Below are 57,671 nucleotides of genomic sequence, written 5' to 3'. Positions count from 1 at the left end.
TCTACTACTGATACCGACAGCCCTGCTGTTCCACCAACAACGGGGATCAGCGATAATTACACCATCCGTTTTCCGTCTGATTACATTACTATTTTTGAAAATGAGTCAGTTACTTTTGATATAAAACGTAACTACGAACAAAATGAAAATATTACCGAGGCCTTTTACTTTAATACCTACAACGTCACAGGTTCAGTATCTACAGATAAAACTCAGATCACATTAGAAGCCTTAGACGGTAATGAAGATACCTATGGTGAATTAACAGCAGTTACCAATGTTGATGGTGAGCGTTATGAGTCAAAAATGTATATTATCTACTTTAATAAAAATAGAGATTTAACCACCGATGAATCGCCACTTATTGCATTATTAGATACTGACATAACCATAACACCTTATTCTTCTACTAATAAAGTATTTGATATTTACGACCCAGATAGTGACCGTATTTCATATAGAATATTGTCGGCCCCAAGTTATATAGCAACGCATATAAATAAAACGTCATCTGGTTTTGATTTAACAATTAATAGTATAGATGAAATAGACTCCACAGATAACGAGTTAGTGTTAGAAGTAAGTGATGCATATAACACAGATACTTATACCTTTAACTTAGTTGAATCCGAAGCATCCGCTACAGCAGAAGAAACTCAGCTATCTGATAATACGCCACCGAAATTATTCATTGAAGAAAATGTGGCTATTAGTTTAATACAAGAAATGGACGGTACAGAAACGGGCATCGTTGCTGAATTAGCATTTGCTACAGAAGACGCTGAAGATGACAACTTAGATATTAAAGTATCATCTTCCAATCAAGATTATACCTTTAGAGTTGAAGCGCCATACATCTATGTTTCGGCTGACGACTTGTCAGAATTGCAACACGAACAAATAACAATTACAGCAAGTGACGAGCAGTTTGATTCTAAATTGACTTACCATTTATATATTTCTGATAACTATAGTGAATTTTTAGGCGGCAATCCAAATACCGCACCTTTTACTGATCTACCAACAAGCATTGATTTATTAGAAGGTAAAACCGTTGAACTTGAGTTTACTGCTGAAGATTTTGAGTCACACTCTTTTGAACTTGGTGTTTATGATATTAATGGTGAAAGTAGCGCATTGATCACTGGTACAAGTCCTGATACAAGCTCAAGTCCAATCACGGAATTATTTACAGACTTGGTATTAACTATCACAGCTTCTAGTCCAAGTATTGCTCTTACCACTGAAGTAACAGTTTGGCTGGAAGATATATTTGAAAGCCGCCGAGAGCACGTTATTGACGTTAATATCTATAAAAATTCAGCTCCAACGTTAATATTAGAAAGCGACAATATTAACTTTGACGAAGGTGACAGTATCGACTTAACGTTAACGGTTGATGACTTTGATGAATCTGGTTTACAGCCTAGTTTTACTTACGATACCACTGAGTTGAATGCCGTGTATGCAAATGGAGTATTAACCATTTCATCACAAAATTTGTCTGCTGATTACACCGGTGAAATAGAGATTTATGTAGAAGATGAATTTGGCGAGTCAGACACCGCAACTATTTCCGTGTTTGTAAGTGATACTTAAAAGAACTTACAATTATTATGACTAAAAAGACAACATACCTTTACCTTTTATTAGCAACTTTGTATTGCTTATTAACGCTAGTAAAGCCTTACCCTTTTGCTTGGTTTGTTAAAATATTGCCCATGCTCGTTTTGCTATTCACAGTGTCATTACAGGTTATTGTTAAGTCAACACTGCCAAAACTCGCCAATAACCAAACATCAAATCAAAACGGAAAAACCGTCACTATGTTGTTAATGGCTTTGTTGTGCTCAACCTGTGGCGATATTTTATTAGCTCTTGAAAATGACAGTGACAGTTTTTTCATTTTTGGATTAACTAGTTTTTTAATAGCTCACCTATTTTTTATTGGCAGCTTTAAACCATTAATTAAACAAAACCTAGCTTACATACCTATTTATCTAGTCATTGGAGTAACATTGTTTAGCCTAATGGCAGAAAACTTAAATGCGTTATTTATTCCAGTGTTAGTCTACATGCTGGTATTACTAACAATGGCTGTGGGTACTTTATTAAGTAGTAGAAGTAATAAATGGATGATCATTGGTGGTGTCTGTTTTGTTATATCCGACTCATTAATTGGTCTAACTAAGTTTTATATTGAGATACCGCAATCACATTTATGGATAATGGTTACCTATTATTTTGCTCAATATTGTTTAGTTAATGGGCTGATAGCCGCGAGCGACGAGTAAACGAGTTTCGAGTAGAAGAGTAATCGAGTGGCTAGAATAAAAAGCGTCAAGTGCGAAGATAAAAAACTTGGCCGTGATATTGTATGCTAATAAATAATATTAAAAATAATCTTCAGAGGTTACATTGAAAGGTATAGTTTTAGCAGGTGGTTCAGGTATGCGTTTGTACCCACTTACTCAAGTAGTGAGTAAACAACTAATGCCGATATACGACAAACCTATGATCTACTATCCAATTGCAACCTTAATGCAGGCTGGCATCAAAGATATTTTAATTATATCGACTCCAGAGGACTTACCTAGGTTTAAAGCCTTATTAGGAACTGGAAAACAATGGGGATTAAATTTTGAATATGAAGTTCAAGCTAGTCCAGATGGTCTTGCCCAAGCATTGGTTATCGGTGAAACATTTTTATCTGGTTCTGATGTCGCATTAATTCTTGGTGACAATGTCTTTTACGGGCAAACTTTACCGCAACTTTTAAAACAAGCTAAAAATCAAAATATTGGTTGTACCGTATTTGGTTATCATGTTTCAAGCCCTCAACGTTACGGCGTTATTGAATTTGATAAAACAGGTAAAGCGATTTCAATTGAAGAAAAACCGCAAAAACCTAAATCAAATTTTGCTATACCTGGGATCTACTTTTTTGACCATAATGCCGTTAAAGTGGCTAAAAAAGTTAAGCCTAGTCATCGAGGTGAGTTGGAGATAACAGACGTTATAAATCAGTATCTAAAAGATGAAACATTAGATGTAATTAACCTTGGAAGAGGTGTTGCTTGGTTAGATACCGGAACTCATGACGATCTTTTGGCTGCGGCCCAGTTTATTGCAACTATAGATAAAAGACAGGGATTAAAAATAAACTGTCCTGAAGAATTAGCCTGGCGTAACGGCTGGATCACCACACAAGATTTAGAAAAAATAGCCATACCATTACAAAAAAGTGGCTATGGCGAATATTTACTTAAATTAATAAACGAAAACGATTTTCAATGAGAAATATATTAATAACCGGTGGTTGTGGTTTTATTGGTTCCAACTTCGTCGGTTTTTGGGCAAGTAAATACCCAGGGGATAATATAGTAGTCCTTGACGCTCTTACTTATGCAGGCAACAAAAGCAATATCCAACATTTAATTGAGCATAATAAAATCAACTTTGTTCATGGAGATATTTGTGATTTAGATTTAGTAAATCGACTATTTTCACAATTTCAAATAGAAAAGGTTGTGCATTTTGCTGCCGAATCTCATGTTGATAGATCAATAGCCGAACCTGATGCATTTATTAAAACTAATATTGTTGGAACGCATAATTTACTTATAGCTGCAAAAGAACATTGGTTGGGTGATAATGACGTTAGTGAACATCACTTCCACCATATATCAACCGATGAAGTTTATGGTTCTTTAGCTCCTGACGGCCTTCCATTTAAAGAAATAGACCAATACAAACCTAACTCTCCATATGCAGCAAGTAAGGCGTCATCTGACCATCTGGTGCGTGCTTATCACGAAACCTATGGCTTACAAACAACCATTTCAAATTGTTCAAATAATTATGGTGCGTTTCATTTCCCAGAAAAGCTTATTCCATTAACAATAGCCAATATATTAAATAACAAAGCAATTCCTATTTATGGCGACGGAAAACAAATAAGGGACTGGTTATGGGTAGAAGATCATTGCCGAGGTATAGAGCAAATACTGCTAAATGGGCGTCACGGTGAGGTTTACAATATTGGAGGAAACAACGAGTGGACCAATATTGATATTGTGAAGTTGATTTGTACCAAGCTCAACTCACAATTTAGCTCAAACAAAACTTTAACAGATAAATACCCCAATGCACTGAATGCTCAAAACAATCAATCAGAACAATTGATCTCTTACGTAAAAGACCGACTTGGCCATGATAGACGTTATGCAATTGATGCATCAAAGATAGAAAACGAGCTCGGCTTTAAACCGTCTATAAGCTTTGAAGAAGGACTTACAAAAACTATTCTCTGGTATTTAGACAACCCTAGTTGGTGGCAAGAGCTGTAAATGCAGCAGTTTCGAGCGACGAGGGCTGCTCGTGGCGAGTAAACGAGAGACGAGAATAGATCGCAACTCGTAGCTGAAATTTATCTAGCAACTCGTAACTTTCACCCTCGCTACTCGCTTTTCCCCGTGTTAACATCGAAGTCCGTTGTGAAGAATTACCTTCAGCGGAATAACAAACAAACTCTATTTTCAAGCGGACAAAATTGGAAAATAAATGAAGAAATCAAAAATACAAAAAGCGGTGATCCCTGTAGCAGGCCTAGGCACAAGAATGTTACCAGCATCAAAAGCTATTCCAAAAGAAATGTTAGCCGTGGCTGACAAACCTATTATTCAATACGTAGTGAATGAAATTATTGCTGCGGGTATTAAAGAAATAATATTAGTAACTCATTCCTCAAAAAACAGTATCGAAAACCATTTTGATAAAAGTTTTGAGCTTGAATCTATTCTGGAGCAACGTGTTAAACGTCAGATACTAGAAGAAGTTCAAGCCATCTGTCCAAAAGACGTTACTATCATGCATGTAAGACAAGGTACAGCCAAAGGTTTAGGACATGCGATTGCTTGTGCAAGACCAGTAATTGGCAATCATCCCTTTGCTGTTGTGTTACCTGACGTTATTATTAATGACTACGACTCAGATTTATCTACCGACAATCTAGCTGAGATGGTTGGCTTATTTAATGAAACCAAAGCAAGCCAAGTTATGGTTGATGCCGTTCCTGAAAAAGATGTTTCAAAATATGGCATTGCTGACATTGGCGGAGACACATTAAGCCGAGGTGAATCAAAAGCAATGAAAGGCATGATTGAAAAACCTAAATTAGATGCTGCACCTTCAAACCTAGCAGTTGTAGGAAGATATGTATTATCAGCAGAGATTTGGGATATTTTAGAAAAGACCCCAATAGGTGCTGGTGATGAAATTCAATTAACTGATGCTATCGCAACTTTAATGAGCTGGGAGCAAGTTAATGCCTATCACATGAAAGGCAGTTACCATGACTGTGGTGATAAACTTGGTTATATGCAGGCATTTGTCGAATATTCAAAACGCCATCCAACCCTAGGTGAATCGTTTAAAGCTTATTTAAAAGAAGCTTAGAAGTTACAGCCTCGAGCTGCGAGTGACGAGCTTAGAGTTAAACTCGCAGCTCGCAGCTAAGGCTTGAAGGCTTGAAGGCTTGAAGGCTTGAAGGAGTAAAGCCAATAAATCGGTTTCTTTCTAGCTTTTCTTGCCACTTATGACTTATAGCTTATGGCAACCTTTACTTTCCAGCCTTATAGCCTTACAGCATCTTTTCCTTTCTCCTAGCTCGAACCTCGTAACTCATAGCTGCTCTTAAGCATCCCCACCAAATAGATCTCTGGTATATACTTTATCAGCAACGTCTGTTATTTCATCAACCATACGGTTAGCAACAATAACATCTGAAATGTTTTTAAACTCTTCAAGTGATGTTATCACTCTAGAATTAAAAAACTCAGATTCTTGAAATACTGGTTCATAAATAACAACTTCAATCCCTTTAGCTTTAATACGCTTCATTATGCCTTGGATAGCTGATGCTCTAAAGTTATCAGACCCCGCCTTCATGATTAAACGATGTATGCCAACGATCTTAGGTGACTTAGCTATGATAGCGTCTGAAATAAAATCTTTGCGGGTTGTATTTGAATCAACAATCGCTTTAATCAACGTTTGCGGAACGTCCTGATAATTAGCCAGAAGCTGCTTAGTGTCTTTCGGTAAACAATAGCCACCATAGCCAAACGATGGATTATTATAATGAGAACCGATACGCGGATCTAAGCTTACACCATCAATTATTTGTTTTGCATCTAAGCCATGAATTTCAGCATAACTGTCGAGCTCATTAAAGTAAGAAACTCGCATCGCTAAGTAAGTATTAGAAAACAATTTAACCGCTTCGGCTTCTGTAGATTCAGTAAATAAAACATCAACATCCTGTTTTATTGCACCTTGTTGTAACAAACAAGCAAACTTTTCAGCACGCTCAGAACGCTCACCTACAATAATACGAGATGGATATAAATTATCATACAGTGCATTACCTTCACGTAGAAACTCAGGACTGAATATAAGGTTCTCAGTTCCCATCGCCTTACTAATACGTGATGTATATCCCACAGGAACCGTAGACTTTAAGATCATAACGGCATTAGGATTAATTAACATTACATCTTTAATCACAGACTCAACGGATGAGGTATTAAAGTAATTAGTTTGAGGATCATAATCGGTTGGTGTCGAGATAATAATAAAATCAGCACCTTTATAAGCTAGCTCTTTATCCATTGTCGCTTTAAAATCAAGAGACTTATTACTTAAAAAGTCTTCTATTTGCTCATCAACTATTGGCGATTGACCTTTATTCAATAAATTTACTTTATCTTCTATAATATCGACGGCGATTACTTCATTGTGTTGAGCCAACAACATTGCGTTTGAAAGGCCAACATACCCAGTTCCTGCTACGGCAATTTTCATAAAATCTCTTTAAATATTGTAAAATTTTCTATACCAGTCAACAAATGCACTAATTCCATCCGCCAAATTAACTTGAGGTTTAAAATTAATTAATTCTTCGAGCTCTTTAGTATCTGCCCATGTTTGAAATACGTCACCGTCTTGCATTGGCAGCATATTTTTATCCGCAACTAATTTCAGTTTTCTTTCGATAGTCTCAACAAATTCTAACAAGTTAACTGGAGAGCCATTGCCTATATTTAATATTCTGTTAGGAACACTTTCCGAGTTATTTGAACTTGGAGTTTTATCAGCTATTTTAATAATTCCGGTAACAATATCATCAATGTAAGTGAAATCTCGGCTTAAATCGCCGTTGTTGTAGATATCAATTGAGTCGCCATCTAATATTTTTTTAGTAAATTTAAATGGCGCCATATCAGGACGTCCCCAAGGACCATAAACTGTAAAAAATCTTAACCCTGTACTTGGTATACCATAAAGTTTTGAGTACGAATGGGACATAAGCTCATTGGATTTTTTAGTTGCGCCATATAAAGAAACTTGAGAATCAGTTTTATCATCTGTAGAAAATGGTACTTTTGTATTTAAACCATAAACAGAACTAGATGAAGCATATAACAAATGCTCTACAGGGAATTGTCTACAAGACTCTAATATATTGAAGTGTCCAACAAGGTTTGATTGGATATATGCATTGGGGTTATCTATAGAGTAACGAACGCCAGCCTGAGCGGCTAAGTGGATAACACGATCGAAGTTTTCTTTTTTGAATAACTCTAATAACTGTTCTAAGTCTGTAATATCTTGTTTGAAAAACTCAAAATTTGTATGTTTTTGTAAATTAGCTAAACGAGCTTCTTTAAGGCTTACATCATAATAATCATTTAGGTTATCAATCCCAACAACTTGGTGGCCTTGTTCACAAAGTTTTTTGCTAACGTGAAAGCCGATAAAACCTGCTGCACCCGTAACTAAATATTTCATTCTAAATCCGAATATTATAAATGTGTGTGAATAGTAAATGGAATTAGGTTAAAGATGAATAGGAAACGTAAATTTAATTCACTTTTTCTATCTAATAAGAGCAGATTCAATTTATAAATTGAACTAATAAGATATTTCCTTAATTACTTAATAAGAAGCTTTAAATATAAAACACTGTCAATTTAGTTTCAGGTAACTTATATCAAAAGTTAGATTGTAAATTAATTGTTCAACTAGTTATAATTTCACAGCTGATAATCTAGTTATAGCTTTACTTCCCATACCCTTGAGGATTAGATGACTGCCAATGCCATGTGTCTTTCATCATATCTTCTAGGGATTTATCAGCGGTCCAGTTTAGCTCTACTTTGGCTTTGTCTGCATTAGCCCAAAAAGCTGGTAAATCGCCTTCGCGCTGAGGTGCATATTCATAGGGAATATTAACGTTAGTTACTTTAGAAAATTCATTTACAATTTCCAAGACTGACAACGGGTTTCCAGTGCCTAAATTAAAAGCTTCACATATGCCATTAGACTGTTTCTCTAACCACTCTAATGCTTTCACATGACCGTGAGCTAAATCAACTACGTGAAGATAATCTCGTTCACAGGTCCCGTCGTTAGTTGGATAATCATTACCAAATATTGATAACTTGTCTCTTTTCCCCACCGCAACTTGTGCAACGAATGGCATTAAATTGTTCGGAATTCCATTAGGGTCTTCTCCAATCATGCCACTTTCATGGGCACCTATAGGATTAAAATATCTCAAACAAGCGACTTTAAACGATGGATCACTTTTCACTAGGTCCGACAAAATCTGCTCAATCATTAGCTTTGACTTACCATAAGCACTAGAAGGTATACCGGTTTTTAATGTTTCTACGTACGGAACTGGAGCTTCTTCACCATATACTGTCGCTGAAGAGCTAAATACAAAATTTGTTATTTTGGCTTTTTGTAGAGCTTCTAATAAAGTAAGCGTACCGTATACATTATTTTGATAGTACTTGAGAGGGATTTGAGTGGACTCGCCGACAGCTTTTAATGCGGCAAAATGAATAGTCGCATTAATATCAGGATGTTGTGCTAATACATTACTTATTTCATCACCGTCCCGAATATCAACTTGATAAAACGTAATCGTTTTATTTGTTAATAACTCCACTCGTTTTAATGACTCTAAGGAAGAATTACATAAATTATCAATTACGACAACTTCATGCCCAGCATGTAATAATTCTAATGCTGTATGAGAACCTATATAACCTGCGCCGCCAGTGACTAATACTTTCATCATTTATCCATAAAATTCTGAGATAGTTAAGTATATAAACTTTCTAGAGCTGGGACAAACATAGAATGCACAATAAATAATTAATCATGCCTTTCTAACCGTAACAACGACCAACAATTTCAAACAGGGTTTTCAGTTCAGCTTGTGGAAGATTATTAATACCAGCAGCTGCTGCGCGCCCTCCACCAGTTTCAAACTGACTGCAAATGTCACCAGCACCTTGTTTATTATTAATAGGGGCACGTAAACTGACTCTGTAACTGCCGTCATTATTTTTAGTTATGATCAATATCGCTTTATCAGGATTGTCGTTAGCTAATTGATTACCGTAAACTCCGCTAATGCGTCTAGCCCAGGGCGCATCTGCAAGTTCTAAAGCTAATAGAGTATCGTCATCATTAAGTACAACGGCGCTTTGTGCTTTATTTAAGTCTGTTTGATAAGCATCTTTTAATAAATGAAATGGTGAGTCATTATCGTTAATGCAATCAAACGGAGATGGATATTGAACTAACATATTAAACAACTGTGCAGGCTCAAAATGAAGGTCGCTTAACGACTCACCGTAACCATTATAATTAACGAGTGTACCTAGCTCTTTAAGCTGCTCAGCTTGTGACTCAGACAAATTAGCGGTTTGTGCAAGCCCATCTGCAACCGATATTAAATTATCACCATAAGCTGCGGCTATTGCCCAATCATGCTTAGCACAGTTAAGTAGCTTATCAACAATCAAAGCCGTACAGGTATTGGCGTCTAAGTCTATATTAGCGTTTAAATTTACGTGTTGTGGAATATCACCAGAGCGATGATGATCTGCATACGTGATTACAGCCCCATTGCTTAATTGAGCTTGTAATGCTTGCGCATTCTTTTCCATAGACACATCAAGCACTGTGATATTTTTGTCATTGTTATCAACAGGCACCTGTTTTAACAAGTCGATATCACGTTTAACACCTGTGATTAAAATTGATTGTCTAGGCTGAACTTGGCGCAACTGGACAAGAGATAAAATCCCATCAGCGTCACCGTTAAATACATCGTAGTAAGTCATAAATTTCTTAGTCAGTAAGCCGTAAGCCGTAAGCCGTAAGCCGTAAGCCGTAAGCCGTAAGCCGTAAGCCGTAAGCCGTAAGCCGTAAGCCGTAAGCATGATTTTAAAGCGTGTATTTATCCATACACAACACTTTCTTTTTTTTATCTTTTATCTTTTATCTTTTATCTTACAGCTTATAGCTTACAGCTTACAGCTAGCTTTTGATTATCCCTTTCTCTTTCAAATACCCAACAACCAAATCTACACACTGCTCAATGCTTTGTTCTGCAGTTTTCAAATGTACTTCTGCAACGGTTGGCGCTTCGTAGGTAGAGTCTATGCCTGTGAAATTTTTAATTTCACCTGAACGGGCTTTTTTATATAGGCCTTTTGGATCTCGTTGTTCACACACTTCAATTGGCGTGTCCACAAACACTTCGATAAATTGCTCGTTACTAACTAGGTCTCTGGCCATATCACGGTCGGATTGAAATGGAGAAATAAAGGCAGTAGAAACAACAAGTCCAGCTTCAACAAACAGCTTTGAAACCTCACCGATACGACGAATATTTTCAACTCTGTCTTTATCTGAAAAGGTTAAATCACCATTTAAACCATGACGAACATTGTCACCGTCTAACAAATAAGTATGGACACCTAATTCAAACAGTTTTTTATCTACGGCATTAGCAATAGTTGACTTCCCAGAGCCACTAAGACCTGTATACCAAAGTACGCAAGGCTTATGACCTTTATGTTCTTCTCTTTGTTCTGACGTAACTACTTGGTTATGCCAAACCACATTTTCAGTTTTTTGTTTTTGAGACATAGGATGTTCCAGTTGTAAGTTGTAAGGCTTTAAGGCTTTAAGGCTTTAAGGCTTTACAAATTAGTTTGTATTCTTTTCATTAAACATTCAATCATTGCAGCAATTAATCTAGTTAAATTTAACCACTTTTCACCAGTAAATTTGTCAATATAGTTTTAAGGCTGAGAAGTTTAAGGGTTTAAGGCTATAAAGCCCTACCGCTTCTATTACTTTCCAGCCTTCTCGCCTTAAAACCCTCCAGCTTTCTTTACTTTCCAGCCTTCCAGCCCTAAAGCTTTTTGCTCGTCCCCCGTAATTGTTGCGCTCGCAACTCGCTTCTCAAAACTCGTCGCTATATCTTAACAATCGGATAAAACAAATAAATGGCGTACAACACCGATGTTGTAAATGTTATTGATACCGGTACGCCTGCCCGAACAAAGTCCATCAATTTATAATGCCCGGCGTTAAATACCATTAAGTTTGTTTGGTAGCCGTATGGGCTGATAAAACTTGAGCTAGCGGCAAAAGCAACGGCCAATATAAATGGCATTGGCTCTATGCCATAAAATAGCGGAATACTATAAGCTAGTGGGAACATTAATGCGGCTGCGGCGTTATTTGTGACTAATTCAGTCAATATTAAGGTCACTAGATAAATACCAATCAAAAACATAAAGGCATTATCTAAGGTTAAATCTAAACTAATAAGTGATGTGACATAAGATAATACACCTGTATTACCGAGCCCGTGCGATAGCGCAATGGCTGAGCCGACTATTAGCCAAATATTAAATGGCAAACGTTGTTTTATATCTTGGAAGTTCAAACAACCAGTGAACATTAACAAGCCAAACAAAATAACTAAGGCTTTAAACAAGCTCACCACACCAATCGCTGACAATAAAATTGCCGTTAAAAATCCACCTATAGCAAGGCTTTGTTTTTTGCCTGTGAGTTTGTGGTTTGGCTCAACACCACTTAAGGTAATAAAGTTCTTTTTTACATTTTGGCGTTTGGCAAAGTCATGCCCTGTGACTAGTACTAAATAGTCACCTGCATTTATTTTAATTTCACCTAATTTACCACTTAACGCTTCACCGTCTCGTTTAAAAGCAATTACAGCAGCATTAAATTTAGAACGAAAGTCTGCTTGTTTTAGGGTTTTATTAAGTAAATCACTATCTGGACGCACAACCACTTCAGTCATATTTTCAACTGAAACAGAATTAGAATCCACTACAATTTCAATACCATCGAATTGTTTAATTTGTGAAACCTGACGTACATCACCACTGAATACTAACCTGTCATTGGCTTTGACTAACTCATTAGGCGAAATTGGTGAGATCACTTTATTTTGACGGCTTATTTCCACCAAAAATAGTGAATCCAAATGTCTTAAGCCTGCATCCGTTACCGACTTTCCAATCAAGCTTGAATGTTCCAATACTTTGGCATTTAACAAATAACACTGAAAATCTTGTTTAGTAGCTTTTATAGTGGGTAATCTTGTTGATACAAAGTAGATAACAAAGCTGGTAATAACAAAGGCAAACAGCCCAACTAAAGTAAAACTAAAGAAGTGAAATCCTTGATGGCCAGATTCCGTCAACATACTGTTAACAATCAAGTTGGTAGATGTACCTATTAAAGTTAACGTACCACCTAAAATGGCAGCGTATGATAAAGGCAATAATAATTTACTAGCAGGAATCGTAGAGTTATTGCGAACCGGCGAGATCATGGTTGAAACCACGGCGGTATTATTTAAAAATGCAGAGCCAATAGCGGTAGACAAAAACAATTTTAACCAACTAATGAAATACGAACGCCCTTCTATTTTACCCGTGATCCAGCGAATTAAAGATGTCTTTTCAATTGCCACTGAGCAGGTCATTAATAATATTAAGATCAACAAACCTTGGTTAGAAAAGCTTTCGATAACTTGTTGATCTGAAATATTATTTGTTAAATAAGTCGCAACAAAAGCAACACCAAAAATCAAACCCGACTTTTGTTGGTATTTTATTAATGTGAAAATGGTACCCACAAAAATGAGTACCATTAATATCATGTCAAGATTCAAAAAAGATCCCTAAATATCAGATAAGCCGTAAGCCGTAAGCCGTAAGCCGTAAGCCGTAAGCCGTAAGCCGTAAGCCGTAAGCATGATTTTAAAGTTTGTATTTATCCATACACAACATTTTTTATCTTTTATCTTACAACTTATAGCTTATAGCTTATAGCTTATAGCTTAAAACTGCTTTTACTTAAACAACCCACTAATATCTTTTGCTTCCCAATGTGGGAAGTGTTTACGAACTAGAGCGTTAAACTCTATTTCAAACTCTGAGATATTACCACCTGAAACTTTAGCTGCAGTTGCGCCTTTTTTAACTATCATCCCAGCACCAACGGTTACGTTAGTTAATCTGTCTATGATAATAAAAGAACCTGTGCCTTTTACTTTTTTATAGTTATCAAACGCAATTTGATTGTTCAAACTTAACTGGCAACGAGCAATTTCATTTAGTTTTAAATGTACCGCTTCACCATGCGCCATGGTATTTACGTCAAGTGTATAATCTATATTTGAAAATGCACCTGGTGTAGTTTTACTAGCAAACTTAAAGTCATATTGTTTGTTTGGAGTCATAGCTTGTTCTGCCATCCAAATAACATTAACTTCTAAATCACTGGCCACTTCCGCTTGGTTATTAGAATGGACTAAAACATCACCACGGCTAATATCAATTTCATCTTCAAGGGTTAAAGTAACCGACATTGCAGCATGGGCTTCTGGAATATTTCCATCGTAGGTAACAATCTCTTTTACTTTAGACGACTGGCCTGAAGGCAATACCGTTAACTCATCACCAACTCTAACAATACCTGACGCAATAGTGCCAGCAAAGCCTCTAAAATCTAGATTTGGACGATTCACATACTGAACAGGAAGTCTGAAATCTTCATAATTATATGAGTCAGCAATTGGCGTATTTTCTAACATTTCCATTAAAGTTTCGCCGTGATACCAAGGTGACTTCTCACTACGGGTAACAACGTTGTCGCCTTTTAAAGCAGATATTGGCGCAAACTGAATATTTTTAAGCTCTAAGCTTTCAGCCAACTTCATATATTGCTTTTTAATGTCTTCAAAAACATCTTCTGAGAAGTCCATTAAATCCATTTTATTAATAGCAACAATAACATTACTTAAACCAAGTAAAGATGCAATAAAGCTGTGACGACGAGTTTGCGTTTGCACGCCATAACGCGCATCAATCAATATAATTGCTAAATCAGCAGTAGATGCACCGGTTGCCATGTTACGAGTGTATTGTTCGTGTCCTGGCGTATCCGCTATAATAAACTTACGTTTATCGGTAGCAAAATAACGATAGGCAACATCAATCGTAATGCCCTGCTCACGCTCAGATTGCAAACCATCAACCAACAAGGCTAAATCAATTTCACCATCTGTGGTATTAAAACGTTTTGAGTCATTTTTTATCGCTGCTAACTGATCTTCAAAGATCATTTTAGAGTCATGCAACAAGCGACCAATCAAAGTACTCTTACCGTCATCCACAGAGCCACAGGTAATAAAACGCAACAACTCTTTGTTTTCATGTTGCTTTAAATATTCTTCTATATCTGCTTTTAATAATTCGTTTTCAATCATCGCAAAATCAAGCTTTAAGCCGTAAGTTTTAAGTTGTAAGCAACTGAGTTTAAAGAAGTGTTTTCTTCAAACTGTTTAGCATTGCATGCAACTCTCTAGTTTCAGCTAACCACTTTACTCCTAAGTCTTTTTGTATATAACAAATGTCTATACCAATATAAATTTGCGTTCTAGCTTCTGATAAAGAAGAACGCGCTATATCTAAAAATCGTCTTTTTTCTTTTAAGCTATCCCGACTCATTCCTTCAGCTATATTACTTGGAACTGATAACCCAGACCTTGTTAGCTGATCTCTAAAACCGAAATCACGTAATTCCGCTGTCGCTTTATAAATATCTGCTGACAATCTAGCCGAACGTTTCCAAACATCTAAATTTTCAAAGTTCATAAAAAACACCATTCCCAAAATTAGGTAAATAATTATAGTGTAATTTAGGAACTCTGTTTAAATTTTGGCTTCACTTACAACTTACCGCTTACAGCTTACAGCTTACAACTGATTTCTAAAACCTCCGGTTTTAAAAATACCCCTCCATCTTCTTCTTCTCCATGCTACCAGATGAGTCATGGTCTATCATTCGGCCTTGTCGTTCTGAAGTTTTGGTAAGAAGCATTTCCTGGATAATTTCAGGTAACGTTGCAGCAGTAGATTCAACTGCGCCGGTTAATGGGTAACAGCCTAATGTACGGAAACGAACTGATTTCATTTCTACTTTTTCGTCTTTGCCTATTGGCATACGCTCATCATCAACCATGATCAAAGTGCCATCACGTTCAACAACTGGACGTTTTTCAGCTAAGTACAGAGGAACAATTTCAATATTTTCTAAGTAGATATATTGCCAAATATCTAATTCAGTCCAGTTAGACAATGGGAAAACACGGATGCTCTCGCCTTTCTCAACTTTACTGTTGTAGGTATCCCACAATTCAGGACGTTGTTTCTTTGGATCCCAAGCATGGTTTTTATCACGGAATGAATAAACACGTTCTTTGGCGCGAGATTTCTCTTCATCACGACGAGCGCCACCAAAAGCAGCATCATAACCGCCGGCGTTTAACGCTTGTTTTAAACCTTGAGTTTTCATGATGTCGGTATGTTTAGCACTACCGTGAGTGAAAGGACCGATTCCAGCATCAATACCTTCTTGGTTTTTGTGTACCAAAAGTTCAAAGCCATATTTCTCAGCCATTTGATCACGAAATTCGATCATTTCCTTAAACTTCCAAGTCGTATCGACATGTAATAAAGGAAAAGGGATTTTTGCAGGGTAAAAGGCTTTACGAGCCAAATGAAGCATAACAGCAGAATCTTTACCAACTGAATACAACATAACCGGATTATCGAATTCAGCCGCAACTTCACGCATAATGTGAATAGACTCAGCTTCTAGTTTTTTTAAATGAGTAAGATTTTTGTGCGACACAAGCATTCCTAACAAAATAATTTGGGGTATTATGCACGAATATTTTAAAAGTTTTTATAACTCTTTATGCTATTTAAGTTATAAAAAACGTAAAGAGCTATACAAATTGGTTATTAGGGCCTAAAGCTTTAAGGCTATAAGGCTTGAAGGCTTTAAGGCTGAAAAGCTTGAAGATTATAAGACTTTAGGGATTAGTTTGTATTCTTTTCATTAAACCTTCAATCATTGCAGCAATTAATCTAGTTAAATCTAACCACTTTTCACCAGTAACTTTGTCAATATAGTTAATATCAATTCCGATATAAATCTGTGTTCTTAATTCAGCACAAGATGCTTTGGCTATTGACAAAAATCTAAATTTTTCTTTTTCAGACTCCCTAGTCATACCTTCAGCTATATTACTCGGCACTGACAAACCAGACCTAGTAATTTGATCTTTAAAGCCGTAATCGCGTAAATTTTTTAATTCTTTATATAAGTCGCAAGATAGTGTTTTTGAATGTTTCCAAACTTCTAAGTTTTCAAAATTCATAGCAGTAAAATTCCCTATAAAAGGAAATAATTATAGTGCAGTTTTTATAAATTCAATGAGTTATTATTAAATAAATAAGGTTTTAAGGCTGGAAAGCTGGAAAGCTTAGGGCAATAAGCATTCCAGCCCTACCGCTTCTACTACCTTAGAGCCTTCCAGCTTTACAGCCTTTTTTTACTTTCCTACCTTCCAGCCCTAAAGCCCTACCGCTTCTACTACCTTAGAGCCTTCCAGCCTCCAGCTATCATTACCTCACAACTCGCAGCTGTTGTGCTAACAATTCCCTCCAACTTCTCTTTTAACGCTTGTTTTGCTTCTTCGTCACCATGAACAATTTTGATCAACTTAGGTTTGTGTCTCATTCGTTTTACAAAGTTTATTAAACCCGATTGGTCTGCGTGGGCTGAGTAACCCGATATAGTTTCAATACCAGCTTTAATCCAATAACGTTTACCATCAATTATCACATAACCGCCTTTAGGGCCGTATTCCTGTATGCTACGCCCTATCGAGCCTTTGGCTTGATAACCTACAAATAAAACATTATGGCGAGCATCGGTTAACATGGCTTTTAAATAATTAACAATACGTCCGCCTTCGCACATACCACTTGCAGCAATCACTATCGCGGGCTGTTTTGTTGATGCCAAGTAATTCACTGTTTGTAAATGCGTTTGGTGATCATCCACGGTATACACTTGTTCAAAGTTAAGTGGATGCCTTCCTTGTTGTTTTACTTTTTTAGCTTCGTTATCCCACAAAGACTTAAGCGCACTATACTCTTGAGTAAACTTGGCAGCTAAAGGTGAGTCAACAATAACCTGAATGTCTTGCCAGTTTAGTTGGTTATGAATGGGCTTTGTTTGATTCTTATGAATAAGCGCTTCAATCTCATACAATAACTCTTGCGTACGACCAATGCTAAAAGCGGGAATTAATACCGTGCCGTCATCTTGCAATGCACTGACGATAGTTTGCTCTAACCGCTTAGTTCTTTCTCGTCTTCCCTGGTGATTTTTATCGCCATAAGTACTTTCAATCACTAATATATCTGCTGAATAAGGCGACTTGGGGGATGGTAATAAAGGCGTATAAGGCGCACCTAAATCCCCCGAGAATACTGTTTTATGACGCTCATTTTTAATACGGGTTTCCAGTTCAACATAGGCTGAACCTAAAATATGCCCTGTGGGTTTAAATTTAAGTTTAATACTCTGACCTAAAAAACCAGTTAATTTATGCCACTTCCCATAAGGCAAAGGGACAATGCGTTGTTTAATTAATTTTAGAAACTGGTTAATCAGGTTTTTATCGCGTGTAAAACCAACTTTAAGAGCATCTTCAATGACCAAAGGCAATAAATGAGCAGACGCTTGAGTGCAGTAAATAGGGCCAGAGAAACCAGCCGCTAATAAATAAGGAATACGACCAACATGATCAATATGCACATGAGTAACTATTAAGGCGGATACATGCTGAATATCAAAATCAATTTCAAGTTGCTCAAGGGACTTACCGCCCTTCTCTTCTCCCTGAAACAAACCGCAATCAATCAACAAAGCGAACTTGTCAGAGCCAGATGATAATCGATATTCATGGCACGATCCCGTTACACCGTCAACGGCACCGTGATGTAAAATTTGAGGAATTAATAACGGCATAACATATCCCTATGGCTGCGATTATTAAAATAGTTTAGTCAAAAAAGTAAGATTGGCAAAGCAACATCCCTAACAAAATGATTTGATTCATTACAACTAAGTTAAGAATGTTGTGAAATGGAAATTAGAGGATTTAAGTTATAAAAATAATAGTCTAGTTAAATTAGGAATAACGATATTTAATTAATAAACTTTTCAAGATTGAACTTTAGGTTTTAATTAACTAGCTCTTTGATTTTTTTAAGCATTTGAATAGCTAATCGCTTCCTATCATATTGTTCAGCTGCTTTTGAACTATTCTGAGCAAGTTTATTCAATTGCTCCCTGTCGCAGTATAATTCCTTTATAGCTTTTGCTAATAATTCAGGACTCTCAGGTTCTACTATAATACCAGAGTTAGTTTCTGTTACAATTTCAGTTGCCTCACCTATAGGGGCTGTGATGATCATTGGTAACCCCATGCCCATAGATTCAAAAATTTTAGAAGGTATGACAGTTTTAAATAATTCAGTGTTTTTTAAACTAATTAAAGAAATATCGCATAAACTCCATAATTTAGGCATATATTTCTTTGGCTGTCTTGGTATAAATACTACATTATTTAATTTTTTTTCTTTTACGAGTAACTCAACTTCAGGCTTAGCTGCACCACCTCCAGCAAAGACTATAACAATGTCTTTATAATCCACCAGAAGCTCTGCTGTCTTTACAATTTTATCTAATGCATGTGCCATTCCATGAGTTCCAACATAACCGACAACAAACTTATCTTCTAATTTATATTCATTAACAAAATCAATTGATTTTTGTGTTGCTGGCTTATATACAGTTAAATCAACACCATTCAACACTACATCAATTTTTCCCTCATCAATCCCTCGTTCTATTAATTCAGATTTAAAACTATAAGTAACTGAAAAAATTTTTTTTGCTCTTCGATATAAAAAAACTTCTATTTTTTCTAAAAGTCTAATCGACAGAGTACGTCCCATTGCACCAACAGCTGTAATAGATGCAGGCCATATATCTCTGAGCTCAAATACGAATGGCTTAAATCGAACTGCTGCTAATGCCCAAGCACTTACAGCAGTAAAAAATTGAGGTGATGTGCCAACAATAACATCAGGCTTTTTAACAAATAAACCTGCAATAAAACTAGTAACCATAAAAGACATGAAATCTAAAATGCGTTTAGTAAAACCTTCGTTAGCTGTAATATAGGTTTTCACTCGGCGTACCTCTATCCCTTCTAAATACTCCTTTCTATACCAATTATTTTGGTAGCCTTCAAAAACTTTACCTTCTGGAAAGTTAGGCGCTCCCGTAATAATAGTAACTTTATGGCCTTCATTCACCCATTCTCTCGCATGTTCATAGGTACGGGTAGCTGGTGCGTTTCCCTCTGGAGGAAAATTATCAGTTAAAAATAAAATATGCATATTAAAGATTTTTCCACTTAATTTTGTAGGTAACTTGAGACTGATTATATTTTAGAATTAATTTTTTTGAAGCCATTACAACGCCAAATTCAGGGTGCCAAGTAGAATCTACAATGAATAAGTCGGCACCAATGATTTCAAGTTCAATTTCATAGTCTAGTGTGTAAATCATACATAGACTACTATCAATGTAGTTTACTTTTATTTCAGGATGCAAATGTAAAGCTCCGACAGCAGAGTTAAATTCACCTTGGATAACATCACTTATTTCACAGTCAATTAATGAAACTTTCCATGTACGGTGATGAATACAGTTTATTCCCTGCTTTTTATAACCGTTATGAGAAGCAGAAAATTTCACCCATTGTTCTTTCGAGACTTTACCTACAACACGGTTACCTATTTCGGCCCGGCGAGCGACTCTGAAACCACTCCAAACTTCAGAAGAGTTCCGTTCGTTTAATACAACAGTATTGTGTGCTGATGTTCCTCTTTGCCTTAACCGCTCTTCACTCAACCCATATAAAGAAGTTCCTGAGTTAACAAAAATTCGTGATTTGCCTAGTGACAACTCAAAAGATAACGAATCAGCATGAGCATGCCCAGGAATATAACTCGGTCCGATAGATGCAAGATCTGCGATTAAACTCATATTTGAAGTTTTGGCAGAAACATAGCCGGAATTATGCAAATTATAAACAAGTAAATTTTCATCAGGGATTTCTAATTGATTTACAGTAAATCCAAGTTTAGTTGCATACGCTCTTAAAATATTATTTTCAGGTGCGATGCCAAAGGCCGAATCATTAAAAAAGCTAACCTTGTCATCACCTAAACTCATGATATCTAACCAACCAAACATTTTTATAATAGTTTGCTTAGTTAACTCTACTAAGGAATTGGAAAACCTAGATGGAAATACATTGGATAAATTAACTAAATCTAAAAGATCTGTCAGCATAATAGCGTGATACATAGGGGTTAACTCAAAACAGCCCCCATCACTTAACACTTGTTCTCTTAATTCACTTTCATAACCATCTAAAGCTAAAGCTAACCATTTATCTGCGTTTTTACCTTTAAGATAACAACCAGCAAAAAACAACGCTTTTAGATTCACAAAGTAATGATTGCCTAATAGATGTTTTTCTAAATCTTGGGACAAAAAATCTGCTTGTTGCGCCAAACTGTTTAACATCTTATCGTCAGCTTTTAATCCTGATAAAAATGCTTTAGACCAATTTACGATCCTCAACGAAATCGTATAAGGCTCCCAGCCGTTACCACCTTTAATTGCCGGATTTTCATCAATCCATTTGTTTATCCAGTAACTTTGCAATGAATGTCGAGATTCACTAGCAAAAGAATTTAAATCATCAAAATAATGTAAGTTATATAACCATAACTTTTCTTCTTTTTCGTTATTCCAATCAACTGGTGTATTAACTGAGCCAGGATGATTCAAAAAATCAACATCCGTTTCGTTTATAAATTTTTGTTCACAAAGTTCTATAATTTGCCACTGACATGAAACATCTGCACGTTGACCTTTTACAAAACTTACTTTGGGATGTTTAAAACGTTTTAAAATACGATGGAATAGTTGAGCAAACTTCAAGTATTTAAGGGTATGGAAATATAACGCTAATTTTTTCATCAAGGCGATATCACTTACAAAGTTTTATTAGAATTGGCTATTATAATCAAACTAAAATAAAAAGGGACATTAGCTAAAAGCTAAGCCCCTAGAAACGCATTTTAATTAAAGCTATCGTCTTAAAGCTTCAGCTATATTTACTGAGCAACGAGCTACTTCCATAATTTCATCAAAAACTATAGGCGAAGGCTCTCCTAATTTAATAGAATTAATAAAAGCGTTTGAACAATTAGCTTGCCCTTTATCTTGAGTCATTAACTTGTCTTTAGTGAAGCCTTTCCAATCATAACCTATCAGTTTTCTAAAATTATCGAGTTGCAGTACACCATCGTTAGCGAATACTTCAATACGTTCTTTAGCAAATACTTTACCGCCATTAGCTAAATAATTAATTGTACCAAACGAGCCATCTTTAAAGGTCAATGTAATCGATGCTTTATCTTCCGTTATTCCAACACCATCCGCTTTGCCCATACAGGTAGCTGTAAAACCAGTAATTTCACTACCAGTTAAAAAGCGCATTAAATCGATATAATGACATGCTTCACCAATAATACGGCCACCACCTACTACAGGATCTTGTGTCCAGTGATCAGCTGGTATTACTCCTGCATTCATTGTCATAATAAATGCTTTAGGTTCTGATACATTCGCAAGTAGAGATTTCATTTTTATAACATGAGGAGCAAAACGACGGTTATAACCAACCATAACTCGATTTTTGCCGTTTTGGCTATTATAGGCTTCTTCAATAGCATCTAATTCAGAATGGTTAAGTGCTAACGGCTTTTCAACAAAAACGTTTTTACCTTTATTAATTGCTTGTATTACTTGTTCTGCATGCAAATTATGTTGAGTAGCAATAACAACAGTATTAATACTGTCATTATTCAATAATTGATCTAAGTCAGTAGAAGCATTAGCAAAATTATTTTTCTTACCATGATGAACAGCACTTACACCACCACTTGTTAATAAAGTATCAAGTTTTGCACCAGCACCTTTAAAGGCAGGAATCAAAACACGCGATGCATAATTACCGCCACCAACAAAACCACAAACCGCATCTTTTGCTGCATAGGTATCTGCATTTCTAATATTAACAACTTTAGTTTCAAGCAATTGAGTTGTATTAGCAGAATAATTTAACAAAATACCTAACGAAGATTTATCGTCTAAACACTTATAAGCTTCAATAGCATTCTCAATTTCAAAACGATGGCTAATTAATGGTTTCATATCAATAGCGCCACTAGACATTAAGTCTAAAACCGCTTCAAAGTTACGCTGTTCGGTCCAACGAACAAAGCCGATAGGGTAGTCATTACCTTTGTCTTCATATTCAGAATCATAACGACCTGGACCATAAGAACAAGAAACCTGAAAAGAAATTTCCTTTTCATAAAAATCAGCTCGTGATAACTCTAAACCAACAACACCAACCAAAACGATACGGCCACGCTTACGGCACATATTTGCACCATTACTTACAGGATCATTACTCTTAGTAGAAGCTGTAATTATAACGGCATCAACACCATTGCCACGTGAAAAAGCATTAGCTTTAGCAATAGGATCTTCACCAATTGACAAATCTACCGTTTCTGCACCAAATTCACGTGCCATCGCACATTTTGAAGAATCAAAATCAATGCCTAGTACACGGCAACCATTAGCTTTTAGCAACTGTACCGTTATTAAACCGATTAAACCAAGGCCTGTAACTACAACGGTTTCACCAATAGTTGGATTAGCTATACGAACTCCTTGCATGGCTATTGCCGCAAGTACAGTAAAAGCTGCACTTTCGTCATCAACGTTGTCAGGTATTTGCGCACACAAATTTTTAGTTACTCTCACAACCTCTGCGTGGTTACCATTAGAAACAACACGGCTTCCTACTTGAAAACTCGTTCCCCCATTATCTTGCACTATACCAACATTGCAATAACCTAAAGGCAAAGGTTGATCTAACTTAGAACGTACAGCATCTATAGTAGGCATTAAACCATCAGTTTTAACCTTATTTAAAACCATCTTTACTTTATCAGGTTGTGAACGAGCTTTTTCAATAAAATTTGATTTACCAAAGTCAATCAACATTCGTTCTGTACCAACAGACACTAAAGATTTTTCAGTGGTTATTAAAAGCTGCCCTACTTTACTTTGAGGACATGGCACATCAACTAACTGAGTTTCGCCGTTAGCAATGTTTTGAAGTATTTGTTTCATATATTTAACACCGAATTAACTTGAAATTAAAAAGCGATTATAACCGGTTTCTTATTAATTTAGCTGGATTACCAGCAATTATTGAAAAAGGAGGGAAGGATTTTGTAACGATGCTACCAGCTCCTACTATCGAACCTTCAGATAAAGTAACTCCATCCAGAATAATTGCTCCGTGACCTATCCACACATTATTTCTTATTATAACTCCTAATTGCATGGCTCTACCAGAATGGAACATTACTTCTGAAGGCTCTTCGAACTTATGGTCTCCACCTACAAAGCTAACACTTGAAGCAATCATTACATCCGAAAATATAGTTATATTAGTTCCTACGTGACAATATCTCCCTATATAAATATTCTTTCCTTTTATATTAATTCTATTCTTTCGAGATAAAAAAACCCCTTTGCAAACAATTAAGTTACTTTGAAAACTATTTACTCTTAATAACACAGAAGAAATTATTTTATTAACTAGCCTTTTTATATTGATCAAAAAACTTATCAATATTCTTTTCATTTAATACTCTCTCTTGTTTCCCAAATAAAATTGTAGGGTCTAGCTCTTTAGTTTGAACTAACCAAGTATTCCCATATTGTTCAAAGTCATAATATGCTGTTGAAAAACAGGTAAATAATAAAGTTTTATCACTATTGTCAGTAGTTAATTGTAAATTCTTATCAATTCCTTCGTATACCCCTGAGTCTGTATTAGGATGAAGCTTTATAGAAAAAGGTATAGAGCTCTTTTTACATATTTCCTTCAGCTTATCAACGACTCTAATTTCAATCACAGAATAAGCACTATCGATACTCTTAGCCCGCTGACTTATAAATATGACCCTTTCAAGACTTGTTAACCCATCTACACTTCGTGTAGATGGGTAGACACAAGAAGTAGATTCAAAATTATTAAATTTGGTGTAGAAATTCTGTTGAGATTCATTAAAGAATGTAGCTTGTGTAGCAGAAAAATATGGGCTATACCGTCCAATTCCATGAGCCCGAAAATTAACTTCTATACCACTATCAATAAGCCCTCTATTCTGTATAAACGATAATGGTTCAACATCATCCATTACAAATATTTTCTCTACACCTAATGAAGTAATTTCTGCAGAAGTAATACTTGTAGCATGACTTTCAAATTCAAAAAATGAAATAAGATTTGGGTTTAGAGCAAACTTGATAAATTTTTTAACTGAATAACGGTAGCCGTAAAATATAATTTTTTTATTTTGAGCCATAAGATCACGGACAAACTTAACCTGTCGAATAGGATTTAATAAAAAAGGGATCACTAAAATAGAGAAATCACTTTCTTTCCATTCATCTAATTTAATCCAACTGTAGTAATTAACATCAACCCATGATTTTATTACGACTGGTGACTTACTTTTACTTCTAATAAGGAACAGGATCCTAAAAAATTTATGGATCAGAATTTTAAAAAAAACTTTTAAGACAAATTTCCAAGGAAATCTAAGTTTAGATAAATTCAAAGAGTCTAGTTTTGACAAATCCCCACCAGTTAAAGTGTGATAATATTGATAAAGTAAATTTGTAATACCTTCCCTTTCTGTTGCGGTGCCATCATAAAAAGTTTCATCAACTTTTGACTTAATCAAACAAATAAAACTTAATGACTGCTTATCAAAAAACATAATTAAAGCAACTTTTCTAACAAGGATTTATATCGATTAATTTGAAGCTCATGAGAAAAGTCGCTCCAATATTTTTTATGAGATGAAACGCTAAATTCATTACGTACTGATTCATTATTAATCATAAAATCTAATGCTTTTTTAATCGATGGTACATCAAGTTCATCAAGTAAAATGCCAGTTTCACCATTTACGATTAGTTCAGGCATTCCATCCAAATTACTAGTTATTACTGGTACGGATAATGCCATTGATTCCAAAACAGATCTAGGCATTGCTTCCCCTCTAGATGGTAAAACCATTAAATCGCTAATATATAAATACGATAAACTTTCTTTTATATAACCAGTAAATATAAAATTATCAGCGAAACCTGACTCATCAATTAGGTCTTTTAAATGTTGTTCAAAACCATTAACACTACCACCGACTAAAATAACTAACAAATCAGTCTGCTTGGACTTTAACAATTCCAAAGCAGCAGACACTAGTAAATCTTGCCCTTTCCTTTTTTGAACACTACCTATACAGCTAATTATGAACTTATTTTTCAAGTCGATTTTTTTTAAGGTGATGAGTGATTGTTTTATACTTTCGCGATTTTGCTTTAATAAATTATCGACTTCAGATTCATTACAGCAGTTTGGTATATAATATGCTGATTTACCTGTTAATTCTGGCTCAAGCATCCACTCTTTTTGTGTATTACTAGAAACGAAAATATACCCGTCGAACTGACTCAAATAACTTAAGGCTTCTTTTAATACTTGAGCGCTACTATCAGATTTAAAAGACGAAATACTTCCTCTAACAACACATACTTTTTTAGCATTCGATTCAGAAAAGTCAACACTATTAAATATTTTAGAACAAAAACTATTCACTAAAACTAAATCAATATCTTTTTTACAGTAATATTTTTTACTAGAAATACAATTCATAGCGTAATAATAAAGATTTCTTAAAGATATTTTCTTTGTTAAGAATCTTTTAACATACTTAAAACTTACTTTCGCTTTATAACTTTCTACCTTAAAAGGAGATGTTAGGTTACGATTAGTGACAACCTCCACTTCATGATAAAGAGATATTGCCCGCAGCACATCGCTCCCTGATTTACTTGCGCCACTAGCACGATTAAGTCCTTGTGTTATATATAGAACCTTATTCATTTTCTACCACCAAAGTTATAAATCCTATGGAATATAAAACCATAAGTTAAAATAAAAAAAATATTATTATATGAAACAATTGTTAAATCAAAAAAAAGCAAGCCACTAAACATCAGTAATAGAATATATTTAATCTCTCTTTGTCCCTTAAATAAGACAATCGATATAAATAAAAATAAAATAAAACAATAATATAAAAAACTACCGATAACACCAGTATTAGCTAAAATTTCAATGAAATTGTTATGTGAGTATTTTCCAAAGCCAGATAAATTACGAAAGCCATCAAATCCTACCCCAAAAATAGGAGCTGAACTCCACAATTCAATCCCTTTAGAAAGTAAATTTAATCTTTCATTAATAGATCCCTCCTCTGAAGTTCCTTTAGAAAGAAAAGCAATGGCTCCAACAATTCTCTTTGCAAAAGGACTATTGTAAAACCATAATAGAGCAGTAAGAAAAGTATAAATAATTAAAACTTGTGTACATAATTTAATAAATCTATTTTGTACGAAAGATAATAAAATCCGTTTATTGATAAACAGCCAATATAAAAAAAGAGCGATATAAAAAATCAAGGTCTTTCTTGAACCACTTAGAATTATGAAATATAAACAAAATGAATAAAGAATGGTTAGTGATACAAAATAGGTATTTTTTTTAACTAACACACTCTCAATAAAGAAGCACATAGAAAAAAACGATATAAAAACTAGGTTCATAGAATAGGTATTAGCATTATCAAAAAAAGAACTAAACCTTTTAGTTTCTACTCCCAAAAACAAAGATGCACAACTAATTATTACAAATAAAAGTAAGATATAAATTGAACATTTACAAATATCACTATAGAAGCTATTAGTTGAAGGAGCTACAAGAATAATGGAACAGACAACAAAAACATTTATCATGTAAAAGAAAATTGTAGTGGTAACATTAGCAAAATAAAACGAGTGAACAGCAGAAAATACAATTAAAGCCAATTGCCAATAGATAAATGCATTATGCTTATATTTAATATTATTTTTAAGCGTACTTATAATCGTAATTAATATTACAACTAATAAAACTAAATAATTTAATATCTGAAAGCTTTTTATGGCTAAAAAAAAGGCACCAGAAAAAAGTATGAGGAAAATAAAAAATGGATAAAAAACACTCATGGCTTAATCAAATACCAATTTTGGGGATCTAGGCAACTAACATATATCCCCTGTTTTCTTAGATAGATTAGTAAAAAAACTTTATAAAAACATCTTACAAAACTGATTGCGACAACCATTAAAATTAAACCTCCAGTAGAAGAAATACAAATAATCAGGATTGATTGTAGTATTACGTTTACTATCAACCACTTAGCATTTTTACTAGCCATTCCTAACATATTCATAACTATACTAGAATCACCTAATAACACTAATATAAACTCGGCTAAAGATAGGATATAAATAATATTGATCGCTTTATGGTAGTTTTGCCCAAAAAAGTAATTTATAAAAGGTTCTGCACAAAAACAAACTACTAGAGTGACCGCTCCCCCCACTAAAGATGCAAACCTATTATTTGCATATAATTCTTTATTAAGCCTTTCTATTCCTTCGTTTCTTAATGACGATATACGGGGGGCTATCACACTAGTTGCAGCAAGTAAGATAAATGATCCAATAGCTGCTATCTTTGCCCCTACAACATATACTGCAACCGAAGAGGAGCTCAGAACTGCTCCAATAAATATAATATCTAAATGTCTCGAAGCCACTTGAGAGAAAGTAATCACCATAAACATATTTGCATTACGCTGCAGCTTAATCTTCTCAATATAAGAATAACTCGACTTTAGGGATAGTTTGTTTTTTCGAATAATGCTGAGAATTAAGGGAGCTACACCAATAAAATACACCAATAAAAAAGACAAGGTTAATAATAATATAATACTTAAAAAGTTAAGCTTCAGATAAATGTTTACCGTAAATATTAAAATGAGAAACACTAAAGGACGCAATAAAGAATCAAGAACCACACCATAAACATCATAACCGCTACAGCGAAGAAAAGCAGAAGATATATCTATTAAAATCTTCAATATTACTATAAAAAAAAATGCAGATAGAATAAATATATCATTGAGTACATTTTCAAAAAACAAAGAAGCGAGAACAATAAAAAATATGGCTAAAAATGAAGTTATGGACATCCGTTTGAGCAAAAACCTTAAGAGCTTTCCCTTTCCTCTACTTTTTTCACTTCTATAATTCATTAATATGGTATTTACACCTCCACCAATCCCAAAAGATGCAAAGAGGTACAAGTAAGATATAAGTAATGTATATTTACCTAAGACATCTTGACTAGTCTCTTTTGACAAAAAAAACATAACTAACATGCCAGTAAACGTTGACAAAAACTTATTAATAAAAACAATTAATATATTGAGGTTATTCTTATTAAACATTTAATATTTACTTTTCATCAGAATATTGACTTAGTAATTAATACAATATAATTATTAATTAAATTGATAATTATCTACCAAAAGTGATGCGTACATGAAGTCGAATTCATCATCTATATCAACCGAATTCTCTTTTTTCATTACATAGGCAAATGAGTTATTATCAGAAAAAAAACTGTTATTATTTCTAATTTCTTTTATATTGCAAATGTATATAGCACCATTCAGCCTATAATACATCTCTAAGTCTTGGCTTCTTTTTGATATTACTTTTTCTGAGATAAACCCCTTCAAACTAAAATCAGAAGGTAAAGTATTACACCATAAAGGGGAGTGATCGCATTCTGCTACTGAAATGACGTAATTTGCTTGGTTGAAATGATACATCTCTATAGCTTCATCTATATTACTAGACGTACGTAACGGAGATGTCGGCTGTAAAAGAATTATTGAATCAAAATTATCGCCTTTATCCTCATAGAAGTTTATAACATCAAGAGCAACATCAATACTACTGGCTGTATCACTCGAAAGCTCTTTTTTCCTCATAAATGGAACTTCAGCACCCGCTAACCTTGAAATATCAGCAATATCTTTATCGTCAGTCGTAACCATAACTTTATCTATGAATTGGGATGAGAGAGCTGCATTTATCGTCCAACTTATTAGCGGTTTTCCGGCCAAGTCTAAAATATTTTTTTTAGGTAACCTTTTACTACCACCTCGGGCAGGAATAATAGCTAAGACCTTTTTTCCGTAAATCATTAAACTAATCCCAAGTTTAAAACATCTATTTGTGCGCGTTTGTAATCTTCCATACGACCAATATCAAGCCAATATTCATGGATAGGAAACATCATTACATGGCCCTGGTCGTTTATTTTTTGTTCTAGCAATGTTGGCATATCTATTTTTTGATTCACTTGAACTAACTTTATTAACTCAGGATTTACGACATAAATGCCGGCATTAATATGGAATAAATGAGTAGGTTTTTCGACCATACTTTTTATTTTACCATTATCCCCCTCTATCACTCCGTAAGGTATTTGATATTCAAATTCACGTACACACATAGTTGCATCTGCATTTTCATTAGAGTGAAATGCTAATAATTTTTGAAAGTCGATATTAGTCAATATATCACCATTCATCATGATTAAAGGTAACTTAGGGATATCCGCAGGCAATAAACCTAAAGCCCCCCCAGTGCCTAAAGGTGAGTCTTCATAAACATAAGTTATACTAACGCCCCATTTAGATCCATCGCCAAAATGTTCCATTATCATTTCAGGCATATAATGAGTTGATATATAAAAGTTAACAAAGCCAGACTTAATAAAGCTTAGCAATGTTGTTTCAAGGATTGGTCTACCACCGACGTGTAATAATGGTTTGGGACAGTTATCAGTCAACGGCTTTAAACGAGTTCCAAAACCGCCAGCCATTAAAAAAACAGGATTTTCAACTTTTGGTACGCTCAATGTGTCATGCAAGGTATGTAGATCAATTACAATTCCATTTTCAACAATAGGTATCAACAAAATGCCTAACGATTCCATAAGCTCTTTAAGTTGTTTTCTTGTGGCGGATTTAGCTGCAACCGTTGGTGTGCCATTCATCACTTTATCAACAGAGTCATCTAACGATATACTGGCAAGTAGCCCTCGTCGTATATCTCCATCACTTACTACACCAAGTAACTTATTGTTATTATTTACAACAATTGCGCCACGTAACGCTTCACGATCTATTACAGTTAATGCCTCACGCACTGTACTTTTTGGTGTAATTAATATGTTTTGCCATTTATGACTCATACTTATCCTTTTTATCTTGAATATTCGATCGTGCACCAAAAGCTATTTTTTTGTTCGCTATATTCTTTGTGATAATAGCACCAGCCGAAACAACAGAGTTACATCCTATTGAGATATTTTGAATTACAGCTGCACCAGTGCCTATATGTACAAAATCACCTGTATTTACCTGTCCACTTAGCGTAACACCAGGAGCAATATGGTTATGTTTACCTATAATACAATCATGCTCTATAATTGCACCTGTATTAATAATAGTATTCTCACCGACTTCAGCACCAGCTTGTATAATCGCCCCTGGCATGACCTGTACACCGTCACCTAATACAGCGAAAGGTGAGATAATTGCATGCTTTGAGAGTACTTGTTTAAATTCATATCCCCTCTCTCTAAACTTTTTATAAACAGTTTGCCTTAATATATTCCCAGGTAACGAACCGATGCCATTGATTAAGAGAATATTTGTATTATTCTCTTTAAACAAAATATCTTCATCTTGTAAAATTTTAACATCTGCAAGCACTTTTTTAGCTTTATCAAGTGATGGTGAAAAAATAGCTTCTATCTTTTCATCATTGCCCTTCAAAATATCTACCAATACGGCTGCATGTCCTCCAGCTCCTAGCACATACAAAGGCTTAGCCATTTATCAGTTCACCTTCTTTGTATTCTTGGGTTGCAGTAGTATCTAATAAGTCCCAATAATGATAGGGACTTAAACCATTACCAGGCCTCTTAACTTGCAAATTGTCTTCACAAAAACACTCTCCTGCTGTAATAGGTTTAGATGCAACCAAACTTTTTCTGGCAATTGACTTATTCTTAACCTCTGAAGGCCTTGGTCCTTTAATACCATCACCTAATATTTGTTCCACAATACGTATACCACTGATCATTTCTTTTAATTCAAGAGGATCAAGTGATGCTTTGTGATCTGGCCCGGGTAAAAGTTTATCTAGTGTAAAATGTTTTTCAATTAATACAGCGCCTTTAGATACAGCAGCTATTGGTACAACAATACCTTCGCTATGATCTGAATACCCAACAGTAAGCTTAAATGCATCACGCATTGTGTCCATCGCATTTAAATTTATGTCCTCAAAAGGAGCTGGATATTCAGTTGTACAATGTAAAAGTGTTACTTTTTCTTTTAATAGTTGTTTTCCTTGCTCTGAAAAGTATGCAGACTGCAAGGTTTCACTAGTTGGATTACTGTCAGGGTACATATACCCAAAAGCGATGACTGATAATACTTGTTCTATTTCTGAAAGTGTTGCCATACCTGTTGATACTATTAGATCGCATCCGGTTCTCGCATGCTCGAGAACTAGAGGGGCATTAGTAATTTCACCAGAAGGAAGCTTTAATCTCGTTATACCTAAATCATCAACTAAAAATGAAAGGCTTTCTGAATCAAACGCTGTAGATAGAAACTCTATCCCCAAATCATTACAATATTTAACTAATTTATGATGAGTTTCATAGCTCAGCTCGAGCCTTTTGAGCATTTCGTATTGTGATTCTTTTTGACCAGTATTTACCACTTGATAATCAGCTTGTTTAGCATTTTTAGTTACTAAATTTTTAGCTTTAAATGTTTGAAACTTAACTATATCAGCTCCAGCTCGATACGCAGCATCAACTAGGGCAAACGCTAAATCGTCACTGCCATTATGATTAACACCTGCTTCTGCAATAATTAATGTCATAAAATCACTCACTTTAAATCGTAAAAAGGTTTACTTGGCTCAAACTCTAACGATTTGAGCATTTTGATAACTTGAGCACTTGCATTGCCGGCACCATATGGATTTATTATTTCTTCACCTGCTGTTTTATAGCTTCTCAACACAGCTGATTTAATTGTTGATGAGATTGCTTCTTTTGTGGCATCACAGTTAAGTACACTTTTAGCCGCTAAACGCCCCTTCTGTCGTACGCCTATATTCACAGTAGGTACATTAAATGCAGGAACTTCTATAATACCACTCGATGAATTACCAATGACCGCCTCTGAGTTTTTTACAGCACTAAGGTATCGTTTGTACCCTAATGAAGGTATCGCACATACTCTAGCAGGATTATTTTTTGCATAATTTTCAAGAATTGGAATTATACAGCGCCCACCATCATCTGCATTTGGATAAGTTAAAATAACTTGATGTTCTTGAAAATCATCTAACGCGTTAAGTAAAGCTATAAAGCTTTCTTCTGGAGGCTCATCTCCTAATGTCACTGGATGATAGGTAACAAGGAAGTAAGGCTTATTTAGGTTAAACTTTAATGATTCTGCAATTTCATTAATGTTCATAAAGTCACTACGGGCTATATGATCAAGCCCTATTGCACCGATATTTGTAACTCGCTCTGGTGCTTCGCCTAACTGTATAACTCGTTGACGGTATTCCTCAGTAGAGGTCCCATGCAAATAACTTAGCTTTGTAATAGCATGTCGAATTGCGTCATCATAGGCTCCTTCAGTGATCTCACCACCATGTAAATGAAGTATAGGTATTCGCAAAATCATCGCTGTTTGTGCTGCGGCTAGAGCTTCAAATCGGTCTCCCAAAATAACTAGTACATCTGGTTTTAATCGACTTAAAGCATCAGCAAAACCTAGTACACCTAGCCCCATACTTTTAGCGGTTCCAACAGCTGAATTTGACGATAACAATATTTCTATTTTGTCATCAATTTTGAAACCATCTTCCTCTATTTGCTTATAGGTTTCACCAAATTCAGTTGATAAATGCATACCTGATACCAATAGCTGTAATGTAAGCTCCAGATCATCTTGGATATCTTTAATTAGCCAATATAATAAACCATATTCCGCTCTAGTTCCGGTAAAAACGGCTATTTTCTTTGTCATTATATCTTGCCTAAATTGTTTACTGGTGAACTTGGCAAGTTAATTAAATGAGCTTCAATAAACTCAGAATGAGTTAAATCGCCTCTCATAGCATTTTTAAACATAGGTAAACGATGCATTAACTGCCAAATTGGACGAGTCATTATACCTTGTTCATTAGTCTCTTTTAGCAATAAGTTACGGCTTTCAGTATCGGGACAAATAACTGCATTTAACCAATAATTAGATTCTGCATATGAGGGTTCACTTACAAACGCAAAATCACTATCTATAAACAAATTTTTATATTGATTTGCCAATATTCTTTTTTGTTTTAAAAAGGAAGGGAGTTCTTCCATTTGAGCACAACCTAAAGCTGCATTTAAATTAGGTAAACGATAATTAAATCCAGGTTCATCATGATAAAACTCATATGGATGAGGTACTTTGGCCGTTGTTGTAATATGACGAGTATGTATACCTGCATCGACATTCTTACATAAAACCATACCTCCCCCACCAGTGGTTATTATTTTATTACCATTAAAACTAACGGCAGAGAATTCACCAAGTGTTCCTGTATGCTTACCTTTGTAAAAAGAACCTAAGCTTTCTGCTGCATCTTCAACTAATACAAGGTTCCACTTTAAGCAAACATCTAAAAGTTCATCTAGCTCTACTGGATGACCAAAAGTATGCATTGGGACAACAGCTGTAATGCGTTGTCCCGTTGTTTTATGCATACATACGCCATCTGCATTCAATACAGCATAGGTATCTAGATATTCTTCTGTTGCTTTGGGACATAAACCCAAACTGACTTTTGATATATCCACAAATATAGGTTCAGCCCCCATGTGAAATAAGGCATTACAAGTAGCTACAAAAGTAAGAGCTTGCGTTATAACTAAGTCACCTGGCTTAACACCTGCCATATAAAGCGCTGTATGTAATGCAGCTGTGCCATTAACGGTTGCAACAGCTTTACTACTTCCGGTAAATTGCTCTATTTGCTTTTCAAATCTCTCTACATACTTACCAACACTTGATACAAAGGTGCTTTCAATAGTATCAGTAACATACGTTTTTTCATTACCACCAAAAGTAGGAGCATGAAGAGGGATAAAGTCTTTCGTTCTATATACATCACGAACAAAACTGATCAGTTTATTATTCATAATCGCTCTTACATTTTACCATCAAGATATTTACCAGTTTCTTTATGCCCAAAGTCAGGGAGCATTTTAAAGAAAAGCTTCACAATTTTCTCTTTACTCCATGATTTTTCTGTTTTCATACCATGAATTTGTTGTTCAAACTCAACTAATAATTCATCATGAAAACTAGCATTATTTTTAATAATTCCTAAATTTTTAAATCTGGCCATATCGAGCACTTCATTATTTGTAAAGAACTCTTCAAAGTCTTTTTCCCCTGTTGTATCACTTTTTGTAAATAAGCATGGCCATTTACCTTTAGCTGGTAGTGTTTTAGCAAGCTCTCTTGCTTCTTCTTCTGTTTTACATAAATGAGGTTCAAAACCACGATCTTTAAGATATTTAACAGCGATGTCTGCAAAAGTAATTAGATGCAGGGCCTCACTTAATTTAGGGAAAAATACATCTCTATTTTCACCAAAAATACATGACATTAAGCACAGCTCACCAGACTCTTGAGGGGTAACGAAATAACGCTTGATATCACTTGGGGCAACAATCGGTTGTTGCTTTTGAATTCGTTGATTAAAACCATGTAGTAGTGAACCATCAGAAAATGCAACATTTGCAAAGCGAGCTGTTGATATGTTTATATCTAAACTTCTACGCATTAAAAACATTTCCATTATACGTTTAGAAGCGCCCATCATATTTACTGGATTTGCGGCTTTATCTGTAGATACACAAAAGTATTTTTTACTGCCTTTTTTAGCGGCTTGTACCATAGTTTTTTCAGTGTTGAAAATATTTACATCAATCATTCGCATTAATGTAAACGGATCTTTTTCACTACGAACATGTTTCAGCGCTGAAAGGTTTAATACATAGTCATATTTGCCGTCAACTTCAATAAAAGCATCATATTCAATTGAACCAATATCTAGTGCGAAAGTTTGAAAGTCACCTTCGATATACCCAAATGAACTCCGGATATCACGAACTAATTCAACCATATTGTTTTCACTGATATCAACAACATGCAGTTTTTTAGGATTACGTTTAAAAATTTCTTTAGTAACGGCTTGCCCTATTGAGCCAGCGCCTCCTAGAACAAGGAATGAGGATTCAGAAACTGCTTGTTCTAATTGTTTTTCATTGCGATTTAAATCAATAGTAAATAGCTCTTTTTCTCTGCCGATTAAAGATAGTAATGTTGACATATTTAACTCCAAATTCCTTTAGCATCAATTATTACACCTTGAGTAGGAGCCCTGAGTTTAAATTGCTTATGATCCACTAGAAGAAGTTGTATGTCAGCATTGTTACTTGCATATTCAAACGACACTAATTCGATTGCCTCTAATGTTTTTGGTATATGATCAACATTAGGCTCAACAGCTAAAACTGTTCCTACATGCATCTGAGCTATGGATTGTGTAATAAACACAGCTGGACTTTCTCGTAGATCATCAATATCTGGCTTAAATGCTAAGCCATAACAGCTAATAGTTATGTCTTTTGCTGTTTTATTAGGATTTGATAATAAGAAATCAGCAATTGCCATTTTCACTTTATCTATCATCCACACTGGCTTAGAGTCATTAACTATACGAGCTGTATGAATTATTTTTGCCTCATCAGGTGTCTTTGATACGATAAACCAAGGGTCAACAGCTATACAATGACCTCCAACACCTGGACCAGGCTGCAAGATATTTATTCTTGGATGACGATTAGCCAATGATATTAATTCCCATACATCAATATCTAACTTGTCACAAATAATAGATAATTCATTTGCAAATGCTATTTGAACATCTCGGCAACTATTCTCAGTTAACTTGGCCATTTCGGCGGTTCTAGCATTCGTAATTACACAATCAGCTTGAACAAAAATCTCGTAAAGTTCAACAGCCGCTTGTGAACACTTACCAGTTAAACCACCGATTACTCTATCATTCTCTACCAACTCGCGAATAACATGACCTGGGAGAACCCGTTCTGGGCAATGTGCAATGCGGATATCAGAAGCTTCTCCAGTAGACTGAGGGAATGTTAAGTCTGTTCTTGCTAACGCTAACCATTCCGCCATTTTTTCAGTAGCCCCTACTGGAGAAGTAGATTCGAGTATTACCAAGTTGCCAGTTTTAAGAACTGGAGCTATTGCGTTAGCAGCTGCTTCTATGAACTTAAGGTCAGGTTCCGGGATATCAGAATCATTTTCTGTAGGTAGAAATGGGGTAGGAACAGCGATCAAAAATGCATCGGCAGGTTCGGGGGTGGTCGTAGCTCTAAGATACCCCTCATTAACAGCAGTATGTACTAATTTGTCAAGGTCCGGTTCTACAATATGAATTTGCCCCCTGTTTATAGTATTAACGGCATCTTGATTAATATCAACGCCGATGACTTTCTTTTTATGGGAAGCAAACATTGCTGCTGTAGGTAAACCTATATATCCAAGGCCAATTACTGAAATGGTTTCAAATGACATAATAATTCTTTTTAGTGTAAATAAATTTTAAAGGGCGTCTAAAATACGCATACATGCTTCACCGTCTCCGTAAGGATTGTGCGCAAAACTCATCGATTTGTACGCCTTCTCACCCGATAAGAGCTGGCTTAGTTCAGCTACTATTTTTTCAACATCGGTCCCGACTAATTTTACAGTTCCAGCATCTACAGCCTCTGGCCTCTCTGTTGTATCACGCATTACTAAAACAGGCTTGCCGAGAGAAGGAGCTTCCTCTTGAATTCCTCCAGAATCAGTTAGTAGTATATAAGCTCTATTCATTAGATACACAAATGGTAAATAATCAAGTGGTTCGATAAGGAAAACATTATTTAACCCAGCAAGTAGCCTGTTTACTGGCTCTCTAACATTAGGGTTTAAATGCATTGGATAGACAAACTCTATCTCAGGGAATTTTTTTGCTGTTTTGGCAATAGCTTCACAAATACGTTCGAATCCACCACCAAAACTTTCACGTCGGTGTCCAGTAATCAAAACAAATCTTTTATTAGAATCAAGAAATTTAAATTGCTCTTCAAGTGACGACTTTAAATCATTCTTTGTCTCAAGTTTCTTGACTATACTATGCAGTGCATCAATTACTGTATTTCCAGTAACAATAATCTTATTACTAGGTACATTCTCCCTTAGTAAATTTAACTTTGACACTTCTGTTGGTGCAAAATGTAAGTCTGCGATTGAGCCTGTTAACTTACGATTACCTTCTTCTGGCCAAGGCGAGTAAATATTACCTGTTCTTAACCCTGCTTCAACATGCCCTACCTTAATTTGTTGAAAGTATGCAGCTAATGTTGCAGAAAAAGTCGTAGCAGTATCTCCATGAACAAGAATATAATCAGGTTGATATTCAGCTAATATCGGTTTAATACCTCGGAGTATTCCGCAAGTAATATCTGTTAAATCTTGACCTGGCTTCATTAAATTTAAGTCATAATCAGGTATAATTCCAAATAATTCTAAAACTTGATCTAACATCTCTCTATGTTGAGCAGTGACACAGACTCGAGCCTCAAAACGAAGGTCATTTGTAAAAGCATGTACTAGAGGTGCCATTTTAATTGCTTCAGGACGAGTACCAAATACGACTAATATTTTTTTCATCACTTTCTCTTATTTCGTATTAACAGTGTAAGTTGCCAAGCATTCTGAACTAAATACTGATAGCAAATATATATCGCAATAAACAATAACAACCCTATAAAAGTGCTAAAGTAAGTATTTATAAAAACCCCTACTGTTAACAATAATACTGACATAAGTAGTAATATTAATAAACTTTGCTTAGTTGAAAAATCAGACCGCATCAGTATATGATGCATATGGTCTCTATCAGGCTTAAATGGTGATTGGCCTTTTCTTTTACGCCTTACTATTATTGCAGCCATATCAATCAGAGGTAGCCCTACTATAAATAAGGCTAACACAGCAGAAAAACTTTCAGGGCCATAAACTGTTTGTTGTGAGCCTATAATCAACATCCAAATAACATATAAACCAATAAGCATAGAACCAGCGTCACCCATAAAAACTTTATACTTACGCTGTTTAGCATTCATCATATTAAATACTAAGTAAGCAAATATTGCTCCAATAATAATTAAAGAATTAACAGTGAAACTTTGATTTCCTGCAACATTAAATAAATAAGCCAATCCAACAAAAGAGATAACCGACATTCCACCTAACAAACCATCTATACCATCGATCATGTTATAGGCATTAATAGCTGCAATAACAGCAATGTAAGTGAATGGTATACCTAAAACACCGAGTTCTACATCACCAAGGGTAAATAAGTCGCCTAGGTTCTCTATATACGCTCCGAGCCCTGAGCATAACAATGCAGCGACTAATAGCTGACCTAACATTCTAAACCTTACAGGTAGGTCATATTTATCATCAAGCATGCCAATAAAAACAATAAATGCGCCAGCTAGCAAAACAATTTTTGTTTGTTCATCTACTAAACCAAACAATTGAAATGTAATCGCGGTCCCTAAATAAATAGCTATACCACCTATTAATGGAATGTGTCCATCATGGGTCTTCCTCTCATCAGGTTTATCAACCAAATTAAATTTATTAGCTAAGGGTCTTAATATTAGTATTAAAACAACTGTAATTATAAATACAGTCATCATTGGTTGTAACATTTCTAGCATGAAATTATGTTCCAAATTAAGAAGTTCGATCAATCTTTACTATTAAAGTAGCGTATTAAAATAATTAACATAGCTAACATACCACCTAACATAAAACCTAAAACACAAATCAATGCTCGTTGAGGTCCTGATTTTAATTCCGGCACTAATGCTGGGTCTATTGTTTTTAAAATATACTCATCTCTAACATTAGCAAACATAATTGTTTTTGTTTGTTCTTCTATTAATTGATAAAGAATCTCTTGAAGCCCAGATATTCTTGTATGTTCTAATTGTTCAGTTAAATAAGCTATTGAGTTGTTTGCTTCTAATAAATCCCGACTTTTCATTTCTTCATTACTGGCGGAGATTAACAAGTCAACCCATTTTTTTGCTACATAAGGTGAATAATGCTCAACAGATATAGTTATCATAGCGTTAGATTTATCTTGCTCCACATTCACTATCTTTTGAAGTACTTTATAAGCTTCTTGCAAAGACGGTTGTGATTTTAATGGCGCTTTAACATCGCGTAGCCATTTTTTACTATGAGGATTATAAATACTCTCATCGTATATAAGTTTATTTGACTCAAGCTCCCAGCCCTTCACTGCCATTAAATCTGCAGTGATGTCATATTTTTCAATAAATTTAAAAGTAAAAGCTCGAGATTTTATCACTTCCAAAGCGAGGGTTGTTTTATCGGCTTTTCCGCCACCCAAGTTAACCCCAGCCAAGCTTGCTAAGCCACCTAACTGTGAAGCCATCCCTCCTAAATTAGAGTCTTGTTCTTCCGCTGGTGCCAACAAAGCCTCTGACTTATAAATATCAGGAAGTGATAATGCATAAAAAACTGAAGCAATAGAAAAGATTGCGGTTATAAAAATGACTAGTAATTTCCCTTGCCAAATAGCCCTCCATAATTCCTTTAAATCTATTTCATCATCGTATTTAGCCATATTTTCATATTTAACCAGCTTAGATTTTAACTCGGCTAACTCTTGGCTATCACTTTGCTTTTGATTTTCCATAAATACTATTTTACCTGTTTTACCTATGTATCTAATCTGTCGACTATTCGTTACTTTTAGTACTACTTAAGTTAAAAACTATTAAGTGCAGCTAAACTAACGGTTAACTGATAGAAAATTGATGTTGCTTTTTCCCATAGGGTTAATTGATCTACGTAACCTGCATCAAGAGGCACAACAATAGTATCTCCAGGCTTAATAGTTACTGAACTAAACCAACCTGTATCAAGTGCATCTACCAATCCATTTGAGCGAACTATATATATTCTATCTTCATCCGATTGCGCTCCAAGACCACCACTAGATTTAATGTAGTCGTATGTATCCCACTTCTCGTTATATAGATGAGAGGTAGCAACCTGAACCTCACCCATTACGTTAACTTCATTTCTAACTGACGGTATGATTAACTCGTCACCGTCTTCTACAACAACATCAACTGTTTTATCGCTAATGATTTTAGGTAAATCTATAATTAGTCGACCAACACCTTCAATTATAGTCAATTGGCTTACTAAAGCTTGTACTTCACCAATATTAACTGAACTGACTGAACTAGATGATATTGACTTAAGTGCTAACTCTTTACTTAACGAACGAGCTGTATCACGAGCTTGTTTCTTTTCTAATTCTCTTAACGATTCACGAGTAAAAAAAGCTGATTTAACATCGGCTAATGAAGTTACTCCACCAGCTCGCTTTAGTACTTCTGATAATTTCTCACCTTGATTAACCGTATATTCACCTGGGTATTTTACTTCACCAGATATTTTAACTTTACGATTTTCATTCCAATTAGCTTGCTGGAATACATTTATCACGTCTTTTGGTTTAACAATTAAATCTTTACCTTCTACACCTGAAAGTGCTCCCACTAGGTCAAAATTAATATGTTTTACACTTAGCATTTTTCTGTCATCAGCAATAACTCGAGAGATCTCACCTTTCACCATGTTGGCAGACTCTTTTAAGCCACCACCGGCTAATATTACGTCAACCAATGTTGTGTTATCAGAAATTGGATATACACCAGGAAAACGCACTTGTCCGGTTAAGGATACAATTTTCACCATTTGACCAGCGTTTGAACTATTAGATAATAATTTAATAATTGGCTTTATAAGTTCGTCCCTGCTCAATAGTTTGGTAGCAAGTAGAGCACTTTGTTTTTCAAATAAAGTGCCATTTTGAATTTTATAAATGTAATTGAATTCTTTAAGCCCTTCTAAAGATTTAAATTCATTTAAGGCTTCAAGATTATCTTCATCTTTGATCTTTTTGTACTCTCTTAACTCTTCTAGCTCTTTCTTCTCTTTATCTGTTAATTCAGATTCGTTATTACTTGTAAACCTTTGGTTGTTTTGTGCACCTAGTTGATCTTCATGACTATTCATCGCACCATTCAAAAAGGTTTTATCATCGTATCTACTTAAGAATACAACTAGATCTCCTGGGCTAAGTACTTGAGCTTTACCTCTTAAAACATCTTTTGGTTTAAATTGAGTTACCTTATAATTACCTGTTTTGGTTTGAGATAAGATAAGGCCATAATTTAAATCCGTAACTTCCATCAAATCATTTTGATTAACGATCAAATCCGATAACGTAATACCTTCAGACCAACCATAAGTACTAGGTCGGGATACTGCACCAGCAATATTAACGACTTGACCTAATCTTTCAGACACCGGTAATACAGTAAATACATCACCATTTTTTAACTTTTGCTTTGTGATTTTTTTATCGTTTAAATTTATTCTTTTTATATCTCGTTGGTAATTTTCACCAAATCGAGCTAGCACCGCATATTCAGGATATGCATTCACGTTTAATCCACCAGCCATATCAATAAGGTCAGCCACGGTTTCATTAGGGAATACTTCATATATAGCCGGTCGTCTAATCTCACCATTGATTGATACTTGTTGGTCAATTGCATTCACATAAACGACGTCACCTTGCTGAAGTCTAGAGTCTTGGCTAACGTCACCATTAGAAAACATTTTGTATAAGTCTAATGTTGCTATTGTTTTATCCGCACGTCTAAGTTGAATATTTCTTAGTGAGCCAACTTTGTTTGGCCCACCACTTATAAATAAAGCATTGGTTATAGTTGATAAACTTGATAAATGATAAGCACCTGGTTTCTTCACATCGCCAACAACGTAAACTTGAATTCCTCTTAAGTTAGCTAATGTTACAGTAGCCTTAATACCGATCATTTTGGTTTTTACGATATCTGAAATAAATGTTTTTAATTCTGAATATGTCAATCCACCAACGCTTATAGGGTCTAAACCTGGAATTATGATTTCACCATTATTATTAATGGTTACCATATATTCAGAAGACTCTTTACCAAAAAAAGATACTGTAAGTGTGTCACCAGGGCCAACTATATAGTCACTAGGAATTGGAATACTGCCTTCAGGTAAGAAAGCATCTTGCAGACGCTCAAACATTTCATAACCAAATGGTTTTAATTCGTTTGGATCCGACCAGTAATCAGAACCAGTAAATTCATTGACGGTATTAGTACCATTAAGGTCATTTGGGTAAGCCGAGTTTTGTAAGTATTGTTCTTCAGGTTTGACAGTTTCAAACTCTTGCATATTAGTGCCACCCAAACCGCCTTGGATAGAATTAATGTCAATACCAAACTGTTGTGCAAGCGCTGCTTGTTGGGCTTTTGGTAAACTTTGAAATTGTTTAAGTTGAGCCGCCGTTGGTGTAGACGCTACTTGTGCTGTACTAACGAAGCTAGTTAAAGAGATTAAAGCTAAAAAAAGTATAACTAAATTAGTATTCTTACGGCTATTAAACATGATGATGAAGTCCCTGAATTTCTCATTATCTTGATAGATAAATAAACGAATCAAGAATTGTAATCTAATTCTCACCTAGATGGCACCCATTATTTTACTTAACGATAAATTTACTATTTAACTGACTAAAATATCATCTAAAGCATTTGTGTAAGCGGTTACATTAATTGTAAGTAAAAGTACTTTCATTCGATTTTACTGATACTTATAGCGTTAAATTGATATACCACAACCACGAACTGTACAAAAAACACACAGATAAAGTTGCAAATCAATAATCCTTTTCTACAATTCCCTTATAACGGTAATTTACTATTCAAGGAACGAGTATGAACATTCACGAACCGACAGTTGCTACTGAATTATTATTTAACAAGCGTTTATTAAAAGGGCTGGCTATTCAACCGGATGATTATTACTGGTCTTGTTTGAATATATTTGAATGCAGTAAATCAGAGCTCAGTTACGATGACGTTGAGGATTTGTTAGCAAGCGACATCCCTCAAAATACCTTTATATATTTTCCTATTACGCTATCTAATTACATTTACTGTAATACCATAAGCATTGGTCGGTCTAAAGACCAATTGCACTTTCGTTTTGCTATATCGTTTAATAAAGAAAAGTGGGATGAAAATTTAAACTTACGTGGCTTCTTTGAGTTATTACATGACGACATACAACAAAGTGCCGCCTTTAAAGTATCTGACTGCTACCATGATTATCAGGACTATCTGCTTGAAGTAGAATTTATGGGTAACTTAACAAAGACTATAGATGAACAAGTGCAATGGGCTCTTAATGAAATAAAAACCTTTCATGATTTTAATGTTAAGAATGTAATTTAAGTTTTCCTGTTTACACTAATAGTATTACTCATGCTTATCTCGTGTCGGGTTATTTAAAAACCATTGATAGCAATACAACCACAGAATATTTATTCCCGGATTGATTACAACCTCTGAGTCTTTATTTGGGCATACCACTATGGAACTTAAAGTCATCATCTAACGCTAAAATCAACTCAGCTTCAACATCACCAAAATAATCAATACGTTCTGTTATATCAGTACCGGCAATATCTTCAGCCAAGGTTAAATAATCTTGATAATGCCTAGCCTCTGAACGTAATAGTGAAAGGTAAAACTCACCGAGCTTTTTATCTACCAGAGGTGCTAGCTTGGCAAATCGTTCACAAGAACGAGCTTCTATATATGCTCCACAAATAAGCTTATCAATTAAGGTTTCAGGCTCATGGGTTTTAACATGCCTAAGCATTCCTTTAGCGTATCTCCCTGGCGTTATATGTTTATATTCAATTTCATATTCATTCATCATTTCTAACACCTGATAAAAATGATGTAACTCTTCTTTGATCAACAACACCATTTTATCTATTAGTTCTTGTCCATAAGGTGAATTAGATTTTGGAATTATCGATTTTGATAACTTATTTTTATTTGCTAATTCTTGCCAAGTCCCTTCTTTACAATAAATAAACTGTTCGAAGGGCTTTAACCAACCAAGCAAAGCATCTCCGCTCTCTTTATCCACTGCGTATTTACGTATCAAAAACATAGCCGACTGTGCCGCTTTTAATTCACAGACTAAGTGGTCAATTAATAAAACGGGTAAATTATCTTTGTTAATGGCTTCTGCGATCCACTGATTGGGAGTTTCACATTTTAAAAAATTTGAGATTGGTTCTAACAATTTTTGGATTGGCATAACGGAATTATTATAGGCTTAGCTAGATAAATTAGCAGTTATAAATAAAAAGTAGGCTGATTTTACCATATATAATCACCTTGGTAACCGCACAGTGTAAAACAAGTAGAGCATATCTGAAAAAAGAGCATAAAAAAACGGTCTCTAAAATGAGACCGTTTTATTCTTACAATTTATTTAGCTGTAAATTTCATTCAAATACTAAACTTAGTCAACTTGGTTTGTAAACGTCATTTTATAACCAGTTACAGTAGAATCATCTTTCTCTAAAATTAAATATTTAGATTTACTGTCTTCATCAAGTGTTAACGTTTGTGATGACATAAGTATATCACTAGACCCTTGAGCACCTATAACTTTTACGTTATAAGTATTATTTAATAACGTGATTGAACTAGGAGTAGCAAAAACGGCACCTATAGATTGGTCTGCATTTTCAATAGTTTCATCACTTTTTACAAAATAAACTTGAATGTAATCAAAATTATCAGCAATCTCATCTTCATCAATTAAGTTAATAACTTTAACTTCATGACTATAAATGCTTTCACTTTGACTATTTTCAACCACCAATGAATTAATAGTATATTCGTATCCATCAACATCACCATCATTATTTTCATCAACATCACCGTCATTATCTTCATCCACAGCTTCTTCTAAAAGATAGAAAAATATAGTTGAACTCGTATTTTCAGTTAATGAAAGTAAATAATTATTATTATCTCCAATTTGATCACCTGATGGAGTTTTTAGGGTCATACCAAAATCACCAGAACTTGTATTAATGATGTCACTATACTCACCAAATAAAAGCCCACTAAAAACTAATGATTCATCAATATAAAAATCTAAACTGTCTGTATAATCAGTATCGACTGATAACAAAGCATTTTCAACGATACCGTTATATACACGATATTCAGATTCAGAATTTACATCTGAATATTCTGTTGAAGATGAAGTAGAGACAACATCAAGTACAAATGGCGATGAACCAGTACCTGTATTTTCTCTAATAACCATAATGTATTCACCAGCGTACGAGAAAGAAATATCTGTTGATTCAAATACGACGTCATCGCTATTAGCTAGCGTAGCGTAAAAAATAACATCATCTTGTTCATATTTTTGATTTTCTGACATTTCTTTATAAGCAGCTTGGCTTATTAAAACAGCTTCTTCAAAAGTCTCATCAGATTCTGAATAATAAAGATCAACACTGTCGTCTGCGTACATGTTCAATAAACGGATATTAAACAGTTCGTCATCGCTGTCGTCATCTAATTCATCATCATCTCTTACGTCTAGTGAGTAAGTAGTTATTTCAGGTGAGTTAACATCACCAGTCATTACCATAAAATGAACAATATCATTCTTTACCGTTAATTCTTGTTCAAGAATAACTTCTAAATCACTACTGTTATATTCATCCTGCCAAGAGAATTCCAAATCGTAGGAATCCGTATCAAACTCCAAACGGCCGGTAATACCAGTAAAAGCAACACCCGAGTAAGTTATATCATCGAAATCATCATCATCTTCTTGATCAACATTTAAATAAATATCAGGAGCAGTGGCTGACAAGTTATAAAACTGCATATACCCTGTATTGTTATCGGAATCACTATCACAACCTGCTAAGGCTAACGATATGCTCATTGTTAAAATAAGAGGCAATCTGCGTTTAATCTTATTAAAAATGCCACGATTAAAATTCATTTAGTTGTTCCTGTTAAAAAAATAGTTTTATATACCTAAACTGTATAGGCAGTTAACTTTTAGAAAAGTTCCTGTTAGTCGAAATAATATTCATAACTTAAACGTTAAAAGCATTAATCCATCATAATGGCTAGGGAGCCAAAATAACAGTCTAATGTGCAGCAACTGTGCAAACAATATTGATATATGGGATCCGAAAGCGTTAAGGGGCATACTCTACAATAGATAAGCCATTCAAGCATCACTATTTATAAAAATAAATTGATAACCCTCTAAAAACATTATTTTTTCTAATTTAAACAAACTATTAATTTATTAAAAAACACCTAAATACTTGACGTATGCCGATTTATTGGTCATAACATAAGCATATTGTTTGGTTAATAAACAATGTGTTCATCAGGAACATTTAGCAGTTGAAGGAAAAAATTATGATATTAAACCACCTGTGGGGCTTATATGCACATCCAGTAGAAGAGTGGCATTCTATTGATAACCGACATGAAAGTTTTAAATATTCTATGTCACACATAATGATCATCGCACTTATTCCAGCCATTAGTGCTTATTTTTCATTAACATCTATAGGCTGGAGTGTTGGCGTTGGTGAACGTCTATTTTTATCCGTAGATAACGCGTTAATTTTATCAGTCGGTATGTACTTTGCTCTTATTGCTGGCGTATTTATCTTAGGTTATTTAGCACACTGGATGGCACATACTTTTGGTTCTGAGCCTACGTATACACAAACTTTAGAACTTGCAGCCTATACAGCAACACCATTATTTACTGCAGGTTTAGCCGCTTTTTATCCAGAAATATGGTTTGTAATGCTAGTTGGATTTGGAGCCTTAGCTTATTCAGTCTACCTACTTTACGCTGGAGTGCCTATTTTAATGCATATCCCAGAAGAGCGAGGATTTATTTATTCAAGTTCGGTTGTCACTTGTGGTTTAATTTTACTAGTTTGTATTATGGCGTCATTCGCTATATTTTGGAGTTCAGGTTACGCACCAGCTTTTAATCATTAGCATTTAACAACAAGCTTCATCCATAAAAAAACAGCATCAATTGATGCTGTTTTTTATTGGTTTTATAATCGACTAGTCGATTATAAAACGTTAGATTTCACGCCTCGTTCTAAATCTTACGCCAAGTCGTTTTACCTTCACTATCTTCCAAGGTAATACCCATTGCCGTTAACGCATCACGAGCTTCATCAGCTGCGGCCCAGTCTTTATCTGCACGAGCTTGGTTACGCTTTGCAATTAACTGTTCTATCTCTTCTACTTCATCACCTTGGCCGCTTTGGAAAAACTGCTCAGGTGGGGTTTGTAAAATACCTAAAACCTCACCTAGTTTAACCATAACACCAGCAATATCAGAGGCTTTGTTAACATCTGACAACTTTTCTTTATTAAGTTCTTTGGCCAATTCAAACATGACCGATAAAGCTTCTGGTGTATTAAAGTCATCGTCCATCGCTGTATTAAATTTATCAACTTGCTCAAAGTCTGTTAACACAACATTTAAGTTTGGTTCGACATCGCGTAATGCAGTGTATAAACGCTCCAAGCTAGCTTTTGCTTGTTTTAAGTTGTCGTCTGAGTAATTTAACTGACTACGGTAATGGCCGTTAATAAGGAAGTAACGAACCGATTCCGCATCATACTGTTTTAACACTTCTCTAACCGTGAAAAAGTTATCTAATGATTTTGACATTTTTTCATTATCAACTTGCACCATACCAGTGTGTAACCAGTAATTAACGTATGGTGTATCAAATGCACAACATGACTGAGCTATTTCATTTTCATGATGTGGGAACGTTAAATCTGAACCACCGCCGTGAATATCAAAATGACTACCAAGATGTTTATGGTTCATAGCTGAACATTCAATGTGCCAACCTGGACGCCCTTTACCCCAAGGTGAGTCCCAATTAGGTTCTTCTGGTTTCGCTAGCTTCCATAAAACAAAATCCATAGGGCTGCGTTTTGCGTTGTCAACATCAACTCTGGCACCTGATATTAGTTGTGATAAATCTTGTTTACCTAACTTGCCATAATCTGCATACGAAGATACTTCAAACATTACATCCCCATTGCTGGCAACATACGCATGTTCTTTGTCGATTAAGCGTTGAATAATATCGATGATCTCTGGCATATGCGTTGATACTTTTGGTTCAATATCAACAGGCAGTATTTTTAATGCAGCAAAATCTTCATGCATCATCTTAATTGTGCGTTCAGTTAACTGCTCAAAAGTTTCATTATTTTGTTGTGCACGTTTAATAATTTTGTCGTCTACATCCGTAATATTGCGCACGTAAGTAACGTCATAACCTAAATATTTAAAGTATCGGTTCATGATATCAAAAGATACATACGTTCGCCCATGACCCATATGTAATAAGTCATACACAGTTATGCCACACACATACATGCCAACCTTACCTGCAACTAACGGCTTAAATTCTTCTTTTTGACGGCTCAATGTATTGTATATACGTAACATCTATATTCCTGATCTTTTAACAAAGGTTTAACAAAGTTAATAATTTAATATATGGCCGCGCATTCTAGCAAAGTTGCGCGTAAATTCATGTGATTTTTATAGTAAATAATGTAATTAACAGCGAAGAAAGCTACAACAAATACAGTAACTGATCTAACCCGCCTTTTTTCACGCTCACATCGGCTTGCTTGCGTACTAAAGGTTTTGCATGAAAAGCCACACCTAATTGAGCTGCTGCCATCATAACTAAATCATTAGCGCCATCGCCCATTGCAATGGTTTGAGATGGTTCGATATTGTATTCTTTAGCTAACGACACAACCGTTTCAGCTTTTACATTCGCATCCACTATTCTGCCAAGTACTTTTCCGGTTAACTTACCGTCTTTCATTTCTAGCTGATTAGCAACCGTTGCATCTAAATTTAACTGACGTTTTAATACATCTGTCATATAAGTGAAGCCACCAGATGCGATAACTAACTTCCAGCCGAATGACTGTAGTTGTGTTACTAAATTTTCTAATCCCGGCATTAAAGGTAAGTTATCAGCCACTTGGTCAATAATTGAAACTGGCGCATTAGTTAATGTCGCCACTCTTGCATGTAAGCTTTCAGCAAAGTCTAATTCACCACGCATTGCTGCCGCTGTCACTTCAGATACTTGTTCGCCGACACCTGCAAGCTTTGCTATTTCATCAATACATTCAATCTCAATGGCCGTTGAGTCCATATCCATCACTAATAAACCAGTCTGACTTAATGTCGGAGCATCTTCTAAATAACATAATTCTATATTCTGAGTTTCTGCCCACTCGTTTAATAACAACTTGGTTTGGTTATTAACTGCTGCATTTAAGTTGAAGCTTATTGCTCCATCTAAAGAATCGGTTGGTTTAACTAATTTACATAAATCTAAAGAGATCACATTAGCGTGGCAAAATTGCATAAAATCAAAAAGTACTTTCCAAGTGACATTATTAAATAAAACAATTTTTGGCTTATTGCTTACATTAGCCATTTTAGAGTCAGTCGTTTTTTCGTCAGAGTTGTTAATTAAAAACTTCACTTGAGTACAGTCATGAATGTTCGTTAATTGTTTTTCAGGATCTTCTGCTTGCCACTCTATTTTAAAAAAGTTGGTGTTTTTTAATTGCCGTTGAACCTGATGAAAATAAATATCAGATAGTGAAAATATGTGGGATAACTCATTGACAATCATTTTTTTACATTCCGAACTTAGTTTTTAGTCTATTATTTAATCAAATATAGAAATGAGGTAATAGAATATAGTAAAGTGCATTGCTTTTTAATCCAGAAATGCGCAATATTTAAAACTATCTCATATAAATAAGAATCTGATGAGTAAAAAACTTACCTATATTAAAACATCATCGTTAAATCGAAAGTTTACACAATTGGTAACTGCTTTCGTTTTATTAATAATTACTGTTAGTCTTTGGCTGAATGTTAGTAGTTTAGGTAAAGCTATGCTTGAAGAAAACTCACTAGTTTTAGCAGAAAACATATTATTGCAAACTGCTAACAGCGCTCGCACTTATATATCGCAAGATGATATTAGCTCGCTGGAAGATTTAACCGACTCCGCACTTAAGTCTGATTACATCTTAGAGATGGTTATATATGATGACAAAGGCTTAGTATTAAGTAAAAGTGATAATGCAGTTAGTACTAAAGAACGTTTTATTACAAAACGGGATAAAGATATTGAGGTTTTATCACCAACCCCATTTGTTAAGGAAGTTCGTAATGACGACGATGACTTACTTGGGTTTGTACGAATTACAGTTTTAAAGAAAAATTTACAACAAAGTGGCAATTTGTTTATTCATAGAATTAGTCAACAAATTATCTTGTTAGCTTGTATTGCGGGTTTAATCGGATATTTATTTACTATCGGTCTACGTCCATTCTCTTCACATTCTTACTTTGTGAAAGAATAAAACAAAATCTGTGCTACCAAGTCCCTACACCTAAATATCAAATAATGCTTTGGTATTTAGGCTAGTAACCTGACCAACCTCTTCAACCGAGCATGAAAATAACTCAGCAACCGCTTCTGCAACCTTAACAATATTCTGTGGTTCATTGCGCTTACCTTGTTGACCAAACAAAGGCATATCTGGTGAGTCTGTTTCCAATAAAATATTGGATAATCCCACATTTAAAACACTTGTCCGTGTTTTACTGGCTCTTTCATAGGTGATACCGCCACCAATGCCTAGCTTAAAGCCTAAATCGATATATTTTTCAGCATCATTAATATTGCCCGAAAACGCATGTATAACCCCGCCATATTCTGGCCTTACTTGTTTAAAACATTGTTGAATTAAATGGTGGGTTTTTCTGTGATGGACGATTAATGGTTTATTAAAACGATTTGCTAACTCTATTTGCGCGATAAATACTTGTTGTTGCAATGCCATATTATCGACGGTCGCATCTAAGCCACATTCACCAACAGCCACAACAGATTGCGAATGCAGTAAGCTTTCAAGTTTCACTAAGTCAGACAAAGGATCATTATCCAAAAACCAAGGGTGAATACCAATGCCGCAATATACATCATCAAACGCTTGAGCGAGCTTGAGTTGTTTATCCCAATGCTTACTGCTCACACCAGGAATAACAAATGACTCAACACCTTGCATTCTAGCTCTGTTTATCACGGAGCTTAAATCACTTTCAAACTCCGAGAAATCAAGGTGACAGTGGCTATCAATCAGATGCATTTAATTTGACTCATTATTTATTAATACCTAAGGCTTTAAGGCGGGAAGGCTTAAGGGAGATAAGGCTTTAGGGCTTTAAGATTTGAACGCTTTCCCTCCAGCCTTCAAGCCGCTTTTTCCTTAGAGCTTAGCTTCTTCTCTAACTCATGGCGCTAATCTTTGTTTATCCCAAATTGCGTTGTTAGTTTCATTACGGCTATACATAATACGGTCGTGTAATCTAAACTCCCCACCTTGCCAAAACTCAACTTTGGCTGGCTTTACTCTAAAACCGCCCCAAAAATCCGGCGTTGGCATTTCGCCTTGGCTAAATTTATGTTTCATCCGCTCAAATGTTTCCATCAACATGGTACGAGAACTAATTGGGTGAGACTGTTTTGAAGCCCAAGCCGCTAACTGACTCTCTTTTGGACGAGAAACAAAATACGTCATATTCTCTTTAGTCGTTAACGGCTCAACTTCACCATACACTATCACTTGTCTTTCAAGTGTGTGCCAAGGGAAGTGTAACGATATTTTATTGTTATGTTTTAATTCTTGTGCCTTACGACTACCTAAATTGGTAAAAAAAACAAACCCATCTTCATTACTGTCTTTTAACAAAACAATACGCTGAGATGGTTGTCCTTCTTCATCTACTGTTGCAACAACCATAGCGGTTGGATCTGGTAGATTGGCATCTATCGCCTGTTTTAACCAAGTGTCAAACTGAGTCATGGGATCATCAGCAACATCTTGTTCGTTTAACTCGCCTTGACAATATTCACGTCTTAAATCCGACAGCTTCATTAAATACTCCAAATTTTTATTATCTGTAGTTATGTTTAAATTACGGCTATTGCGCATAACAAACAATATAAATTAAGTATATGTTAAGTTATTAACCCAAGACAGACGTTTAATACAATTGGTATCAAATTATGCTAATTTTACGAGGGGCTGTATATTATTAACAACAGGAGATCATCCCTTATGCTTTATCAAATAAACGGAAAAAAACCAGAATCTAAAACTGAAAATTACTTTATAGCTAATAGCGCAGATGTGATTGGTGAGGTTAATCTTGGTGATCAAGTCAGTATTTGGTTCCAGTGTGTTTTAAGAGCCGATAATGCGGCCATAAACATAGGCGACAATACCAATATTCAAGATGGGTGTGTACTCCACGTAGATGATGATTTTCCAATAAACATAGGCACCAATGTAACCGTTGGCCATAAGGTTATGCTGCATGGTTGTAGTGTTGGTAATAACAGTTTAATTGGTATGGGAGCCACAATATTAAATGGCGCAGTTATCGGGGATAATTGTATTATTGGAGCTGGAAGTTTAATTACTGAGAATAAAAACATTCCAGATAATTCTTTAGTAATGGGCGTTCCGGGTAAAGTGGTAAAACAAATAAGTCCAGACCAAGCTAAGTTACTGACTCAGTCTGCACTGCATTATGTGGAAAAATCCAAGCTCTACGATGAGCAATTACAGCCTTTAGGCTAACTCAATTTCAATTGATTAAATTCCAAATAGAAAGACAACCGAAAGTAAAATAAAGCCGACCTCTTTATGCGAATACGGTTACTACTTGTCTAGATAAAGCTAATAAATTTCCATCTTGATCCCAGAATTTAGCTTCTTCATGACCATAACCATCTTGGATATGCTGAGCTTCAGTTTCGCTGGCAAACCAAGCCGTTGGATCTAATTCTAGTTTTGGGTTTATAAATTCAATATCCCAAGACATTGTACTGGCAGGCGCTGGCAATCTTAACATTTGCAACATAGTTGGCGGCCAGGCATCCATTAACGCAATAAAATAAGCCAAACGCATTGTTTTTGGTGCTGTTGAATAACGACTCCAGCCATGTAAAGCTGCCTCTTCACTTTTACCTAATCCAAAACTACCTTTGTGTAATGACAAATTATAATGCTGAATAAAAGCAGGAACTAACTTAGGAATATTAGGGATAAAGTTGCCTTTTTTAGGCACATTCATAACATGTTTATCTGTGGCTTTACTTAATAACTTAGACTCACGACTCATACCAAAACATATTTGAGCCATTACGCCAACTTGGCCATTTTGACAAACTTTGGCTAACAATTGAGTAACATTTCTGCCTGTGCGAAGTACCTCAGCTGATACCACAACAGGCTCATCCCAATTTAACGGTCCAACAAAGTTACAATGTAACGAACGTAGCGCTCTGTCATCATCTATTAAGTTTTCAGCGGCTTGATATGCTAATGCCGTTGTTATTCCGCCAAATAGAGTTCTGCCCTGCCCCCAAGTTTTTGGAACATTAATAATGTACTCTGTTTTTACTTCATCAAACGCTTCAAAAATAGAATCAATACTCATAGTCAAATCCCCAATGTTAATTAGTTACTGCCCTGTTTAATTATTATAAATACAGAGTTCTCTGGTATGACCACGAGTTTACCTAACTTTTTTAATATTAGTAGTGATAAAACTTTACTGTATTGATAATAATTCCCCTCTAACTTGTGTTTTTTGCATTCTTAAACGATAACTTTAACTACCCTTGATCATTTAGAATGAGAATCCGCAAGAATGTTTGTATCACAAAAAAAGTTTGAAAGCGTTACTTCTGAAAACACTCAATTAAAGTCTCAAATAACGCAATTACTTCAGCAGGTTCAAGATTCCGAACAATTAATCTCTGAACAACAAGATAACGCAAATAAACACATTACAGGTAATGATGATTTTAATAATGATATTTTAGAATGTGCGATTGACTCTATCGAGCAAGTTCAAGGTGTGCGTGAAACCGTTTTTAATTCTTTTCAACAAATAAAACAGGAAAGTGAATCAATTAGCGATATAAATGAGCTGTTTGAAACATCATCCAATACCTTGAAAAACATAGTCAGTGGCATGAGTGGCTTAAGTTCTCAAATGGGCTCTATGACATCAAATATATCAGGCTTATCAGAAATGGCTGATAAAATTAATACGTTTGTTTCAACCATAGCTAAAATTTCCGACCAAACTAATTTACTGGCATTAAATGCAGCAATAGAAGCAGCTAGAGCCGGTGATGCAGGCCGTGGGTTTAGTGTTGTTGCCGATGAAGTTCGTGCATTAGCCAGTAACACAAGTGAGTCAGCCAATGAAGTATCTGAACTTGTCAGTGAAATCATTCGTTCAACCAGTGAAACCGTCACGTCAGTTGATTTAATTCAAAAGACCAACGATGAATTGACATCAGGAGTTAACACCTTAGACGGTGATTACGCTCAACTTATTCAATATTCCAATACCATGAAAGATACGATCACCGTCGCGAGCATTCAAAGTTTTATTCAAACGGTAAAACTCGATCACGTAGTATGGAAAGGCGATATTTATGCAGTCGCTGCAGGATTTAGCGCTAAGTCAGTCAACGACTTTGCAGATCATACGAGCTGTAGACTTGGTTTATGGTATGGCTCTGAAGGCAAAGAGATGTTTGACAATAACCAAGCATTTAATCAATTAAGTGAACCACACAAACAAGTGCATGAATTTGGCGTAGCAGCGCTAAAGTCGTTTGACTCTGGAGATAAAATCAAAAGTATAGAGCTTTTAAAGCAAATGGAAGTTGCTAGTAAAAAAGTAATGAATTTATTAGATGAATTAGGGGGAAGTTAAACGCCTTACTTCCCTCCAATATAAAACGTGAAGTAATAGACCATGCTTCACGTTTTTTAATTCTAGGCTAGAGAATCTTTTACAGCTCTTTGGAACTACTGTCACCGAGCAGAACAGCTAACCATTTACTGTCATCATTAGCCTCAAGTGCAATTTTAACTATCATAGTTAATGGTACAGATAACAACATTCCAACAGTCCCAAGTAACCATCCCCAAAATATTAATGATAAAAATACCACAAGCGTAGATAAACCTAATCCACGTCCCATATATCTAGGTTCAATTAAGTTACCCATAACCATATTTATCGAGACGTAACCTAAAGCGACTAATCCAGCAATGCCAGGACCTTGTAATACTAAGGTTAATAACACTGCAGGTACTGCGGCTATAATAGAACCTATATTAGGGATAAAGTTAAACAGGAATGAAAGAACAGCCCACAACAACACATACTCGACATCTAATATCCAAAGTAAAATCGCCACACAAACACCAGTAGCTAGACTCACCAAGGTTTTAATTGCTAAGTACTTGTTAACTGATTCTAAAAATCGGTCAACGTGTTGCATTTTCATGGTTGGATCAGCTAATGCAAAATGGACTTTTTTAGCGACATCTGGTGCTTCAAAAAGCATAAAAATCACAGTTAAAAGAATTAAGAATAAGTTTGCCATCACCCCACCAAAACCACTTAACAAGTTGCCAACCATAGACATGGCAACGCCAGGGTTAAAGTATTCAGTAAATTGTTCTTTATTGATCTCAATATCAAACAAAGCAAGTTTACTCACCAACCAAACTAGTTGATTAGATAACTTTTCTTGATACATAGGCATTGAATTTGAGAAGTCATTAAACGATTGCCCCACGACACCAGCCAAGGATAAGCCAACAATCACGAGCAGAGTAAGAATAAATAACACTGCGACGGCGCGCGGAATTCGATAGCTAACAAATTTATTAACGAGTGGGTTAGTAATAATAGCTATAACTAAAGCCAATAAAAACGGTATTAATATTGGAGTAGCCGCTTTAATACCCGCTAACATCACCACTAAACACGCCATAACAAATAAAAACTTTGTCGCGAGGTTCATTTCTAACTTGGCCATTTATATCCCTTTTACCCTAATGTAAATAAACACCATGCACACTAAAAGATGCGTAAGAAATACTCAAGTAAAAGTTGTAGGCAAAAGGTGCGAGATAAAAGCAGTTTCGAGCTTCGAGTTCCGAGAAAAAGCAGTTCCGAGTTAACGAGTGGCGAGTTGCGAGAAGCTCGTAGATCGTAGATCGTAGCTCGTAGCTCGTAGCTCGTAGCTCGTAGCTCGTAGCTCGTAGATCGTAGCTCGTTTGCTCTACACTCGCAACTGGCTCTTCGAGCCTCTAAAACGAAAAAACCCGATACTCGTGAAAGTATCGGGTTATCCGTATATAACTGAGTGCGCGGAAAGCGAGGTGTGATTATAAAATACGTCCTTGTATTTTACCGCTTCGCGGCCGCACTAAAGTGCGTTCTAATTTGTTCCAGACAAATTTAGTCGAACCCTGCTGGGCTTCTCACCCTCGCTAACTTCTATTTTATTAATACTTCAGAACGAAAAAAACCGATACTCGTAAAAGTATCGGGTTATCCGTATATAACTGAGTGCGCGGAAAGCGAGGTGTGATTATAAAATACGTCCTTGTATTTTACCGCTTCGCGGCCGCACTAAAGTGCGTTCTAATTTGTTCCAGACAAATTTAGTCGAACCCTGCGGGGCTTCTCACCCTCGCTAACTTCTATGTTATTAATGCTTTAGAACGAAAAAACCCGATACTCGTGAAAGTATCGGGTTATCCGTGTATGGCGGAAAGCGAGGGATTCGAACCCCCGGAAGGTTTAACCCTTCGTCTGATTTCAAATCAGGTGCATTCGACCGAGCTCTGCCAGCTTTCCTATGGTCTTTAAATATCAACAAATACTTATCGATATTTTTAATAGTGGCGGAGAGCGAGGGATTCGAACCCCCGG

The 57,671-nt window shown here is 35.3% G+C and carries 49 protein-coding genes and 2 tRNA genes (2 of these 51 cut by a window edge); 10 read left to right on the top strand and 41 right to left on the bottom strand.

Features of this window, described 5'->3' with window-relative positions; translation table 11 throughout:
• The 5 genes from Q0940_RS08185 to galU all read left to right on the top strand — a co-directional run.
• Positions 1-1,599: the 3' portion of a hypothetical protein gene (locus Q0940_RS08185; RefSeq protein WP_299266833.1), read on the top strand. It extends 381 nt beyond the left edge of the window; only the last 1,599 of its 1,980 coding nucleotides appear in the window; its start codon lies off the left edge, out of view; it ends in the stop codon at positions 1,597-1,599.
• A 17-nt stretch (positions 1,600-1,616) separates the two neighbouring features.
• Positions 1,617-2,294 (top strand): lysoplasmalogenase, encoded by a 678-nt coding sequence (locus Q0940_RS08180; RefSeq protein ID WP_299266832.1) that lies wholly within the window; start codon positions 1,617-1,619, stop codon positions 2,292-2,294.
• A gap of 124 nt (positions 2,295-2,418) precedes the next feature.
• Positions 2,419-3,297: a glucose-1-phosphate thymidylyltransferase RfbA gene (gene rfbA / locus Q0940_RS08175; protein WP_299266831.1), complete on the top strand. Its 879-nt coding sequence runs from the start codon at positions 2,419-2,421 to the stop codon at positions 3,295-3,297.
• Positions 3,294-4,349 (top strand): dTDP-glucose 4,6-dehydratase, encoded by a 1,056-nt coding sequence (gene rfbB, locus Q0940_RS08170; RefSeq protein WP_299266830.1) that lies wholly within the window; start codon positions 3,294-3,296, stop codon positions 4,347-4,349. The genes rfbA and rfbB overlap by 4 nt, the downstream gene beginning before the upstream one ends.
• 214 nt (positions 4,350-4,563) lie before the next feature.
• On the top strand, positions 4,564-5,457 hold the full coding sequence (galU, locus tag Q0940_RS08165; RefSeq protein WP_299266829.1) for a UTP--glucose-1-phosphate uridylyltransferase GalU: 894 nt from the start codon (positions 4,564-4,566) through the stop codon (positions 5,455-5,457).
• A gap of 237 nt (positions 5,458-5,694) precedes the next feature.
• On the opposite strand, the gene Q0940_RS08160 is transcribed toward galU, so the two are convergent.
• The 31 genes from Q0940_RS08160 to Q0940_RS08010 form a co-directional block, all read right to left on the bottom strand.
• Complete coding sequence (locus Q0940_RS08160; protein ID WP_299266828.1) at positions 5,695-6,864, bottom strand: nucleotide sugar dehydrogenase; 1,170 nt, start codon at positions 6,862-6,864, stop codon at positions 5,695-5,697.
• A gap of 9 nt (positions 6,865-6,873) precedes the next feature.
• Entirely contained in the window at positions 6,874-7,851 is a 978-nt protein-coding gene (locus tag Q0940_RS08155) for an NAD-dependent epimerase (protein WP_299266827.1), read from the bottom strand.
• A gap of 271 nt (positions 7,852-8,122) precedes the next feature.
• A complete protein-coding gene (gene galE / locus Q0940_RS08150; RefSeq protein WP_299266825.1) occupies positions 8,123-9,151 on the bottom strand; it encodes a UDP-glucose 4-epimerase GalE in 1,029 nt (342 codons plus the stop codon).
• A gap of 91 nt (positions 9,152-9,242) precedes the next feature.
• On the bottom strand, positions 9,243-10,205 hold the full coding sequence (locus Q0940_RS08145) for a DHH family phosphoesterase (protein ID WP_299266822.1): 963 nt from the start codon (positions 10,203-10,205) through the stop codon (positions 9,243-9,245).
• Between the two features lie 196 nt (positions 10,206-10,401).
• Positions 10,402-11,016 (bottom strand): adenylyl-sulfate kinase, encoded by a 615-nt coding sequence (gene cysC / locus Q0940_RS08140; protein WP_299266820.1) that lies wholly within the window; start codon positions 11,014-11,016, stop codon positions 10,402-10,404.
• Between the two features lie 331 nt (positions 11,017-11,347).
• Complete coding sequence (locus Q0940_RS08135) at positions 11,348-13,084, bottom strand: SLC13 family permease (RefSeq protein ID WP_299266817.1); 1,737 nt, start codon at positions 13,082-13,084, stop codon at positions 11,348-11,350.
• A gap of 180 nt (positions 13,085-13,264) precedes the next feature.
• On the bottom strand, positions 13,265-14,683 hold the full coding sequence (gene cysN / locus Q0940_RS08130; RefSeq protein WP_299266814.1) for a sulfate adenylyltransferase subunit CysN: 1,419 nt from the start codon (positions 14,681-14,683) through the stop codon (positions 13,265-13,267).
• A gap of 49 nt (positions 14,684-14,732) precedes the next feature.
• Positions 14,733-15,071, bottom strand: coding sequence for a four helix bundle protein (locus tag Q0940_RS08125; RefSeq protein WP_299266810.1), 339 nt, complete (start codon positions 15,069-15,071; stop codon positions 14,733-14,735).
• 130 nt (positions 15,072-15,201) lie between these two features.
• Entirely contained in the window at positions 15,202-16,116 is a 915-nt protein-coding gene (cysD, locus tag Q0940_RS08120) for a sulfate adenylyltransferase subunit CysD (RefSeq protein WP_299266807.1), read from the bottom strand.
• A 178-nt stretch (positions 16,117-16,294) separates the two neighbouring features.
• Complete coding sequence (locus Q0940_RS08115) at positions 16,295-16,642, bottom strand: four helix bundle protein (protein WP_299266805.1); 348 nt, start codon at positions 16,640-16,642, stop codon at positions 16,295-16,297.
• A 215-nt stretch (positions 16,643-16,857) separates the two neighbouring features.
• The gene (locus tag Q0940_RS08110) at positions 16,858-18,303 is read right to left on the bottom strand and encodes an MBL fold metallo-hydrolase (RefSeq protein WP_299266802.1); all 1,446 of its coding nucleotides are present in this window, start codon (positions 18,301-18,303) and stop codon (positions 16,858-16,860) included.
• A 215-nt stretch (positions 18,304-18,518) separates the two neighbouring features.
• The gene (locus Q0940_RS08105; RefSeq protein WP_299266800.1) at positions 18,519-19,742 is read right to left on the bottom strand and encodes a glycosyltransferase family 4 protein; all 1,224 of its coding nucleotides are present in this window, start codon (positions 19,740-19,742) and stop codon (positions 18,519-18,521) included.
• A 1-nt stretch (position 19,743) separates the two neighbouring features.
• On the bottom strand, positions 19,744-21,399 hold the full coding sequence (locus Q0940_RS08100; protein WP_299266944.1) for an alginate lyase family protein: 1,656 nt from the start codon (positions 21,397-21,399) through the stop codon (positions 19,744-19,746).
• Positions 21,400-21,510: 111 nt separating this feature from the next.
• Positions 21,511-23,631, bottom strand: coding sequence for a bi-domain-containing oxidoreductase (locus Q0940_RS08095; protein WP_299266798.1), 2,121 nt, complete (start codon positions 23,629-23,631; stop codon positions 21,511-21,513).
• A 37-nt stretch (positions 23,632-23,668) separates the two neighbouring features.
• Positions 23,669-24,151: an acyltransferase gene (locus tag Q0940_RS08090; RefSeq protein ID WP_299266795.1), complete on the bottom strand. Its 483-nt coding sequence runs from the start codon at positions 24,149-24,151 to the stop codon at positions 23,669-23,671.
• The gene (locus Q0940_RS08085; protein WP_299266793.1) at positions 24,102-25,295 is read right to left on the bottom strand and encodes a hypothetical protein; all 1,194 of its coding nucleotides are present in this window, start codon (positions 25,293-25,295) and stop codon (positions 24,102-24,104) included. The genes Q0940_RS08090 and Q0940_RS08085 overlap by 50 nt, the downstream gene beginning before the upstream one ends.
• A 2-nt stretch (positions 25,296-25,297) precedes the next feature.
• Complete coding sequence (locus Q0940_RS08080; RefSeq protein ID WP_299266790.1) at positions 25,298-26,467, bottom strand: glycosyltransferase family 4 protein; 1,170 nt, start codon at positions 26,465-26,467, stop codon at positions 25,298-25,300.
• Positions 26,464-27,630: an O-antigen ligase family protein gene (locus Q0940_RS08075; RefSeq protein ID WP_299266788.1), complete on the bottom strand. Its 1,167-nt coding sequence runs from the start codon at positions 27,628-27,630 to the stop codon at positions 26,464-26,466. Before Q0940_RS08075 ends, Q0940_RS08080 begins: the two co-directional genes overlap by 4 nt.
• Positions 27,627-28,919: an oligosaccharide flippase family protein gene (locus Q0940_RS08070; protein ID WP_299266785.1), complete on the bottom strand. Its 1,293-nt coding sequence runs from the start codon at positions 28,917-28,919 to the stop codon at positions 27,627-27,629. The genes Q0940_RS08075 and Q0940_RS08070 overlap by 4 nt, the downstream gene beginning before the upstream one ends.
• 54 nt (positions 28,920-28,973) lie before the next feature.
• Entirely contained in the window at positions 28,974-29,684 is a 711-nt protein-coding gene (locus Q0940_RS08065) for an acylneuraminate cytidylyltransferase family protein (RefSeq protein WP_299266783.1), read from the bottom strand.
• A complete protein-coding gene (locus Q0940_RS08060) occupies positions 29,684-30,739 on the bottom strand; it encodes a nucleotidyltransferase family protein (protein ID WP_299266782.1) in 1,056 nt (351 codons plus the stop codon). The genes Q0940_RS08065 and Q0940_RS08060 overlap by 1 nt, the downstream gene beginning before the upstream one ends.
• Complete coding sequence (locus tag Q0940_RS08055) at positions 30,729-31,385, bottom strand: acetyltransferase (RefSeq protein ID WP_299266781.1); 657 nt, start codon at positions 31,383-31,385, stop codon at positions 30,729-30,731. Before Q0940_RS08055 ends, Q0940_RS08060 begins: the two co-directional genes overlap by 11 nt.
• Positions 31,378-32,448, bottom strand: a complete 1,071-nt coding sequence (neuB, locus tag Q0940_RS08050) for an N-acetylneuraminate synthase (RefSeq protein WP_299266778.1) — start codon at positions 32,446-32,448, stop codon at positions 31,378-31,380. The genes Q0940_RS08055 and neuB overlap by 8 nt, the downstream gene beginning before the upstream one ends.
• 8 nt (positions 32,449-32,456) lie before the next feature.
• Positions 32,457-33,611, bottom strand: coding sequence for a UDP-N-acetylglucosamine 2-epimerase (neuC, locus tag Q0940_RS08045; protein ID WP_299266775.1), 1,155 nt, complete (start codon positions 33,609-33,611; stop codon positions 32,457-32,459).
• Positions 33,611-34,768, bottom strand: a complete 1,158-nt coding sequence (locus Q0940_RS08040) for a LegC family aminotransferase (RefSeq protein WP_299266772.1) — start codon at positions 34,766-34,768, stop codon at positions 33,611-33,613. The genes neuC and Q0940_RS08040 overlap by 1 nt, the downstream gene beginning before the upstream one ends.
• Before the next feature lie 8 nt (positions 34,769-34,776).
• The gene (locus Q0940_RS08035; RefSeq protein WP_299266770.1) at positions 34,777-35,967 is read right to left on the bottom strand and encodes a UDP-N-acetylglucosamine 4,6-dehydratase; all 1,191 of its coding nucleotides are present in this window, start codon (positions 35,965-35,967) and stop codon (positions 34,777-34,779) included.
• Positions 35,968-35,969: 2 nt separating this feature from the next.
• Entirely contained in the window at positions 35,970-37,241 is a 1,272-nt protein-coding gene (gene wecC, locus Q0940_RS08030; RefSeq protein WP_299266767.1) for a UDP-N-acetyl-D-mannosamine dehydrogenase, read from the bottom strand.
• A gap of 27 nt (positions 37,242-37,268) precedes the next feature.
• The gene (wecB, locus tag Q0940_RS08025; RefSeq protein ID WP_299266764.1) at positions 37,269-38,381 is read right to left on the bottom strand and encodes a UDP-N-acetylglucosamine 2-epimerase (non-hydrolyzing); all 1,113 of its coding nucleotides are present in this window, start codon (positions 38,379-38,381) and stop codon (positions 37,269-37,271) included.
• Positions 38,381-39,442, bottom strand: coding sequence for a UDP-N-acetylglucosamine--undecaprenyl-phosphate N-acetylglucosaminephosphotransferase (wecA, locus tag Q0940_RS08020; protein ID WP_299266760.1), 1,062 nt, complete (start codon positions 39,440-39,442; stop codon positions 38,381-38,383). Before wecA ends, wecB begins: the two co-directional genes overlap by 1 nt.
• A 29-nt stretch (positions 39,443-39,471) precedes the next feature.
• Positions 39,472-40,452, bottom strand: a complete 981-nt coding sequence (locus tag Q0940_RS08015) for a Wzz/FepE/Etk N-terminal domain-containing protein (protein ID WP_299266757.1) — start codon at positions 40,450-40,452, stop codon at positions 39,472-39,474.
• A gap of 71 nt (positions 40,453-40,523) precedes the next feature.
• Positions 40,524-43,277, bottom strand: coding sequence for an SLBB domain-containing protein (locus Q0940_RS08010; protein WP_299266754.1), 2,754 nt, complete (start codon positions 43,275-43,277; stop codon positions 40,524-40,526).
• Between the two features lie 329 nt (positions 43,278-43,606).
• Here Q0940_RS08010 and Q0940_RS08005 point away from each other — a divergent pair, with 329 nt between their 5' ends.
• A complete protein-coding gene (locus tag Q0940_RS08005) occupies positions 43,607-44,125 on the top strand; it encodes a hypothetical protein (protein ID WP_299266751.1) in 519 nt (172 codons plus the stop codon).
• 121 nt (positions 44,126-44,246) lie between these two features.
• Here Q0940_RS08005 and miaE read toward each other — a convergent pair whose 3' ends face one another.
• Complete coding sequence (miaE, locus tag Q0940_RS08000) at positions 44,247-45,005, bottom strand: tRNA isopentenyl-2-thiomethyl-A-37 hydroxylase MiaE (RefSeq protein ID WP_299266748.1); 759 nt, start codon at positions 45,003-45,005, stop codon at positions 44,247-44,249.
• Positions 45,006-45,212: 207 nt separating this feature from the next.
• Positions 45,213-46,727: a hypothetical protein gene (locus tag Q0940_RS07995; protein ID WP_299266746.1), complete on the bottom strand. Its 1,515-nt coding sequence runs from the start codon at positions 46,725-46,727 to the stop codon at positions 45,213-45,215.
• Between the two features lie 431 nt (positions 46,728-47,158).
• Between Q0940_RS07995 and Q0940_RS07990 the strand changes: the two genes are divergently transcribed.
• Positions 47,159-47,758, top strand: coding sequence for a Yip1 family protein (locus tag Q0940_RS07990; RefSeq protein ID WP_299266743.1), 600 nt, complete (start codon positions 47,159-47,161; stop codon positions 47,756-47,758).
• Positions 47,759-47,867: 109 nt separating this feature from the next.
• Here the strand turns inward: Q0940_RS07990 and cysS are convergent, their stop codons facing one another.
• The gene (cysS, locus tag Q0940_RS07985; RefSeq protein WP_299266739.1) at positions 47,868-49,247 is read right to left on the bottom strand and encodes a cysteine--tRNA ligase; all 1,380 of its coding nucleotides are present in this window, start codon (positions 49,245-49,247) and stop codon (positions 47,868-47,870) included.
• Positions 49,248-49,377: 130 nt separating this feature from the next.
• Positions 49,378-50,466 carry a phosphoserine phosphatase SerB gene (gene serB, locus Q0940_RS07980; RefSeq protein WP_299266736.1) on the bottom strand — a complete coding sequence of 363 codons (1,089 nt, stop codon included), beginning with the start codon at positions 50,464-50,466 and terminating at the stop codon, positions 49,378-49,380.
• 139 nt (positions 50,467-50,605) lie between these two features.
• On the opposite strand from serB, the gene Q0940_RS07975 reads away from it, so the two are divergent.
• Complete coding sequence (locus tag Q0940_RS07975) at positions 50,606-51,208, top strand: AhpA/YtjB family protein (protein WP_299266734.1); 603 nt, start codon at positions 50,606-50,608, stop codon at positions 51,206-51,208.
• Between the two features lie 30 nt (positions 51,209-51,238).
• On the opposite strand, the gene Q0940_RS07970 is transcribed toward Q0940_RS07975, so the two are convergent.
• Entirely contained in the window at positions 51,239-51,997 is a 759-nt protein-coding gene (locus Q0940_RS07970; RefSeq protein ID WP_299266731.1) for a TatD family hydrolase, read from the bottom strand.
• Between the two features lie 144 nt (positions 51,998-52,141).
• Positions 52,142-52,786, bottom strand: coding sequence for a pyridoxamine 5'-phosphate oxidase (gene pdxH, locus Q0940_RS07965; protein ID WP_299266728.1), 645 nt, complete (start codon positions 52,784-52,786; stop codon positions 52,142-52,144).
• Positions 52,787-52,969: 183 nt separating this feature from the next.
• Between pdxH and Q0940_RS07960 the strand changes: the two genes are divergently transcribed.
• Positions 52,970-53,494, top strand: coding sequence for a gamma carbonic anhydrase family protein (locus tag Q0940_RS07960; protein ID WP_299266724.1), 525 nt, complete (start codon positions 52,970-52,972; stop codon positions 53,492-53,494).
• A 64-nt stretch (positions 53,495-53,558) separates the two neighbouring features.
• On the opposite strand, the gene Q0940_RS07955 is transcribed toward Q0940_RS07960, so the two are convergent.
• A complete protein-coding gene (locus Q0940_RS07955) occupies positions 53,559-54,356 on the bottom strand; it encodes a thioesterase family protein (RefSeq protein ID WP_299266721.1) in 798 nt (265 codons plus the stop codon).
• A gap of 213 nt (positions 54,357-54,569) precedes the next feature.
• Here Q0940_RS07955 and Q0940_RS07950 point away from each other — a divergent pair, with 213 nt between their 5' ends.
• Positions 54,570-55,652, top strand: a complete 1,083-nt coding sequence (locus Q0940_RS07950; RefSeq protein ID WP_299266718.1) for a methyl-accepting chemotaxis protein — start codon at positions 54,570-54,572, stop codon at positions 55,650-55,652.
• Between the two features lie 79 nt (positions 55,653-55,731).
• Here the strand turns inward: Q0940_RS07950 and Q0940_RS07945 are convergent, their stop codons facing one another.
• The 3 genes from Q0940_RS07945 to Q0940_RS07935 form a co-directional block, all read right to left on the bottom strand.
• The gene (locus tag Q0940_RS07945; RefSeq protein WP_299266715.1) at positions 55,732-56,769 is read right to left on the bottom strand and encodes an AI-2E family transporter; all 1,038 of its coding nucleotides are present in this window, start codon (positions 56,767-56,769) and stop codon (positions 55,732-55,734) included.
• 735 nt (positions 56,770-57,504) lie between these two features.
• Positions 57,505-57,596 (bottom strand) — tRNA-Ser (locus Q0940_RS07940).
• A gap of 45 nt (positions 57,597-57,641) precedes the next feature.
• A tRNA-Ser gene (locus Q0940_RS07935) sits at positions 57,642-57,671 on the bottom strand (it continues 62 nt past the right edge of the window).

Origin of the sequence: uncultured Psychrosphaera sp., assembly GCF_947500655.1 — a bacterium.
Lineage (GTDB): Bacteria > Pseudomonadota > Gammaproteobacteria > Enterobacterales > Alteromonadaceae > Psychrosphaera.
The sequence above is the reverse complement of the archived record's forward strand: the minus strand, read 5'-3'. Positions and strand labels throughout refer to the sequence as shown.

Excerpts from the sequence above, each read along its gene's own strand:
- Q0940_RS08085 (WP_299266793.1), bottom strand. The coding sequence starts at position 25,295 with ATGTTTTTTGATAAGCAGTCATTAAGTTTTATTTGTTTGATTAAGTCA.
- galE (WP_299266825.1), bottom strand. The coding sequence starts at position 9,151 with ATGATGAAAGTATTAGTCACTGGCGGCGCAGGTTATATAGGTTCTCAT.
- rfbB (WP_299266830.1), top strand. The coding sequence starts at position 3,294 with ATGAGAAATATATTAATAACCGGTGGTTGTGGTTTTATTGGTTCCAAC.
- wecA (WP_299266760.1), bottom strand. The coding sequence starts at position 39,442 with ATGCTAGAAATGTTACAACCAATGATGACTGTATTTATAATTACAGTT.
- Q0940_RS08125 (WP_299266810.1), bottom strand. The coding sequence starts at position 15,071 with ATGAACTTTGAAAATTTAGATGTTTGGAAACGTTCGGCTAGATTGTCA.
- wecC (WP_299266767.1), bottom strand. The coding sequence starts at position 37,241 with ATGTCATTTGAAACCATTTCAGTAATTGGCCTTGGATATATAGGTTTA.
- Q0940_RS08110 (WP_299266802.1), bottom strand. The coding sequence starts at position 18,303 with ATGCCGTTATTAATTCCTCAAATTTTACATCACGGTGCCGTTGACGGT.
- galU (WP_299266829.1), top strand. The coding sequence starts at position 4,564 with ATGAAGAAATCAAAAATACAAAAAGCGGTGATCCCTGTAGCAGGCCTA.
- Q0940_RS07960 (WP_299266724.1), top strand. The coding sequence starts at position 52,970 with ATGCTTTATCAAATAAACGGAAAAAAACCAGAATCTAAAACTGAAAAT.
- Q0940_RS07975 (WP_299266734.1), top strand. The coding sequence starts at position 50,606 with ATGAGTAAAAAACTTACCTATATTAAAACATCATCGTTAAATCGAAAG.
- neuC (WP_299266775.1), bottom strand. The coding sequence starts at position 33,611 with ATGACAAAGAAAATAGCCGTTTTTACCGGAACTAGAGCGGAATATGGT.
- Q0940_RS08070 (WP_299266785.1), bottom strand. The coding sequence starts at position 28,919 with ATGTTTAATAAGAATAACCTCAATATATTAATTGTTTTTATTAATAAG.
- wecB (WP_299266764.1), bottom strand. The coding sequence starts at position 38,381 with ATGAAAAAAATATTAGTCGTATTTGGTACTCGTCCTGAAGCAATTAAA.
- Q0940_RS07970 (WP_299266731.1), bottom strand. The coding sequence starts at position 51,997 with ATGCATCTGATTGATAGCCACTGTCACCTTGATTTCTCGGAGTTTGAA.
- Q0940_RS08010 (WP_299266754.1), bottom strand. The coding sequence starts at position 43,277 with ATGTTTAATAGCCGTAAGAATACTAATTTAGTTATACTTTTTTTAGCT.
- cysS (WP_299266739.1), bottom strand. The coding sequence starts at position 49,247 with ATGTTACGTATATACAATACATTGAGCCGTCAAAAAGAAGAATTTAAG.
- Q0940_RS07950 (WP_299266718.1), top strand. The coding sequence starts at position 54,570 with ATGTTTGTATCACAAAAAAAGTTTGAAAGCGTTACTTCTGAAAACACT.
- serB (WP_299266736.1), bottom strand. The coding sequence starts at position 50,466 with ATGATTGTCAATGAGTTATCCCACATATTTTCACTATCTGATATTTAT.
- Q0940_RS08040 (WP_299266772.1), bottom strand. The coding sequence starts at position 34,768 with ATGAATAATAAACTGATCAGTTTTGTTCGTGATGTATATAGAACGAAA.
- Q0940_RS08105 (WP_299266800.1), bottom strand. The coding sequence starts at position 19,742 with ATGCATATTTTATTTTTAACTGATAATTTTCCTCCAGAGGGAAACGCA.
- cysD (WP_299266807.1), bottom strand. The coding sequence starts at position 16,116 with ATGCTTGTGTCGCACAAAAATCTTACTCATTTAAAAAAACTAGAAGCT.
- Q0940_RS08180 (WP_299266832.1), top strand. The coding sequence starts at position 1,617 with ATGACTAAAAAGACAACATACCTTTACCTTTTATTAGCAACTTTGTAT.
- cysC (WP_299266820.1), bottom strand. The coding sequence starts at position 11,016 with ATGTCTCAAAAACAAAAAACTGAAAATGTGGTTTGGCATAACCAAGTA.
- pdxH (WP_299266728.1), bottom strand. The coding sequence starts at position 52,786 with ATGAAGCTGTCGGATTTAAGACGTGAATATTGTCAAGGCGAGTTAAAC.
- miaE (WP_299266748.1), bottom strand. The coding sequence starts at position 45,005 with ATGCCAATCCAAAAATTGTTAGAACCAATCTCAAATTTTTTAAAATGT.
- Q0940_RS07955 (WP_299266721.1), bottom strand. The coding sequence starts at position 54,356 with ATGAGTATTGATTCTATTTTTGAAGCGTTTGATGAAGTAAAAACAGAG.
- Q0940_RS08100 (WP_299266944.1), bottom strand. The coding sequence starts at position 21,399 with ATGAAAAAATTAGCGTTATATTTCCATACCCTTAAATACTTGAAGTTT.
- Q0940_RS08090 (WP_299266795.1), bottom strand. The coding sequence starts at position 24,151 with ATGAAAAGAATATTGATAAGTTTTTTGATCAATATAAAAAGGCTAGTT.
- Q0940_RS08095 (WP_299266798.1), bottom strand. The coding sequence starts at position 23,631 with ATGAAACAAATACTTCAAAACATTGCTAACGGCGAAACTCAGTTAGTT.
- Q0940_RS08015 (WP_299266757.1), bottom strand. The coding sequence starts at position 40,452 with ATGGAAAATCAAAAGCAAAGTGATAGCCAAGAGTTAGCCGAGTTAAAA.
- Q0940_RS08055 (WP_299266781.1), bottom strand. The coding sequence starts at position 31,385 with ATGGCTAAGCCTTTGTATGTGCTAGGAGCTGGAGGACATGCAGCCGTA.
- Q0940_RS08115 (WP_299266805.1), bottom strand. The coding sequence starts at position 16,642 with ATGAATTTTGAAAACTTAGAAGTTTGGAAACATTCAAAAACACTATCT.
- Q0940_RS08075 (WP_299266788.1), bottom strand. The coding sequence starts at position 27,630 with ATGAGTGTTTTTTATCCATTTTTTATTTTCCTCATACTTTTTTCTGGT.
- Q0940_RS08060 (WP_299266782.1), bottom strand. The coding sequence starts at position 30,739 with ATGAGTCATAAATGGCAAAACATATTAATTACACCAAAAAGTACAGTG.
- Q0940_RS07945 (WP_299266715.1), bottom strand. The coding sequence starts at position 56,769 with ATGGCCAAGTTAGAAATGAACCTCGCGACAAAGTTTTTATTTGTTATG.
- Q0940_RS08035 (WP_299266770.1), bottom strand. The coding sequence starts at position 35,967 with ATGTCAACATTACTATCTTTAATCGGCAGAGAAAAAGAGCTATTTACT.
- Q0940_RS08155 (WP_299266827.1), bottom strand. The coding sequence starts at position 7,851 with ATGAAATATTTAGTTACGGGTGCAGCAGGTTTTATCGGCTTTCACGTT.
- Q0940_RS08080 (WP_299266790.1), bottom strand. The coding sequence starts at position 26,467 with ATGAATAAGGTTCTATATATAACACAAGGACTTAATCGTGCTAGTGGC.
- Q0940_RS08160 (WP_299266828.1), bottom strand. The coding sequence starts at position 6,864 with ATGAAAATTGCCGTAGCAGGAACTGGGTATGTTGGCCTTTCAAACGCA.
- neuB (WP_299266778.1), bottom strand. The coding sequence starts at position 32,448 with ATGACATTAATTATTGCAGAAGCAGGTGTTAATCATAATGGCAGTGAC.
- Q0940_RS08005 (WP_299266751.1), top strand. The coding sequence starts at position 43,607 with ATGAACATTCACGAACCGACAGTTGCTACTGAATTATTATTTAACAAG.
- Q0940_RS07995 (WP_299266746.1), bottom strand. The coding sequence starts at position 46,727 with ATGAATTTTAATCGTGGCATTTTTAATAAGATTAAACGCAGATTGCCT.
- cysN (WP_299266814.1), bottom strand. The coding sequence starts at position 14,683 with ATGATTGAAAACGAATTATTAAAAGCAGATATAGAAGAATATTTAAAG.
- Q0940_RS07990 (WP_299266743.1), top strand. The coding sequence starts at position 47,159 with ATGATATTAAACCACCTGTGGGGCTTATATGCACATCCAGTAGAAGAG.
- Q0940_RS08145 (WP_299266822.1), bottom strand. The coding sequence starts at position 10,205 with ATGACTTACTACGATGTATTTAACGGTGACGCTGATGGGATTTTATCT.
- Q0940_RS08065 (WP_299266783.1), bottom strand. The coding sequence starts at position 29,684 with ATGATTTACGGAAAAAAGGTCTTAGCTATTATTCCTGCCCGAGGTGGT.